Annotated in this window: 43 protein-coding genes and 1 pseudogene (1 of these 44 only partly in view); 30 read left to right on the top strand and 14 right to left on the bottom strand. The window is 37.2% G+C overall.

The window, feature by feature from the left end:
* Positions 1 to 404: 404 nt before the first annotated feature.
* The 3 genes from LB465_RS07280 to LB465_RS07270 all read left to right on the top strand — a co-directional run bounded on the left by LB465_RS07280 (position 405) and on the right by LB465_RS07270 (position 3,752).
* Positions 405 to 1,331 (top strand): CPBP family intramembrane glutamic endopeptidase, encoded by a 927-nt coding sequence (locus tag LB465_RS07280; RefSeq protein WP_224468745.1) that lies wholly within the window; start codon positions 405 to 407, stop codon positions 1,329 to 1,331.
* Positions 1,332 to 1,493: 162 nt separating this feature from the next.
* Positions 1,494 to 2,237, top strand: a complete 744-nt coding sequence (locus tag LB465_RS07275) for a DUF6503 family protein (protein WP_224468744.1) — start codon at positions 1,494 to 1,496, stop codon at positions 2,235 to 2,237.
* A gap of 129 nt (positions 2,238 to 2,366) precedes the next feature.
* Complete coding sequence (locus LB465_RS07270) at positions 2,367 to 3,752, top strand: NAD-dependent succinate-semialdehyde dehydrogenase (protein ID WP_224468742.1); 1,386 nt, start codon at positions 2,367 to 2,369, stop codon at positions 3,750 to 3,752.
* 92 nt (positions 3,753 to 3,844) lie between these two features.
* Here the strand turns inward: LB465_RS07270 and LB465_RS07265 are convergent, their stop codons facing one another.
* Together LB465_RS07265 and LB465_RS07260 are read right to left on the bottom strand one after the other, a co-directional pair.
* Positions 3,845 to 4,387 carry a SixA phosphatase family protein gene (locus LB465_RS07265; RefSeq protein ID WP_224468740.1) on the bottom strand — a complete coding sequence of 181 codons (543 nt, stop codon included), beginning with the start codon at positions 4,385 to 4,387 and terminating at the stop codon, positions 3,845 to 3,847.
* A gap of 96 nt (positions 4,388 to 4,483) precedes the next feature.
* Entirely contained in the window at positions 4,484 to 5,578 is a 1,095-nt protein-coding gene (locus tag LB465_RS07260) for an esterase-like activity of phytase family protein (RefSeq protein ID WP_224468738.1), read from the bottom strand.
* A gap of 120 nt (positions 5,579 to 5,698) precedes the next feature.
* Between LB465_RS07260 and LB465_RS07255 the strand changes: the two genes are divergently transcribed.
* Positions 5,699 to 5,884 (top strand): CsbD family protein, encoded by a 186-nt coding sequence (locus LB465_RS07255; protein WP_224468736.1) that lies wholly within the window; start codon positions 5,699 to 5,701, stop codon positions 5,882 to 5,884.
* A 72-nt stretch (positions 5,885 to 5,956) separates the two neighbouring features.
* On the opposite strand, the gene clpB is transcribed toward LB465_RS07255, so the two are convergent.
* Positions 5,957 to 8,563, bottom strand: a complete 2,607-nt coding sequence (clpB, locus tag LB465_RS07250; RefSeq protein ID WP_224468733.1) for an ATP-dependent chaperone ClpB — start codon at positions 8,561 to 8,563, stop codon at positions 5,957 to 5,959.
* A 183-nt stretch (positions 8,564 to 8,746) separates the two neighbouring features.
* Between clpB and ytxJ the strand changes: the two genes are divergently transcribed.
* Together ytxJ and LB465_RS07240 are read left to right on the top strand one after the other, a co-directional pair.
* Positions 8,747 to 9,136 (top strand): bacillithiol system redox-active protein YtxJ, encoded by a 390-nt coding sequence (gene ytxJ / locus LB465_RS07245; protein ID WP_224468731.1) that lies wholly within the window; start codon positions 8,747 to 8,749, stop codon positions 9,134 to 9,136.
* Positions 9,137 to 9,229: 93 nt separating this feature from the next.
* Entirely contained in the window at positions 9,230 to 9,475 is a 246-nt protein-coding gene (locus LB465_RS07240) for a hypothetical protein (RefSeq protein WP_224468729.1), read from the top strand.
* 205 nt (positions 9,476 to 9,680) lie between these two features.
* On the opposite strand, the gene LB465_RS07235 is transcribed toward LB465_RS07240, so the two are convergent.
* Both LB465_RS07235 and LB465_RS07230 read right to left on the bottom strand, forming a co-directional pair.
* The gene (locus tag LB465_RS07235) at positions 9,681 to 10,553 is read right to left on the bottom strand and encodes an aldose 1-epimerase family protein (RefSeq protein ID WP_224468726.1); all 873 of its coding nucleotides are present in this window, start codon (positions 10,551 to 10,553) and stop codon (positions 9,681 to 9,683) included.
* Between the two features lie 6 nt (positions 10,554 to 10,559).
* Positions 10,560 to 11,909 carry a DEAD/DEAH box helicase gene (locus LB465_RS07230; protein ID WP_224468724.1) on the bottom strand — a complete coding sequence of 450 codons (1,350 nt, stop codon included), beginning with the start codon at positions 11,907 to 11,909 and terminating at the stop codon, positions 10,560 to 10,562.
* A gap of 341 nt (positions 11,910 to 12,250) precedes the next feature.
* Between LB465_RS07230 and LB465_RS07225 the strand changes: the two genes are divergently transcribed.
* Positions 12,251 to 12,787: an NADPH-dependent FMN reductase gene (locus LB465_RS07225; RefSeq protein WP_224468722.1), complete on the top strand. Its 537-nt coding sequence runs from the start codon at positions 12,251 to 12,253 to the stop codon at positions 12,785 to 12,787.
* 3 nt (positions 12,788 to 12,790) lie between these two features.
* Here the strand turns inward: LB465_RS07225 and LB465_RS07220 are convergent, their stop codons facing one another.
* Positions 12,791 to 13,741, bottom strand: a complete 951-nt coding sequence (locus LB465_RS07220; protein ID WP_224468720.1) for a sterol desaturase family protein — start codon at positions 13,739 to 13,741, stop codon at positions 12,791 to 12,793.
* Positions 13,742 to 13,905: 164 nt separating this feature from the next.
* On the opposite strand from LB465_RS07220, the gene pabB reads away from it, so the two are divergent.
* From pabB to LB465_RS07170, 10 genes are all read left to right on the top strand, one after another.
* Positions 13,906 to 15,252, top strand: a complete 1,347-nt coding sequence (gene pabB, locus LB465_RS07215) for an aminodeoxychorismate synthase component I (protein WP_224468717.1) — start codon at positions 13,906 to 13,908, stop codon at positions 15,250 to 15,252.
* Between the two features lie 88 nt (positions 15,253 to 15,340).
* Positions 15,341 to 16,651, top strand: coding sequence for a tRNA lysidine(34) synthetase TilS (tilS, locus tag LB465_RS07210; protein WP_224468715.1), 1,311 nt, complete (start codon positions 15,341 to 15,343; stop codon positions 16,649 to 16,651).
* Entirely contained in the window at positions 16,648 to 18,666 is a 2,019-nt protein-coding gene (locus LB465_RS07205) for a protein-disulfide reductase DsbD family protein (RefSeq protein WP_224468712.1), read from the top strand. The genes tilS and LB465_RS07205 overlap by 4 nt, the downstream gene beginning before the upstream one ends.
* 146 nt (positions 18,667 to 18,812) lie before the next feature.
* The gene (locus LB465_RS07200) at positions 18,813 to 20,660 is read left to right on the top strand and encodes a CocE/NonD family hydrolase (protein WP_224468709.1); all 1,848 of its coding nucleotides are present in this window, start codon (positions 18,813 to 18,815) and stop codon (positions 20,658 to 20,660) included.
* Between the two features lie 3 nt (positions 20,661 to 20,663).
* A complete protein-coding gene (locus LB465_RS07195) occupies positions 20,664 to 22,487 on the top strand; it encodes a DUF885 domain-containing protein (RefSeq protein WP_224468707.1) in 1,824 nt (607 codons plus the stop codon).
* A 10-nt stretch (positions 22,488 to 22,497) separates the two neighbouring features.
* Positions 22,498 to 23,493, top strand: a complete 996-nt coding sequence (locus LB465_RS07190; RefSeq protein ID WP_224468704.1) for an aldose epimerase family protein — start codon at positions 22,498 to 22,500, stop codon at positions 23,491 to 23,493.
* 70 nt (positions 23,494 to 23,563) lie between these two features.
* Positions 23,564 to 25,153, top strand: coding sequence for a solute:sodium symporter family transporter (locus tag LB465_RS07185; protein WP_224468702.1), 1,590 nt, complete (start codon positions 23,564 to 23,566; stop codon positions 25,151 to 25,153).
* Positions 25,154 to 25,310: 157 nt separating this feature from the next.
* Positions 25,311 to 26,015, top strand: a complete 705-nt coding sequence (locus tag LB465_RS07180) for an NUDIX hydrolase (protein ID WP_224468700.1) — start codon at positions 25,311 to 25,313, stop codon at positions 26,013 to 26,015.
* A gap of 256 nt (positions 26,016 to 26,271) precedes the next feature.
* A complete protein-coding gene (locus LB465_RS07175) occupies positions 26,272 to 27,168 on the top strand; it encodes a hydroxypyruvate isomerase family protein (RefSeq protein ID WP_224468698.1) in 897 nt (298 codons plus the stop codon).
* A 9-nt stretch (positions 27,169 to 27,177) separates the two neighbouring features.
* The gene (locus tag LB465_RS07170; protein WP_224468695.1) at positions 27,178 to 29,748 is read left to right on the top strand and encodes a glycoside hydrolase family 5 protein; all 2,571 of its coding nucleotides are present in this window, start codon (positions 27,178 to 27,180) and stop codon (positions 29,746 to 29,748) included.
* 213 nt (positions 29,749 to 29,961) lie between these two features.
* Here the strand turns inward: LB465_RS07170 and LB465_RS07165 are convergent, their stop codons facing one another.
* The 5 genes from LB465_RS07165 to LB465_RS07145 all read right to left on the bottom strand — a co-directional run bounded on the left by LB465_RS07165 (position 29,962) and on the right by LB465_RS07145 (position 40,172).
* Complete coding sequence (locus LB465_RS07165; protein WP_224468692.1) at positions 29,962 to 32,517, bottom strand: adenosylcobalamin-dependent ribonucleoside-diphosphate reductase; 2,556 nt, start codon at positions 32,515 to 32,517, stop codon at positions 29,962 to 29,964.
* A 444-nt stretch (positions 32,518 to 32,961) separates the two neighbouring features.
* Positions 32,962 to 34,416: an alpha-amylase gene (locus tag LB465_RS07160; RefSeq protein ID WP_224468690.1), complete on the bottom strand. Its 1,455-nt coding sequence runs from the start codon at positions 34,414 to 34,416 to the stop codon at positions 32,962 to 32,964.
* A gap of 56 nt (positions 34,417 to 34,472) precedes the next feature.
* A complete protein-coding gene (locus LB465_RS07155; RefSeq protein WP_224468688.1) occupies positions 34,473 to 35,624 on the bottom strand; it encodes a SusF/SusE family outer membrane protein in 1,152 nt (383 codons plus the stop codon).
* 18 nt (positions 35,625 to 35,642) lie between these two features.
* Positions 35,643 to 37,229, bottom strand: coding sequence for a RagB/SusD family nutrient uptake outer membrane protein (locus LB465_RS07150; protein ID WP_224468685.1), 1,587 nt, complete (start codon positions 37,227 to 37,229; stop codon positions 35,643 to 35,645).
* 24 nt (positions 37,230 to 37,253) lie between these two features.
* The gene (locus tag LB465_RS07145) at positions 37,254 to 40,172 is read right to left on the bottom strand and encodes a SusC/RagA family TonB-linked outer membrane protein (RefSeq protein ID WP_224468683.1); all 2,919 of its coding nucleotides are present in this window, start codon (positions 40,170 to 40,172) and stop codon (positions 37,254 to 37,256) included.
* A 225-nt stretch (positions 40,173 to 40,397) separates the two neighbouring features.
* Here LB465_RS07145 and LB465_RS07140 point away from each other — a divergent pair, with 225 nt between their 5' ends.
* From LB465_RS07140 to LB465_RS07085, 12 genes and pseudogenes are all read left to right on the top strand, one after another.
* Entirely contained in the window at positions 40,398 to 41,420 is a 1,023-nt protein-coding gene (locus LB465_RS07140; protein ID WP_224468681.1) for a LacI family DNA-binding transcriptional regulator, read from the top strand.
* A gap of 135 nt (positions 41,421 to 41,555) precedes the next feature.
* The gene (locus LB465_RS07135) at positions 41,556 to 42,902 is read left to right on the top strand and encodes an MFS transporter (protein ID WP_224468679.1); all 1,347 of its coding nucleotides are present in this window, start codon (positions 41,556 to 41,558) and stop codon (positions 42,900 to 42,902) included.
* A gap of 180 nt (positions 42,903 to 43,082) precedes the next feature.
* On the top strand, positions 43,083 to 43,742 hold the full coding sequence (pgmB, locus tag LB465_RS07130; protein ID WP_224468677.1) for a beta-phosphoglucomutase: 660 nt from the start codon (positions 43,083 to 43,085) through the stop codon (positions 43,740 to 43,742).
* Between the two features lie 78 nt (positions 43,743 to 43,820).
* Positions 43,821 to 46,127, top strand: coding sequence for a glycoside hydrolase family 65 protein (locus LB465_RS07125; protein WP_224468675.1), 2,307 nt, complete (start codon positions 43,821 to 43,823; stop codon positions 46,125 to 46,127).
* A 164-nt stretch (positions 46,128 to 46,291) separates the two neighbouring features.
* Positions 46,292 to 48,148: a glycoside hydrolase family 13 protein gene (locus LB465_RS07120; protein WP_224468672.1), complete on the top strand. Its 1,857-nt coding sequence runs from the start codon at positions 46,292 to 46,294 to the stop codon at positions 48,146 to 48,148.
* Positions 48,149 to 48,282: 134 nt separating this feature from the next.
* Positions 48,283 to 49,719: an alpha-amylase family glycosyl hydrolase gene (locus LB465_RS07115; protein ID WP_224468670.1), complete on the top strand. Its 1,437-nt coding sequence runs from the start codon at positions 48,283 to 48,285 to the stop codon at positions 49,717 to 49,719.
* A gap of 124 nt (positions 49,720 to 49,843) precedes the next feature.
* Positions 49,844 to 50,830, top strand: coding sequence for a 6-phosphofructokinase (gene pfkA / locus LB465_RS07110; RefSeq protein ID WP_224468668.1), 987 nt, complete (start codon positions 49,844 to 49,846; stop codon positions 50,828 to 50,830).
* An 18-nt stretch (positions 50,831 to 50,848) separates the two neighbouring features.
* Complete coding sequence (gene gap, locus LB465_RS07105; RefSeq protein WP_224468666.1) at positions 50,849 to 51,847, top strand: type I glyceraldehyde-3-phosphate dehydrogenase; 999 nt, start codon at positions 50,849 to 50,851, stop codon at positions 51,845 to 51,847.
* A gap of 95 nt (positions 51,848 to 51,942) precedes the next feature.
* Entirely contained in the window at positions 51,943 to 52,803 is an 861-nt protein-coding gene (locus tag LB465_RS07100) for an N-acetylglucosamine kinase (protein WP_224468664.1), read from the top strand.
* Positions 52,804 to 52,851: 48 nt separating this feature from the next.
* A pseudogene (locus LB465_RS07095) lies at positions 52,852 to 53,700 on the top strand (YifB family Mg chelatase-like AAA ATPase); the annotation flags it as partial.
* A gap of 125 nt (positions 53,701 to 53,825) precedes the next feature.
* Complete coding sequence (locus tag LB465_RS07090) at positions 53,826 to 54,314, top strand: hypothetical protein (RefSeq protein ID WP_224468661.1); 489 nt, start codon at positions 53,826 to 53,828, stop codon at positions 54,312 to 54,314.
* Positions 54,311 to 54,928 (top strand): hypothetical protein, encoded by a 618-nt coding sequence (locus tag LB465_RS07085; protein WP_224468658.1) that lies wholly within the window; start codon positions 54,311 to 54,313, stop codon positions 54,926 to 54,928. Before LB465_RS07090 ends, LB465_RS07085 begins: the two co-directional genes overlap by 4 nt.
* 20 nt (positions 54,929 to 54,948) lie before the next feature.
* Here the strand turns inward: LB465_RS07085 and LB465_RS07080 are convergent, their stop codons facing one another.
* Positions 54,949 to 55,566, bottom strand: coding sequence for a recombinase family protein (locus tag LB465_RS07080; protein ID WP_224468656.1), 618 nt, complete (start codon positions 55,564 to 55,566; stop codon positions 54,949 to 54,951).
* 243 nt (positions 55,567 to 55,809) lie between these two features.
* Here LB465_RS07080 and LB465_RS07075 point away from each other — a divergent pair, with 243 nt between their 5' ends.
* Positions 55,810 to 56,715 carry a hypothetical protein gene (locus LB465_RS07075; protein WP_224468654.1) on the top strand — a complete coding sequence of 302 codons (906 nt, stop codon included), beginning with the start codon at positions 55,810 to 55,812 and terminating at the stop codon, positions 56,713 to 56,715.
* Between the two features lie 207 nt (positions 56,716 to 56,922).
* On the opposite strand, the gene LB465_RS07070 is transcribed toward LB465_RS07075, so the two are convergent.
* Both LB465_RS07070 and LB465_RS07065 read right to left on the bottom strand, forming a co-directional pair.
* Entirely contained in the window at positions 56,923 to 57,162 is a 240-nt protein-coding gene (locus LB465_RS07070) for a hypothetical protein (RefSeq protein ID WP_224468652.1), read from the bottom strand.
* Positions 57,159 to 57,671 carry the 3' portion of a hypothetical protein gene (locus LB465_RS07065; RefSeq protein WP_224468650.1) on the bottom strand. The gene runs 57 nt beyond the window's last position, so only the last 513 of its 570 coding nucleotides appear in the window; the start codon falls outside the window, past its right edge; it ends in the stop codon at positions 57,159 to 57,161. The genes LB465_RS07070 and LB465_RS07065 overlap by 4 nt, the downstream gene beginning before the upstream one ends.

Below are 57,671 nucleotides of genomic sequence, written 5' to 3'. Positions count from 1 at the left end.
ATATGCAAATTTCTTAAACTACAAAAGAGCACAGTAAAGCCAATCAGCGAAAGGCTTTTCTAGAATTAAATCCGGCTGAGCGCTTTCAGCGTTTTCTGTAATTAATAGAGAATATCAGTTTATTTGAGGTGGATGAAAAATCTTCGGCTAATAAATATAGATTAAATGGGAGTTTTATAGTAGAAAAAAGTTTAAGAGCCATTTTAAAATTTGATATAGCAAGTAGTAGCACTTTCTTCAAAATCTGCTATTTTCTTTAACGAGTCTTATTTTTATGAATAATATTAAATTATCTTTTTTCCAGTCATCCTTGGTATTTAATATTACGGTGTTTTTGGTGATCTAAAAATTTTTGTAATTGTAAAAAAGTAATAAATGATCGAAAGTAAAATCCAATTAAAACAATGGGTAAAGAAAAGAATTGGCTTTTTGCACTAGCAGGGATTGCTCTCTGTTTTGCATTAATCTTTGATGTTTGGATTGAAAATGAGTTACCCTATAAAGGGAAACGGAATTTTTCCAATTTACCTTTCGGTATTACTATAATAGTGGCACTGGTGTGGGCTCCCATAGTTGAAGAAATTATATTTAGAGGTTTTTTTGTAAATAGAAAATGGATAAAAATTACCGCTTTAATTTCTTTACCCTTATTTATCTTATTTGGTTTCGCAAATTACCTTACTATTTTTCTTCTAATTCTATTTTTCATATTGATATCCTTAAATATTAAATATGTTGAAAATGTGATTTTACAGAATTTATCCATTCTATTAAATATTTTATTATTTACTACGATACATTACGATTTTGAGGAATTAATCACCTTGGAATATTTTTATTTACCTTTTTATCAATTTAGTTTAGGATGCATATTAGTATGGACAGCTATAAACTTTAATCTTTTAAAAGCGATATTGTTACATTTTTCCTGGAATGTTTTAATTGTAGCCATTCTTTTATATAACCTTCAATTTCCTAATAAGGAAACTAAAGTTTTTAAAAATGAATTTATACGAGTAGAATGGTCTCGGACCTCCATATTTAATGATGACAAATCAATTTTAATGTTCTCTAAAAGTTCAAAATCTAATAATGATACTGTAACGGATAGTGAAGGATATTTAGAAGCGCGAAATGTTGAAGCCAAAAATGTATATCAAATAGTTTCTGACAGTTTAATTAAAAACAAAGAAATATTCCAAATTGAACCATTTATGAAATACAATTTTTTAATTAGTTCAGAAAAACAAGGTATACAGGAAAAATCTCTGGAAGAAAATATAAGTACATTTTTACGCGAAGAAGATCTTATTTATTTGATAAAGGAATAAAAAATTTAATAATCTATTTCTAATTACTGCTAGGCCTTTATTTCACCCTATCTTTCTCATCGTTCTATATGTAATCCTTGTTATCTGTTCTTTTATCATTTTATTTACCTTAGCAAACAATTTTGGTATCTCAACAGCCTTTTAATAATTATAGTTTTAAAGATGAAAAAATACTTTTTAGGAGCACTTATTATAGCAGTAACTTTTGCCTGTAGTTCCGAACAGGAAAATGCACAGCAAATTATAGATAAAGCCATTAAAAATGCTGGCGGAGAAAATTATAAAAATGCCGAAATTAGTTTCGATTTTAGAAAAGGATCTTATAGAAGTAAAAGAGAAGGTGGGAAATTTGAATTAGAGCGAGTCCTGGCCGATTCTACCGGTACCCAATATCGCGATGTTGTAAACAATGAAGGATTTACTCGCTACTACAAGGATACTGCGGTACAACTTTCTGATTCTATGAAAACGGTTTATGCAAATTCGGTGAATTCGGTTCACTATTTTGTTCAGTTACCATTCGGTTTAAATGATGCCGCTGTTAATAAAGAATTGATAGGAAAAGACACTATTCACGACAAGGAATATTATGAAGTAAAAGTCACTTTTAGTGCTGAAGGTGGTGGCGCAGATCACGAAGATGTTTATATGTACTGGATTAATACTCAAAATTACAATATAGATTATCTTGCCTATAGTTTTGAAGTTAATGATGGCGGATTGCGTTTTAGAAAAGCTTACAACCCCAGAACTATTGAAGGAATTAGGTTTGTAGATTACGAAAATTACAAAGCTGATGATTTGGATACTCCACTAACACAATTAGATGATCTTTACGAAGCCAGGCAACTGGAATTACTCTCGAAAATAGAAAACAGGAATATTGAAGTTGATCTTTTGGAATAAAACCTGAAGAATATTCTTACGTACATCTGTTAATTCTTCCTAATTAACGTGTTGTTTTAAAAGCTTTAACAACGCCTTAGTCCTCATTCCTTACCTCAGTTCATAACTTTAAATTTCCAAAAAAAAGTTATGAAAGAGAAAACATTGAAAACCATTAACCCGGCAACGGGAAAGGAATTAGAGTCCTACAATTATTTTACAGATCAGGAAGCGAAAGATGCCGTGGAAGAATGCCATCAGGCATTTTTAAAATGGCGGGAAAAAACTCCGAAACAAAGAGCTGAGGTAATTAAAGCAATAGGAGAGAAGTTAACCGAGCACAAAACCGAACTGGTGAAACTCATGACTGCCGAAATGGGTAAATTACTTAAGCACGGAGAACAGGAAGTTGATCTATGTGCGGGAATTTGTGAATGGACAGCCGCTAATGGTCCTGAAAACTTGAAGGATGAAGAGCGCGAATTACCAGATGGTGGTCGCGGTATAATTACCTATTCTCCTTTAGGTGTAATCTACGGAATTCAGCCCTGGAATTTCCCGGCATATCAGGTTATTAGATACGCAATTGCTAACCTTATGGCCGGCAACGCAGTTTTATTAAAACACGCCGGAAATGTAACCGGTTCAGGATTATTGATTGAAAAAATATTTAATGACGCAGGATTACCGAAAAATCTTTTTAAAGTTATTATTATTGATCACGATCAATCTGATTCTATTATAGAGCACGACTTGATTCGTGGAGTAACCTTAACTGGAAGTCCTGAAGCAGGAAAAATTATTGGCGAAAAAGCAGCATCTAATTTGAAGAAAACTGTTCTTGAACTTGGTTCAAACGATGCTTATATGGTACTTGAAGATGCCGATGTTAAGAAAGCGGTAAAATGGTGTGTGATGGGTAGAATTTACAACAATGGAGAAACCTGTGTATCTGCTAAACGTTTTATAGTCACAGAAAAGGTTTATGATGAATTTAAAGAGGCTTTTGTTGAAGAAATGAAGAACATAAAAGCAGGTGATCCAACTAATAATGATAATGATCTTGGCCCAATGGCAAGAGAGGATCTTCGGAAAGAATTGCACGATCAGGTAGAAGACAGCGTGAAAAAAGGTGCGGCTGTGCTTTGTGGTGGCAATATCCCTGAAGGGGAAGGTTACTATTATCCTGCGACAGTATTAGCCAATGTAAAGCCGGGACAACCCGCTTATGACGATGAACTTTTTGGTCCTGTTGCTTCCTTGATTAAAGCAAAAGATGATGAAGACGCAATGCGAATTGCCAACGATAGCCGCTTTGGACTTGGAGGCGGAATATTCTCTGAAGATGTAGATAAAGCTGTAGAATTGGCCAGTAAGCACTTTGATACTGGAATGGTGTTTATTAATTCTTTCGGTTTAGCACAACCAAATATGCCATTTGGCGGCGTGAAAAATTCAGGTTACGGCCGTGAGCACGGTGGTTTCGGAATTAAAGAATTTGTAAACGCAAAAGCGATTAATATTTTGAACGGATAGGAATGTATCTTTTCTAAGCTATCAAAAAGGTAGCTTGAAAACTTAAGTTCATGAACTCGTTTCAGGAACCAGATGTTTTCAGGCTGCCTTTTTTAATTAAAATATAGCACCTGGGAAGTCCGGGAGTTATCAGGATGAACGGTAACTATAAATAGACTTCCGTAGACTTTTTCATCTAGATCCTGATATTTTTTTCTTCCTAAAATATAATTTACCCATTCAGGATTGAGATCACTGTGACCAACCACCAAAACTGTTTTATTCTTCGTGCTTTCCTGAAAATCTTTATCGTTTAACTTTTTAGTATTGTAAAATTTAACTTCTAAATTTTTAGATTCAGCAATTGGTTGGGCTGTATTTACTGTTCGTTTATAGTTTGAACTGTAAATAAGGTCAAAATCTATATCCTGAAAGATTTTCACCCAATCCTGGGTTCTATTCCGGCCGGCTTCGGTTAATTCAGGATCTTTATTTTTTGAATCTGTAGTATCTTTTTCGGCGTGGCGAATAAAATAATAAGTCGTGATCTCTTTCGACGGATCTCTAGCGTCTTCCATAATTTCTTCAGGCTCTTTGTCTCCAAAATTACAGGAGGTTAAAACGATAAGGCTCAGTATTAAAAAGTAGTGCTTCATATTTTACTCGATAATCGAGGTTTAAATGCTCCGAGGCCTGCCTCGAAATCAAATTATACTTTGCATTAATGACTCGTGGGATTGCCGCGAGGTAGGTTACTTAATTTCCAATTCTAAAAGAATAAATTGAGTGATTTGATCACTAAAACTACTAAAATTATCGTCTGATACCAAGATTAAAGATTTTTTTCCGTCTGGCAAATCGGGCCCAAAGGTCATTCCTTCAATGTTATCTATAGTTTCTTCAGTGAGGAAATTTTTAACCGATTTAAAATCGAAAACCAGTCGTTTTTCGGCATATTGATAATCAGATTTGCTGAGGTTTTCCATTTCCAAGGTGTTGGTAGCCTTTGAAGCATCTACATCAAAGATTTTTACTGTATTTCCGTTAGATCCATACCCAGCAGAGTAGGCCCGCTCCAAAACCAGGAATTTATCTTCTGCATATTCCAGAATTTCAGTAACACCATTTACCGCAAACCAATTGATTGGTAATTTTGAAATTCCGTCTAATTTATAAGCGAATTGTCGCTCCGCTTTTTGCGTGTTTTTATCGTATTTAGTAATTCTAACCGGAGAATTTGTAGCGTAAATTTTAGGTTTAGGTCCGTCTTTTTCCAGGGGAAGTTCCATCGCCACCCAGTAACCAGATTTATTAAAACTTTCGGCTAAACCTTCAAAAACACCATTATTTCTGGGTTTTTGCTCCCCTGAAGCTTCAAAGTATTCCGGGATCTCGTAAGCGGAAAGAAATTCCCCTTCAGTAGAGATATGAAAAATCGAGGGATCTTTGCCATTTTGAATTGAACCTTCAGCAGAAATAACAAGTTCATTAGTTTCAGAATCAAACCGAATTCCTTCTAAATCGGGTGTGTGTTTTTTATAAAAATTATCGCTTTTATCTAAGTGTACCACTTCAGTAATTAAAACGGTATCTATAGAACGGTTAAGAAATGGAATTTTCGATTTATAGAAGCGCGGATTGGAAGGTTGATCACATACCAGGTAATAGTCGCCGTTGTAAAAATCTATTCCAGAAATTCCCCCAACTTTGGTTCCTCCAACTTCAAGATTTTGCGGAATTACCACATCGTCTAAATAGCGCAGCTTAATATTTGAATCATCAATGTTTTTAGTGGTAGCACAGCTAACCAGGCTAAGAGAGACAAGAAATAAAAGGAACTTTTTCATCAAAGGATTTTAGATTTCAAAAATAACAAATCATTAAGAGAAATATGGGAGTTTATTGAGAGTTTAGGCGGCAGTCATATTGTAAATTGAACTTATTATTAACACCTAAAACCAAATATTATGAATAATGATCAATTAGAAGGAAAGTGGAAACAAGTTAAAGGTCAATTTAAGCAAAAGTATGGCGATGTAACCGATGATGATACTACATATTCTGAAGGAAAGTTTGATGAAATGCTGGGTCGTTTACAAGAGAAAACCGGTAAGACTAAAGAAGAATTGAAAAAAGAGATTGATAATATGTAATTATCATCTGTGAAAAAGAGAAAAGGCTGGGTAAATTTTTTACCCAGCCTTTTTTTGTATAAAAAATCAAGTTTATTCAGTTTCTACCGGATTGGTTTCATTTCTAAAAACCAACTGGTCATCAAATTCATCTATAAGAATAATATGGTCGGTTTTGATATTTCCGGCGAGAATTTCTTTTGAAAGTTTATTGAGAACTTCCCGCTGAACTACTCTTTTAACCGGTCTTGCACCGAATTGAGGATCAAATCCGCGACTAGCCAGATAACTGATCGCTTCTTCTGTGGCATCAAGAACAATATGCTGTTTTTCCAGCATTTTCTTCACGCCCTTAAGTTGTAACGAAACAATTTTCCTGATGTCTTTTTGGGTTAACGGGCTAAACATAATAATATCGTCTATTCTGTTTATAAACTCCGGCCTAACACTTTGTTTTAACAAGGTCAGTACTTCAGTTTTAGCCGAATCCATTGCCGTATCAGGATCTTTTACATTTTCGTATTTCTCCTGAATAATATGACTTCCCATATTTGAGGTCATAATAATAATGGTGTTCTTAAAATCTGCCAGACGTCCTTTGTTATCCGTAAGCCTTCCTTCATCCAGAACCTGTAATAAAATATTGAAAGTATCGGGGTGAGCCTTTTCAATTTCGTCTAAAAGAACCACAGAATACGGTTTTCTTCTAACGGCTTCAGTAAGCTGACCGCCTTCATCATAACCCACGTATCCCGGAGGTGCTCCAACCAAACGACTCACTGAATGTCTCTCTTGATATTCACTCATATCAATACGTGTCATCGCAGCCTCATCATCAAACAAATATTCTGCGAGGGCTTTTGCAAGTTCGGTTTTACCAACTCCGGTGGTACCCAGGAATAAGAAAGAACCTATAGGTCTTTTCTGATCCTGTAAACCTGCACGGCTTCGGCGTACCGCATCACTTACTGCTATTATTGCTTCTTCCTGTCCAACTACTCGTTTGTGTAGTTCATCCTCCAGTTTTAGTAATTTTTCACGATCGCTTTGCAACATCTTAGTTACCGGAATTCCGGTCCATTTTGCAACAACTTCAGCGATATCCTCATTGGTTACTTCTTCCTGGATAAGGGATTTTTCATTTTGATTTTGTGCAACGGTTTTTTGCAAGGCTTCCAGTTTCTCCTGGGCTTCTTTTATTTTTCCGTAGCGAATTTCGGCTACTTTTCCATAGTCTCCCTCTCGCTCGGCACGTTCTGCTTCCAGTTTAAAGTTTTCGATATCAGATTTTAAATTCTGAATACTGTCTACTACACCTTTTTCATTCTGCCAGCGGGCGTGTAATTCGTTGCGTTCTTCTTTTATATTTGCCAGTTCAGCCCGGAGTGTTTTTAATTTAGCTTCGTCTTTTTCACGTTTTATAGCTTCAATTTCAATCTCCAGCTGCATTATTCTTCTGTCCAGAACATCGAGTTCTTCGGGTTTCGAATTGATTTCCATTCGAAGTTTAGAAGCTGCTTCATCCATTAAATCAATAGCCTTATCGGGCAAAAACCGGTTTGTGATATAACGCTGAGATAATTCAACCGCAGCGATAATCGCTTCATCTTTAATCCTAACTTTATGGTGAGTTTCGTATTTCTCTTTAATTCCGCGTAAGATGGAAATTGCACTTTCTGTATCTGGTTCATCTACGGTTACTCTTTGAAATCTTCTTTCCAGGGCTTTGTCTTTTTCAAAATATTTTTGGTATTCATCTAAAGTGGTTGCTCCAATTGCACGCAATTCGCCACGAGCCAATGCGGGTTTTAAAATGTTAGCCGCATCCATAGCACCCTGACCGCCACCGGCACCAACAAGTGTATGAATTTCATCTATAAACAACACGATATTCCCATCGCTGGAAGTCACTTCTTTTATTACGGCTTTAAGGCGTTCTTCAAACTCACCTTTATACTTTGCGCCGGCAATAAGCGCTCCCATATCCAGGTTATAGATCACTTTATCTTTAAGGTTATCGGGAATATCGCCGGCAATAATTCTATGTGCTAAACCTTCGGCTATGGCCGTTTTACCGGTTCCCGGCTCTCCAACCAACATTGGGTTGTTTTTGGTGCGTCGGGAAAGAATCTGTAAAATTCTTCGTATTTCCTCATCACGGCCAATTACAGGATCCAGTTTTCCCTCCTCGGCCATTCGGTTTAAATTAATGGCGTATTTATCCAGGGCGTTATAGGTTTCTTCTGCACTTTGCGAAGTTACCCGGTCTCCTTTGCGCAATTCTTCTATCGCTGCTTTTAAGGATTTTTCAGTCGCACCCTGATCTTTTAAGATTTGGGCTACTTTGCTAGACGATTTAAAAATTGCGAGAATGAGGTGTTCAATAGAAACATATTCATCCTTCATTTTTTTCGCTATAGTAGAAGCTTCGTTAACTGCTTTTCCTGCTTCCCGCGAAAGTACGATATCGCCACCGCTCACTTTTGGAAAACTCTGTAGGGTTTTATCCAGAATATCATTAAAGAGATTGACGTTAATATTCAGTTTTTTCAGTAAAAAAGGAGCTACATTCTCGTCTACAGTACTTATTGCTTTAAAAATGTGCTCGTTCTCAATTTGCTGATGGCCTAATTCCTGAGCAAGTTGCTGTGCTTGCTGGATGGCCTCCTGTGATTTTATGGTAAAGTTGTTAAAGTTCATAGTGGTTTATTTTTAAAGAATAAAGCAATTGATATACCATTAAAAAATTAAGACAAATTGACTTGTTTTATTCTTAAATTAACGCCAATTTGACATTTAGGTTAATTTTTCTGAAATTAATTTTGAGTTGAAGCACAGATTAAATTTATTAAGATCTAATTTTGTACAAAAGAAAAATCACCAATGGGATTACTAGATAAAATATTTAAGGGAGATGGAGATGAGACGAAAAAAAAATCAGAATTTCCCTGGACAGAATTAACCGATAAAGATCAAATTACCATAGCTAAAGAAGAATCTAAAGATAAATTAATCGGGATTTTTAAACATTCTACCAGTTGTGGAATTAGTAAAATGGTGTTGAGGAATTTTGAAAGGGAATATGAAGAAAATGAAAATACAAAACTCTATTTTTTGGATTTAAGAAAGCATCGTGACGTGTCTAATGCGGTGGCCGATGAGTTAAGCGTAAGACACGAAAGTCCACAATTTATTGTTTTAAGTGATGAAAAAGTTGTTCACCATGCTTCTCATCAGGATATTGATGCTGCAAAATTGGAAGATTTAGCTTAAAGAAATAAATTCTTGTTAAAACTGCAGGCAATTTCAGTTTGATGGAATTGCCTTTGTATCTTTTATCTACGAAAACCAATAAATTAAAGAGCAATGGCTAAGAAGGAAGATATTAAGAAAATGGAGGAGAACTGGGAATCTTTAAATCAGGAGGATAAGGACAGGGAACAGGAAGAGTTCCGTGATCTAAAGCAGAAAGAGCGCGATCGGGATAAAAGTAAGTTTAAAAAGAATAATAAAAAGGATTCTTCAAAAAGTGATAAAGCCAGTGCCCGGGAAGAACGAGAATTTATGGATCAGTCTCAAAAGGACAAGACTGCAAAGAAAGATAAACGATAAATGTGATGTAAAATTGCTTTAATAGCCTTAGCTATAATAATCCCCAGTAATTAATAACGAAACGATAAGAATAGGTAAGACATACCTTTTCTTACGGTACCTTTTTCTTTTCTCATTTGCACACTAGCCGGTAGTTTATGCTAAAATGAGATTAATAATAATTATTTTAAGTTAAGGATTATTTAAAAATATTCTTCTAAAAGAACTAATTAAGATGAATGGTATAGGAAGCTTCAAAATTTTTATTGGCTTCCAGTGTTTCAATTCCTTCTTTGTTTACTAAGTTTTGATTGGTACCTTCAACATCGGCAATTCCCAGCCAGGGTTCTATACAAACATAGGGAGCTCCCGGTTTTGCCCAAATTCCTAAATTTTTAAAATCTGAATATTCTACGGATAAAACTGTTCCTAAATTCTTACTTTTTAGAGCTACTTTTTTTGAAGGAATGTTTTTGAAAATCAGAGCGTCTTTGGCAAACAGGTCTTTGTGTAATCGAATTTTATCTTCGTTGTCTAAAATGCCCTCAGTTTTATCACTTACCAGTCCGTTTTGGCTCAAAACGTGAGTTCTTAAATCCATTTTGCGGTCAAATTCCAGATAATAATCTTCGTAAGCCTCATTTTTACTGACAGGTGCATTAAAAGCAGGATGCCCACCTAGTGAGAAATAAAGCGGCTCATTGTCTAAATTGAAAACTCTATGCTGCACTTCCAGGTTTTTTTCATTCAGTATAAATGAAATCTCAAACCTGAATTTAAAAGGATATATTTCTAAAGTTTTTTCTGAATATTCCAGTTGAAAAATTAATGAATTCGAAGTTTTTTCTTTTAACTGAATTTCTTCATTATGCCTTACAAAACCGTGTTTAGGCATTTTATAGGTCTTGCCTTCAAAAAAGAACTCGCCATCTTTCAAAACCCCAATAACCGGAAATAGATTTGGTGCCTGGCTTGCCCAAAATTCGGGGTTTCCCTGCCATAAATGTTCGGTACCGGTTTCCAGATTTTTAAGGCTGGATAATTCAGCACCAACAGGATTGACTTTAATACTTAGAAATTCGTTCTGTAATTCGTGCATTTGAGATTATTTTTTCTTTTTACGGTTAGCGTTTTTATCTCCGCGAGTTTTAGGCTTTTTATACTTCTTGGCAATTTCCCGGCGGTAAGAACCACCCAGGTTTTCCTTTCTATTTTTCTCTTTTTTCTCGTGGAAAGCAGGACCGGGCGCATCATCATCTTTATTTTTTCCTGGATTATTAATTTCGAAAACCTTCGGTTGCTCTTCTGGAATTAATTCTGAAGAAATCGTGATTTCCTCTGGTAATTCTTCCTGCGGAACTTGCATTTTCATCAAAGCTTCAATTTTCTCCAGCGATTCCTGTTCCGCTTCGGTAGTCATTAAAATCGAATTCCCTTCTTTCTCAGCTCGTCCGGTTCGACCAATTCGGTGCATATAATTTTCTGGGTATTTTGGTGTATCAAAATTAATCACGTGGCTCACCGATTCAATATCGAGTCCGCGGGCCATAACATCGGTAGCGACCAGAATTCGGCAAAATCCGCTGCCAAATTGTTTGATGCTCCGCAAGCGGTAATTTTGGGTTTTATTAGAATGAATCACGGTACATTCCTCTGGAAAATGCTGTTGCAATTCGGTGTAAAGCCTATCGGCCATTCGCTTGTAAGCCACAAAAATCAGCACCTTAGAATAGGTTTCCTTCTCTTTTAAAAGGTATTTCAAAAGATTTACTTTGGTGTAAAAATTCGGGATTTTGTACCCGGTTTGCTTAATATTGTCCAGCGGGGTACCACTGGCAGCCACAGAAATAGTTTCCGGACTTTTAAAATTGGCTTCGATTAAGTTCTCCACATTTTCAGTAATTGTTGCCGAAAACATAATGTTTTGTCGGTTTTCCGGTAGCAATTCAAAGATATTATTGATCTGAAATTTAAAACCCAAATCTAACATCACATCCACTTCATCTATCACCAATTTTTGGATAGATTTTAACTGAAGTGCACGCCTAAGTACCAAATCGTACAACCTTCCCGGAGTAGCTACCACAATATCTAACCCTTGCAATAGCGCCTGATGTTGTGTGTTCATATTTACGCCGCCGTAAATTCCGGTAACGCGAACATTCATATAAGCGGTTAACTTTTCAATTTCTTCAACCACCTGCACCACAAGCTCACGGGTAGGAACCAAAACCAATACCCTAGGGTTTTTTTGTTCCGAATATTTAAGCATACGCAAAATGGGAAGCATATAGGCGAAGGTTTTCCCCGTACCAGTTTGAGCAATTCCCACCATATCCTTCCCAGACATAATGGTAGAAAAAGATTGTTCCTGAATAGGCGTGGGCGTGGTGATCCCAATATCTTCCAGTGCATTGCGCAACGGAGTGGTAATATTTAAGTCTTGAAAAGTCACTAAATGAAGTTTTTATGAATCGGCAAAGTTAATGAAACTCTATATTAAAATTGCCCATAGCAATTTTAATATAGTTCGTTGAATTAATCCCGCTGCAGGGCGGGATCTCAAACTAAAATACTTAAAATTTCAAGAATCCGTCAAGCTGTTGCGGCATCAAAGATTAATAAAAGTGAAACTCAAGTTAGACAGATAAATTTGAAGCAGGCTATGATGCGAGTTTAGGGTGAGGTATACTTTATAACTTCTGGAAAATAGAAAGAAACTTATAATTCTTTTCAATTTTATAAAAATGAGTTATTTCATTTATTTCGGTATTTTTGGTGAAATTCAATCTATAAATGAAAAAGATCCTAGCCTTTGCCGGTTCCAATAGCAGCACCTCCATTAATTTTCAATTATTAAAACACGTCGCGAACCGAATCCAGGGTCACGAGGTTAAGATCCAGGATTTTACCCAATATGAATTACCTATTTACAGTTCTGATAGGGAAAAGCAAAAAGGAATGCCTATTGGTGCGACAATAATTAATAATATTATCAAAGATCACGATGCATTGGTGATTGCGGTAAACGAGCATAACGGCAATGTTTCAGCATACTTTAAAAATATAATCGACTGGCTTTCGCGTTTAGATCGAAATTTCCTGGAGGGCAAAAAGATTTTATTGATTAGTACATCACCTGGGAAACGGGGTGCGGCTTCAGCCCTGGAATATACCAAAGGAATTCTACCAAGGTTTGGTGGCGAAGTGATAGAGAGCTTTAGTTTGCCTTCTTTCAACGATAATTTTAAAGATGGTGAAATGCTAAACGAAGTACTGGATATGGGGATCCAGGACGTTTTAACTACTTTTTCTCATCAATTGGAAGAATAAAAATCACCTTGCTTTTTTTATATTGAATTCTTCATTTGCTTTACCGATATTGGCCAATTCAGCATCAGATTTCCCTGTAATTCCCATATCTTCCTTGTGTTTGTCTACCGGGCTTCCAAATAAAATTATCCAGGCTTCTTTTAATGATTTCGATTTCCAGATATCTTTACTGATTTCAATCCACTCGTGGAAAACCAGGAAAAAGGGATTGTAGGAGTTTACCGGTTTGGTGATGCCGTAACGAGGCTTTTCATCTTCTTCCTGAAATGTTCCGAAAATGCGATCCCAGAAAATAAAGGTGGATCCATAATTTTTATCAAGATATCTTTCATTCACCGAATGGTGTACCCGGTGATGTGATGGTGTGGTGAAAATATACTCGATTGGTCGTGGTAATTTTTTTATCAATTCTGTATGAATCCAAAATTGATAGAGCACTTCAAGTTGATGAACAATAAAAAATACCAAAGGATGAAAGCCTAGCAGTACTACCGGTAAAAAGAATATTATTTTTAAATTCTGCGTCCAGGACAATCGAAAGGAAGTAGATAAATTATAATGTTCCGACGAATGATGAACTACGTGGGTTGACCACCAGAAACGTTGTTCGTGCGCAAGGCGATGTGACCAATATCTGCTGAAATCTAGCAGTATTAAGCATAAGACATAAGACCACCAGGTATGGGGTATCCTAAAGGGCGCCAGATTGAAAAAGAAAAGAAAAATCATAAAAACTCCAATCTTCATAAAACCGTTAAGGATTAAATTACCGATTCCGATAGCTGAAGAAGCCAGGAAGTCTTTCCCCGAATAAAGCTTTTTATATTTCTTCCTACCAATTAAAAATTCAAGTAAGACGAAAAAGAACATAAGTGGGGCAGCAATCCAAATAACAGTAGTGAAATCCAGGTTTTCTATATCGGCTAAAGTGAGTTTCTCTGTATCTGTAAACATCTGAAATATTGGATCTTAAGTGGGATTTGTAATTGAAAATGATTGGATTAATATTAAACTTTTTTTTTGCAAATTCAAAAAGTATTTTGAACTAATTTCATTCCCTTTTTTTTAAAGCACGCTGGCCTATAAAATTCTAAACTAAATTGCAAAAGGATTTAAATATGTGCTACGTCAAATTGTTCTTACCTTTACGCTCCAAAATTAGAAGCCAGGTGCGCACCAAATTGACTTATACTTTAGAAGAACCGCTAAAATTTAAACAACAATTGTTGCAATGGAGTAGGCAGTTTGAGGAAATTGCCTGGCTGGATAGTAATAATTATCACCAGGAGCACGGCGAATTCGATGCGCTACTTGCCCTGGGCGTATTTACGGCCATAAAAACTGATTATCACCAGGCTTTTGCAAAACTTCAGGAATATCAGCAAACTACCAAAGACTGGATTTTTGGATATCTTTCCTACGATCTTAAAAATGATGTGGAAGCACTTTCTTCTAAAAACCAGGACGGACTCAATTTTCCTGATCTCTACTTTTTTCAACCTCAAAAATTATTTTTACTGAAGGGCGATCTATTAGAAATGCATTATTTGAAGATGCTGGATGACGAAATTGAAGATGATTTTACTGAAATTTCAAATCTTCCGCTGACAGATAACCCTCAACTGACAACCCACAACCCACAACCGATACGTGCCAGAATTTCCAAAGAAGATTACCTGAAAAAAGTCGAAAAAATGCTCGCTTACATTCAACGCGGCGATATTTACGAAGCCAATTTTTGCCAGGAGTTTTTTGCCGAAAACAGGGAAATAGAACCTTTTGAAGTTTTTCAAAAACTTAACGAGATTTCGGGTCCGCCATTTGCCACTTTTCTTAAACTGGAAGAACATTATTTACTTTCGGCTTCGCCGGAACGTTATTTAAAGAAATCGGGTTCAAAATTAATTTCCCAGCCTATAAAGGGTACAGCCAGGCGTTCACCCAATGCTGAAGAAGATTTGGAAATAGCGCAACAGCTTTCCAAAGACCCGAAAGAACAATCTGAAAATGTGATGATTGTAGACCTGGTAAGAAATGATCTTTCAAAAATTGCCAAAAAGGGCAGCGTAAATGTAGATGAACTTTGTAAGGTGTATTCCTTTAAACAGGTGCATCAAATGATCTCTACGGTTTCTGCGGAAATCGATGATGGCATTCCGCCGGTAGAAGCTTTACGGGCAACTTTCCCGATGGGGAGTATGACGGGGGCTCCAAAAATTTCAGCGATGAAAATTATCGAAGAACTGGAAGAAACCAAACGCGGACTCTACAGCGGAGCGGTAGGCTATTTCACTCCAAACGGTGACTTCGATTTTAATGTGGTGATACGCAGTATTCTTTATAATTCGGAAAAAAAATATGTCTCTTTTTCTGTAGGTGGAGCAATAACAGCCGGCTCAGATCCCGAAAAAGAATACGAAGAATGCCTGCTAAAGGCAAGCGCAATGCGAAAAGCCTTGTCTTAATTTCTTGCAAAATTAAGACCATCAAGAATAAAGTTTCATAAACTATCAATTTAAACACTGCCAACTGTTTTTGTATCTTTGATTTCCTATGGAAAAAGCTTTCAAAAACGAGATCAAATCGCAGTTTCCTTACCTTTGCAACAGTAAGCTTTTGCTTGCGGTAAGTGGTGGGGTAGACAGCGTGGTGCTTGCTCATTTGTGCAAAGCAGCCAAGCTTGATTTTGCTTTAGCACATTGCAATTTTAACCTTCGAGACGAAGAAAGTGATGCCGATGAGGGTTTTGTGGCCACCCTGGCTAAAAGACTACAGGTGGAACTTTTTGTAGAGAATTTTGATACTGAGCAGTATGCCAAAGACAATAGTTTATCTATTCAAATGGCGGCTCGGGACCTCCGGTACGAATGGTTTGAAGAACTACGCCTTAAGCATCAATTTGATTATACGCTAACTGCTCATCACGCCAACGATAGCCTGGAAACCTTTTTCATCAATTTATTGCGTGGCACCGGTTTGGAAGGTTTAAGCGGAATAAATTCTGACAGCAATAAAATAATCAGGCCCTTGCTGAATTTTTCCCGAAATGAAATCGCAGCTTATGCAAAAGAAAATAATATTTCCTGGCGGGAAGATAGTAGCAATGCATCTACAAAATATCTTCGGAATAAAATTAGGCACGAAGTTGTGCCGATTTTTGAAGAATTAAACCCTCAGTTTCTGGAGATTTTTTTAAAAACCCAGTCGCATTTAAAGGAAAATGAAGAGCTTGTGGAAGATTATATGAGCCTGCTTTATCCAAAAATCATAGACAGGACAAAATATGGGTATAGCCTGGATATAAATTACCTTAAAAAGGTCCCGAATACTCCAGCAGTTTTGTATCAATTGCTTAAATCTTTCGGCTTTACCGAATGGAACGATGTGTACAACTTACTGGACGCCCAACCCGGAAAAATGGTTTTTTCAGCTTCACATAAGTTGATTAAAGACCGGGAATACTTGATTTTGACTGAGAAAAGTCAGATAGAAGATAAGGTTTATAAAATCGCCAAGAATGAAGATTTTGCGATGCTGCCTATGGGAACTTTCTCGTTTTCAGAAGTTGGAGAAATAAAAGAAAAAACTTCAAATTGTATTTATGTAGATCCTGAAAAACTGGATTATCCTTTAAGGGTGAGAAAATGGAAAAAAGGCGATTTGTTTTATCCGTTTGGGATGAAAGGAAAGAAGAAGTTAAGCGACTTCTTTAAAGACAAAAAATTATCTTTGCCCGAGAAAGAAAACAGCTGGTTGCTGTGTTCGGGAGATAAAATTGTTTGGGTGATCAATCAGCGGGCCGATAGGCGTTTTTCAATTACATCACCTGATCAAAAAATTATAAAAATTACCTTCAGTTTATGAAATACCTGGCGAGTCTGCTTTTATTCTTAATTCCTTTACTTCAGTTACAGGCACAATATTTTGATGATGGGAGCGGCGATTCCCAAATGGTAGATCCTATAACCTGGGAAGCTTCCGTAGAAAAGGAAAACGACAGTATTTTTACGCTGGTTTTTACCGCTAATCTTGAAGATGGCTGGCACTTATATTCGCAAAAAGAGGCCGATATTGATATTGCGCCCATCGCCACTACTTTTTTTTACAATAATGAGGAAGAAAATTTTGAACTTATTGGTGAAACCACAGAGCCCGATATTGAACCCATTTACGATAAGGTCTTTGAAGCCGATATTACCTATTTTGAGGATGAAGCGATTTTTACCCAAAAAATTAACGTTCCTGGGGAATCTAAACCAGAAATTGTTGCTGAAATATATTTTTCGGTTTGTGATGATGAAAAATGTTTGCCTCCCGAAACTGAGCGTTTCACGATTTCCCTTGATGGAAATGAAGTAACCGAAGGTTTTACCGATCTGGAAATTTCAGAAAAAGATCAACAACTTACCGAAGCTTTAAATATCGAAGTTTCTGGAATGGAAAAATTTGCGCCTGAAAAGGAAGAAGGCAATAACTTTTTAAACATCTTTTTGCTAGGTTTTATAGGAGGTTTAATCGCCTTGTTAACGCCTTGTGTGTTTCCAATGATTCCACTTACAGTATCTTTTTTTACAAAAGGTTCTAAAGACCGGAAAAAAGGACTGGTGAATGCCATACTGTATGGCTTTTTTATTTTTGTGATCTATCTTTTACTTAGTTTGCCGTTTCATTTACTGGACAGCGTAAATCCTGAAATTCTTAATAATATCTCCACCAATGTTACGCTGAATATTATTTTCTTTATCATTTTTATCATTTTCGCCTTCTCCTTTTTTGGTTATTACGAGATCACTTTACCGAGTTCCTGGAGCAATAAAATGGACGATAAAGCTTCCAGTGTAGGAGGCTTTGTAGGTATCTTTTTCATGGCGCTTACTTTGGCGCTCGTTTCCTTTTCCTGTACCGGGCCAATTTTAGGTTCGCTACTCGGTGGATCTCTAACCAGTGATGGAGGCGCGATGCAACTTTCCATGGGAATGGGCGGTTTTGGACTTGCCCTGGCATTGCCTTTTGCACTATTTGCCTTATTTCCCAACTGGCTTAATTCTTTACCAAAGAGCGGTGGCTGGTTAAATACCGTAAAAGTAACCTTAGGTTTTATAGAATTGGGCCTTGCCTTTAAATTTCTTTCCAATGCCGATTTGGTACAACATTGGGGACTTTTAAAACGTGAGATTTTCCTCGGAATCTGGATCCTGGTAGGTTTGGGCTTAATGGCTTATTTATTCGGATTTCTCCGATTTCCGCACGATGGGCCTAAAAAGAAGATTAGTAAAGCTAGGTTTGGTGTAGGCGTGATTACCTTCTTTTTCGTGCTTTATTTAATCCCGGGCTTAACTAATACTTCCGCAGCAAACCTTAAACTTTTAAGTGGATTTCCACCCCCTTTATTTTATAGTATTTATGATAAAGGTACAGAAGCACCTTTAGGTCTGGAAGCTTATAAAGACTGGGATAAAGGCCTGGAAGCCGCGCGGGAACAAAACAAACCCATAATCCTGGATTTCACGGGCTGGGCTTGTGTAAATTGCCGGAAAATGGAAGAACAGGTTTGGAGCAATCCCGATGTTTTTGATGTTTTAAACGATGAATATATCCTTATTTCCCTTTATGTGGATGATAGAAAGGAACTTACTGAAGATGAGCAGTTTAATTATCTAAAACCAAAAGGCGGAATTAAACCAATTGAAACTATTGGCGATAAATGGGCCACTTTCCAAACTCTTAATTTTAAAAATAATTCGCAACCTTTTTACGTGCTGCTGGATAATGAGGTGAACTTGCTCAACGAGCCGGTGGGTTACACGCCTAACGAAGCTGAATATCTAAGCTGGCTCAAGGAAGGTCTTGCCAAATTCCGCGAAGCAACGAAAAAATAAACTAGCTCGGAATTCGCGAGACATTTACAGATGAAATAATATTTGAATTAAGACCGGTAGTATTTAGTTCTCGATTATCGATTAAAATTCTTTTAGGTTTATCGGTGTAATTTCTATCTTAGGGGCTTTTAAAATACCCCTAAACTATGAAATTACACCGTTTAAGTTTTATCCTTTTGTTTTTGAGTTTTTTACCTGTTCATATTATTGCGCAAGCAGAATATGATGTAAAAGAACACTATAATAAAACAGAAGTAGATATCCCGATGCGTGACGGGACTTTACTGCACACCACTATTTATTCCCCAAAAGATACTTCTAAAGAATATCCTATTCTTATGCAGCGCACCCCATATAGCTCCAGACCTTATGGTGAAGATCAGTTTCGTTCGCTTATTAGTCCTAACGAGTATTTGATGAAGGAAGGGAATATAGTTGTTTACCAGGATGTTCGCGGAAGGTGGATGAGTGAAGGGAAATACGATAATATGCGCGCAATTATTCCGAATAAATCTGGAGATGAATTCGATGAATCCAGCGATACTTATGATACTATTGAATGGCTTATTGAAAACGTAGATAATAACAACGGAAGGGTAGGAACCTGGGGGATTTCATATCCGGGCCACTACGCTGTTGCTTCTTTGGTAGATGCGCATCCTGCTTTAAAAGCTTCTTCGCCACAAGCGGGAATCGGAGATTTCTTTTTTGATGATTTTCATCATAACGGCGCTTATTTATTGAGTTATTGGAGAGCAACTGCGCTTTTCGGATATGATAAGACGGGTCCAACTACCGAGGCATGGTACGATTTGCCAGATCTTGGCACTCAAGACCAGTATCAATTCTTTTTAGATGTTGGTCCGCTAAGTAACCTGGACGAATATTATGGTGAAGATAACGTTTTCTGGCAACAATTAAAAGATCATCCAAATTATGATGAGTTCTGGCAAAGTAGAGGCATTATTCAGCATTTAGAAGATATTGAGCCTGCAGTAATGGTTGTAGGTGGATTGTTTGATGCTGAAGATCTTTACGGGCCTTTTAATACTTATAAGAAAATTGAAGAAAGCAGCGATAATTATAATATTATGGTGTTTGGTCCTTGGAGCCACGGGGATTGGGCAAGACAAACCGAAAGGCAGGCAGTAGGGAATGTTTATTTTGGCGATAATATTTCTGAAGATTACCAAAGAAATATTGAAACAAAATTCTTTAATCATTTTCTAAAAGAAGACGGAGACGGTGATGTAGATCTTGCGGAAGCTTATGTTTACGATACCGGTGCCAGAAAATGGAATTCTTATGAAGCCTGGCCTCCAAAAAACACCGAAGAGAAGGTTTTCTACCTGGGAGATGATCAGGAGTTAACCGATGAGGCTACCGAAAACAATGAAAGCTTTGTAAGCGATCCTGAAAAGCCGGTTTCATATAACAATGAAATTAAAGCAGTTTTCACCCCAAGAGAATATATGACCGGCGACCAGCGTTTCGCTGCCAGAAGACCAGATGTTTTGGTTTTTGAAACAGAAGTGCTGGAGGAAGATATGAAGCTTACCGGTGAGATTATGGCTCGCTTAAATATTGCTACTACGGGAACTGCTGCCGATTGGGTTGTAAAAGTAATAGACGTTTACCCGCTTGATGCAGAAGATTACGAAGAAACAATGGAACATCTTGATATGGATAACTATCATATGATGGTGCGTAGCGAGGTGATGCGTGGGCGTTTTAGAAATAGTTTTGAAAACCCCGAGCCATTTGAACCTAATGAGAAAACTTCGGTAAATATCACACTTCAGGATATTAATCATACATTTAAGAAAGGTCACAAACTGCAAATTCAGGTGCAAAGTACCTGGTTTCCGCTTATAGACAGGAATCCACAAACCTTTGTTCCTAATATTTTTGAAGCGGAAGAAGAAGATTTTCAGAAACAAACCCATACTGTATTTGGAGATTCTTCAATAGAATTTTCAGTATTAAAAGAATAGCCTATGAACATTAAATTTATTCATAAAATCCTTTTTATCAGTTTGCTGGTTTTGGGTGTTTCCTGTGATCAAAAGGAAGAAAACTATTCTAAAGAAGAGATTGCAGAACATTCAGCAGAATTAAACGAATATTTTGAAGAAGAATTTCAAAGGGACGTCGAAGAATCGCCTATGATGCAAACCCGATTGGGGCAAAAAACCAATTACGGTAAGTGGGACGATTTTTCACACCTGAAATATGCTGAAGATCGTAAGAAAGCTAAAAAGCGTTTAGAATATCTAAAAAAAGTAGATGTTTCAGCATTAAACGAGCAAACGCGTTTGAGTTACGATTTATATGTGCAGAAGTTAGAAAATGAATTAGCCGATTATGATTTTCGGTTTTATAATTATCCGGTAAACCAGATGTTTGGTTACCATGCCGAGCTGCCTGCTTTTTTAATTAATATGCACCGTATAGATTCTGTAAGCGATGCTGAAGCTTATATTGCCAGGTTAAAAGGTATTCCAGATGTGATGGAAGAGGTAATTGGAAATCTAAAAATCAGGGAACAAAATGGGATTGTCCCCCCGGTTTTTGTATTCGACAGGGTTTTAGAATCCAGTAGAAATGTGATAAAAGGCAGGCCTTTTGGTAAATCTGTTGAAAACAGTGCACTACTCAACGATTTTAAATCGAAAATAACCGATTTAGAAATTTCAGAAGAACAAGAAAAAGAGCTCATTTCCAACGCAGAAAATGCTTTGGTTAAAGAGGTGAAACCGGCTTATGAAAATTTAATTTCTTTTCTTGAAACTCAGCAGAAACGTGCAAATAATGACGCCGGTGCCTGGAAGTTTCCAAAGGGAGATGAATTTTATGCCACCGCCCTTAAAAGAACTACCACGACTAATCTTTCGGCCCAGGAAATTCATCAAATTGGCCTGGATGAGGTAGCACGTATTCACGGCGAAATGGAAAAAATTAAGGAAGAGGTTGGGTTTGAAGGAACGCTGCAGGATTTCTTCGAGTTTATGCGTACAGATGAGCAATTTTATTATGCTAATGATTCTATAGGTAAACAAAAATACCTTGCTGAAGCTACCGATATAATAAACGCCATGAAGGCCAACTTAGATGAACTTTTTCTAACTAAACCTGAAGCAGAATTAGTGGTAAAAGCGGTAGAGCCTTTTAGGGAAAAAAGCGCCGGCAAGGCTTTTTATCAGCAGCCTGCAAAGGATGGTTCAAGACCGGGAACTTATTATGCCAATTTATACGATATGGCCGCTATGCCTATTTATCAAATGGAAGCTTTAGCTTATCACGAGGGGATTCCCGGGCACCATATGCAAATTGCAATAGCACAGGAATTAGAGAATATTCCTCAGTTTAGGAAGTTTAGTTTCTATACCGCTTATGTAGAAGGTTGGGGACTTTATAGCGAATTTCTACCAAAAGAAATAGGTTTCTATAAAGATCCTTATTCCGATTTTGGCAGACTGGCTATGGAGCTCTGGAGATCTTGCAGGCTGGTTGTAGATACGGGAATTCATGCTAAAAAATGGACCCGCCAGGAAGGAATAGAATACTATAAACAAAATACTCCAAATGCCGAAAGTGATTGTGTGAAAATGGTAGAACGGCATATTGTTATGCCCGGCCAGGCTACAGCTTATAAAATTGGAATGAACAAAATACTGGAGTTAAGAGAAGAGGCAGAAGAAAAATTGGGAGAAGATTTCGATATAAGGGAGTTCCATGATGTGATTCTATTAGACGGAGCTTTACCTTTAAATATTCTGGAAGAAAAAGTAGATGACTGGATTTCCGGTAAAACCAACTAAAAAATTTAATTTGAAAACTATAAAGGAAGATTTAAAAACAGTAAACCTTGTTAATAATCAAGGTAGTGAACTCCAGATTCTTAACTATGGAGCCGCTGTAATTAGTCTTAAAATAAAGGATAAAACTGGGAACATAGTGAATGTAGTGGTAAGTCCAATAGCAGAGGAATTTATAACTTCAGTTTATAAGGATCATAACAAATGTTTTGGAGCTTCTGTAGGGCGTTACGCCGGCAGAATTGCGAACGGGAAATTTCAGCTGGATAATATTACATATAAATTATTTGAAAAGGATCATGTACATCTTCACGGTGGGGATAATGGTTTTCAATATAAGATATGGGAAATTAAAGAAGAGGAAACAGCGCCCAATCCTTCGGTAAAACTCAGTTATTTCAGCAAAGACGGCGAAGAATATTATCCGGGTAATTTACAAGTTGAGGTTAAATATACGCTTACCGAAAATGATGAACTGCTTATAGAATATTCGGCTAAAACCGATAAAAAAACAGTGATTAATCTTACCAACCACACCTATTTTAACCTGAATGGTGGTGGAAGTATAAGCGATCATTTTTTAAAGATTGCAGCTGAAAAAATCCTTGAAGTAGACAAAAATTTATTGCCCACCGGAAACTTAACCAAGCTTAAAAAGCATCCGAAAAATTTTATCGAAGGTAAATTAGTGGGAAACCGTAGTCTTGATGATACCTATGTTTTAAAACCTGATAAGGATGAAGTTGTTGCTAGACTTTTTGCTCCCTTAACAGGAATAAAAATGGAGGTAAAAACCAATCAAAAGGCATTGGTGGCTTATGCTCCTGAAAACCTCCCCGAAGATTTGAATTATCATACCGAAATTGCAGAAGAATATCCATCGCTCTGTTTAGAGGCACAAAATTTTCCTGATGCACCAAATTTCAGAAACTTTCCGGAAGCGGTTTTAAAGCCGGGAGATCAGTACTACAATTGGATCTCCTATAAATTTTCAGTTAGCGGCCAGTAAGAAGTTTAAAGCTCAAGTAGGGACAACTCTCAATAAAAATTTTATATTTAACAAAATTTTTATTTAAGATATGGTTGGAATTTTATCATTCATTGGTTTTACGCTTTTAGTAGCTATAATTGCCTATTTGGCAACAAGAAAAACCGATGAAAGTACAAGTGATGGATATTTCCTTGGAGGAAGAAGTCTTACTGCAGGAGTTATTGCAGGTTCTGTATTACTAACTAATTTATCTACTGAGCAAATTGTAGGTTTAAACGGCCAGGCTTTTAGTGAAGGGATTTTAGTAATGGCCTGGGAAACCCTTGCAGCGATTGCCATAGTAATAACTGCATTATTTTTACTGCCACGTTATTTAAAAGGAGGCTTAACTACCGTTCCGCAATTTCTGGAAAAGCGATTTGATAAAGGAACCAAAACCCTGGTTTCGGGGCTATTCCTATCAGGTTATATGATTATTTTTCTACCTATTGTTTTATATTCCGGGGCGTTAGCGATTAGTACGATGTTCGGGATTCCTGAAATGCTGGGTGTTAGCGCCAATACAGCTCTATGGCTTACCGTATGGGGAATTGGTATCATTGGCTCTATTTATGCCATTTTTGGCGGCTTAAAAGCAGTTGCTGTTTCAGATACTATCAATGCTGTAGGTTTACTTATAGGTGGTTTATTGATCCCAATATTCGGACTTATGGCCATTGGAGATGGTGGGATTATAAATGGTTTGGAAGTTTTAGTTGACTCCAACCCGGAGAAGTTTAACTCAATTGGAGGGCCTGATGCTTCAGTACCTTTTTCAACCATATTTACAGGGATGATGCTGGTACAATTGTTCTACTGGGGAACCAACCAGGCGATTATTCAGCGAGCTTTGGCTGCGAAAAACCTTCGTGAAGGCCAAAAAGGTTTAATGCTTGCTGCCTTCATTAAAATCCTGGGACCAATTATCGTGGTTCTACCGGGTATCATTGCGTGGCATATGTTCCAGGGAGATTTAGATAATGCCGATCAGGCGTATCCTGCATTGGTAAATGCAGTGCTTCCGCCAGTACTTACAGGGTTTTTTGCCGCTGTACTTTTCGGTGCAATTTTAAGTTCTTTTAATTCAGCATTAAATAGTTCGGTTACCCTATTCGGAATAGATATCTACAAACAGTATTTCAATCAGGAAGCCAGTGAAGCTAAAGTGGTAAAACAGGGAAAACGCTTCGGAATCTTTCTAGCTATCGGTGCTATGCTTATCGCGCCTTTTATTGCCAACGCCCCACAAGGTCTTTTCGGTTATTTACAGGAAGTAAACGGAAGTTACAGTATTCCTATTCTAACTATTGTAATTGTGGGTTATCTCACTAAACGAATCCCGGCCATTGCTGCAAAAGTTGCGATTTTTAGTGGGGTTGGTTTCTATCTAATTTATTTAGGACTTAAATATTTTGTGGTTGGAGAAGATGCTTTACCACATTACCTTCACGTAATGGCCATTTTATTCGTGTTGAACGTTATCATTATGTTCGTAATCGGAAAATGGAAACCGAGAATTAAACCTTTTGTATTAGATTATACTAGGCAGGTAGATATTCAGCCCTGGAAGTTGGTAAAACCGGTTGGACTGGGAATTGTGGTTCTTGTTGTCTTTATCTATGTTTATTTTGCCCAGTAATTTTTCTGAATAAAAATGCAAGTAACGGTTTGAATAAATAATAGCTATTCTTGTATACGATTTTCACTGAATTATTTCATTTTTCAGTTTAATCAAGAATTGACTTTTCCAGGTTTTTTACTTTTAATTATATTTATCCTGAAATCACCAATACCTTATGCCTGAATCCATTTCAGATTATTATGCTCAAAACGATAAAATGTATGTCGCTACCGACTGTATAATTTTCGGTTTTGATGAAGGTAAATTGAAACTTTTAATATTTAAAAGAAGGGTAGAGCCCCTTAAAGATTCCTGGTCTTTAATAGGTAGTTTTGTAAAATTAAATGAAGATGTAGACCAGGCTGCTAAACGCGTGCTTAAGGAAATTACGGGTCTCGAAAATGTGTTTATGGAGGAACTTAAAAGCTATGGAAAAGCTGAAAGAGATCCTGGTTATCGTTCGATATCTATTGGTCAATACGCATTAATTAGACCAGATGACTACGATAAAGAGTTAGTAAAAAAACACGGAGCTCACTGGTATGAGATAGACAAAGTTCCAGATTTGGTGTTAGATCACGACCAGATGGTAAAGGATGCACTGGAGCGCTTAAAACGTAAAGCACGATATAAACCAATTGGTTTTGAATTACTGCCTGAAAAATTCACTATTCCGCAACTTCAACAGCTTTATGAGGCTATTTACCAAAAAGAGCTGGATGCAAGAAACTTCAGAAAAAAAGTACTTTCGCTTAATGTGCTAATAAAGCTGGAAGAAAAAGATAAATCTACTTCCCGTAGAGGAGCTTTCCTTTATAAATTCGACCATAAAAATTATAAAAAACTCCTGGAGTCCGGCTATAATTTCGAAATAGCGTAACCCTGCTTTTCTTTCCTGCTAAATGTTAAGAAAAAATCAAAAATAATTGAAGTAAAAAATTTGTTTTCTGAAAAATAATTGTAAGATTTACGTTTATGATTATTTGTCTATGAAAAGAAAGGTTCTAGAATTATTTTTAGTTCTGAATAAGCTTTCTCTTTAACTGATTTGGTAAGAAATTTTCCTGATGAAAACTATAGCAGTTTTCGATTTATTTGATCCTTAAAATTATTAAACCAACTTAAAAACAATTGATATGAAAACGAAATTTTCCCGGCGTGAGGCTCTAAAGAGTATAGCCATAGGTTTAGGATTTTTGAGCCTGGGTGGGGTAGCATCTTCTTTTGCTGCTATAAATTATATCGACAATAATTCGTTGCCACATAGTCAAAAAAATAACATTAATCATTCGGTTTGTCGTTGGTGTTTTCAGGATATTCCTTTAGATGAATTTGCTCAGAAATGTGCTTCCATGGGAATTCAGGCAATAGATCTTTTAAAACCCTCAGAATGGGATACGGTCGAAAAATACGGATTGGTTTGCTCAATGGCTACCGATGTTTTTGCCGATATCGAAAACGGGTTTAATGAGCCTAAAAACCATAGAGACCTTCAGGAAAAATACAAAGGTCTAATTGATAAGGCATCAGATCATAAGATTAAAAACGTAATTGTTTTTTCCGGAAACCGTCGCGGGATGGATGAGAAAACCGGAATTAAAAACTGTTCAAAAGGCTTAAAACCGCTCCTTAAATACGCGAAAAAGAAAAATGTAACCCTGGTTATGGAATTGCTTAATAGTAAAGTAGATCACGCAGATTATATGGCAGATCATACCGAGTGGGGTGTTGCCCTGGCCGAAGAAATGGGAGCCGATAACTTTAAATTGCTTTACGATATTTACCATATGCAGGTAATGGAAGGAGATGTTATTGCCACGATTAAAAAACACCATAAACACATTAATCATTACCATACTGCAGGAGTTCCGGGGCGGAATGAAATAGACGATACACAGGAGCTTTTTTATCCTGCGATCATGCGAGCAATTGCAGAAACCGGTTTTGATGGTTTCGTCGCCCAGGAGTACATTCCTACCAATCCCGATGAGATAGAATCACTCAAAAAAGCTATTGAAATTTGTGATGTTTAAAATTTATATATGAAGAAGAGATTTTTTTTAAGTTTTATAATTAGTTTTTTAACTTTTACAGGATTTACCCAGGAAAAACAAGACGTTTACGTAGATGATGAAGGCCTGATGCGTTGGGGTCATAACGATGAAGAAGTTAAAGGCTTCGGGGTTAATTATTCGGTGCCTTTTGCACACGGCTACCGTAGTGGCGAGAAACTGGATATAGATTTAAAAGAAGCCATAGATAAAGATGTTTATCATTTTTCCCGACTTGGTTTCGATCTTTATAGAATTCACGTTTGGGATACCGAAATTAGCGATGAAGAAGGGAATTTAATAGAGAATGAACATTTAGAATTGTTTGATTATTTACTAAAAAAACTCAAGGAGCGAGATATAAATTTCGTAATAACCCCTATTGCCTACTGGGGAAATGGATGGCCGGAACCCGATGAGGATACCCCCGGATTTTCAAATAAATACGGAAAAGCCGGAAGCCTTACCGAACCCGGTGCGATAAAAGCCCAAGAAAATTATTTAGCACAATTTTTAAATCACGTGAATCCACATACGGGCGTGGCTTATAAAAATGAACCAAACCTGATTGCTTTTGAAATTAGCAACGAACCACACCATAAAGGAGAGCCTGAAGAAGTGCAGGAATTTATTGAGAAAATGGTTTCGGCAATGAAAAGTACAGGCTCGGAAAAACCAATTTTCTACAATGTAAGTCATAGTATTCACCTTGCCGAGTCTTATTTTGATGCCGGAATAGATGGTGGCACTTTTCAATGGTACCCAACCGGACTCGGATTTCAAAAGGAACTGGAAGGCAATCTTTTACCAAATGTAAACGATTATCATATTCCGTTTAATGATGTAATTGAAGAAAACAACGCGGCTAAACTGGTGTACGAATTTGATGCAGCCGATGTGATGAAATCTTACATTTATCCTGCGATGGCCAGGAGTTTCAGGGAAGCCGGGATCCAGATCGGGACTCATTTTGCCTACGATCCTACATATTTGGCATTTGGAAATACCGAATACAACACGCATTATATGAACCTTGCCTACACACCACAAAAAGCTTTGGCCTTAATGATTGCCGGTGAAGTTTTTCATCAGGTTCCTGTAAACAGCAATTTTGGGGTTTATCCCAAAAACCTGGAATTCCAGGATTTTGTAATCGATTATGAAAAAGACCTGGCGGTATTGAATTCAGAAGAGAAATTTATTTATACGAATACAAATGAAATCCAACCTAAATCTTTAGAAAATCTTGAGCATATTGCCGGTTTCGGTAATTCTGAAGTGATTAAATATGAAGGTAAAGGCGCTTATTTTCTAGATAAGTTAACCGATGGCGTTTGGCGTTTAGAAATAATGCCCGATGCTATTTTGGTTGATAACCCCTTTGGGAGCAACAGCCTGGATAAAACCGTTGGAGTGATTAATTGGGAGGAATGGAAAATGGATTTAAACCTTCCAGGGATAGTTGAGAATTTTAGCCTGAAAGCTTTAAATGAAGGCAATATGTTTAGTCCTGAGATTGAAGGAAATTCTTTTAAAATTCGCCCAGGAACTTATCTTTTGAAAAATGATGGTGCTGAGTTTGATGAAAATTCAGACCTGGATTTAAGATTTGAATTAGCTGAATTTACTGCCCCTAAAACTACCGTTGGTAAAACTTATGTGCTACACGATGCAATTAAAGAGATTGCCAAGAATACTTCAGCAGCCATCACTGCGGAAATTGTTTCCAATTTGGAAATTGAAAAAGTAGAAGCCTGGTTCCAAAATGGAAATACTTATGAATCAGTAGAACTTGAAAATAGCAAGGCTTATAATTTTTCCGCGCAGATTCCAGATAATATGCTGAATAATGGCTTTTTGGAGTATAGAATTATAGTGACTACAGATAAAGGAAAAGAAACATTTCCCGGTGAAGTTACCGGAAGTCCTGAAGATTGGGATTTTCATTCGGAAAAAAAATATACAACTCGGGTGGTAGAGGAAGAGAAACCGCTCTATATTTTTAATGCTGCCGAAGATCAAGATTATATAGTAGGGGAGTGGAACCCGCAAAATAATTTGGTGCCAACCAATAATCCCGGGGAAGCAGAATACCAGGTAAAAGTGGAAAAACTCTTTGAAGAAGATGTTGAAAATCCTGAAGCAACTCCTGTTTACGATTATTCGTTTAGATATAATTTCAGCAGAAAAATTGAAGGACGTAAAAATGAATTGGATTCTAAAGACAAAATTTTAATCAAGGCAAGAGCTTTAACGGAAGCTACCGATAAATTACAGGTTGCATTTGTAATGAAAAATGGAGCTACTTTTGGAACTGTAATAGAAATCAATCCAGAAACTGAAGCTTATGAGGTCGAACTTTCCTCATTACAACCGGTTAAAACGGTGAGTTTGCCAAGACCTTATCCTTCATTTTTACCGTATTATTTTGAGCATTCTTATGATGGAGATTTTGAATTAGAAAATGCTGAAGCCTTGCAATTTTCCATAGGTCCCGGGATTGAAGATAACGAATTAGAGAATCCACACGGAGTGGGGATTATTTCGGTGAGTTTGGAATAGAGAATTTATAAGCTTAACTGAATGTTTTATATACCGTCATCCTGAATTTATTTCAGGATCTAAGATGAGTATAATTAACTCACAGAATAGAAGCTGAAACATCCCGAAGCTTCGGGACAGCGTGACGAAAGTAAGAAACATTCCTTTCTAAAAACAAAAATGCCTTTTGATATTTTCAAAAGGCATTTTTTTATCTAATCTATAAGAGCCATTCTATCCACATTTGGAAGAGCCACAATCCTGACAGGTAAGGCAGCCTTCCTGATAGATAAGATTAGATGAATTACAATTTGTACATTTTTGTTTTTTGGCAACGGTACCATCGGCGATAAAGCGTTTTAAAGCCCTGGCAACTCCGTTTTTCCATGTGTTTATAGATTCGCTGTCCAATTGCAGACTGCTTATTAAATCTACTACCTTTTCAATTGGCATCCCGTGTCTAAGCGTGGTGGAAATTAGTTTTGCATAATTCCAATACTCAGGGTTGAATTTATGAGATAAGCCTTCAATAGTAGTTTTATAACCTCTTTTGTTTTCATATTGAAAATCGTAACGGGAAGTACCATCTTCATTTCGGGCTTTAATAATCGCACCTTCAGTAACCCAGCGTGGTATTAAAATTCCCTCTTCATCATCGGCAAAACCGGTAAAGATCTCATAAGGCCTGTCGTCTATTAAGCCTATAAAAGCGATCCATTTGTCTTTATTGTTTTGGAATCGAACTACATCCGCCTGTAAAACTTCTGGTCTTGTAGTTGGGAAAGGCGTATTATTCTCTTCTTCTGTTTCTTCTTTCTTCTCTTCATTAGAAATCAAAACTCCGGAACGAGAACCATCGCGATACACGGTAACTCCTTTACAACCGGCTTGCCAGGCTTCCAAATAAAGCTGGCCAACCAATTCTTCAGTAGCATCGTTTGGTAAGTTAATGGTTACACTAATAGAGTGATCTACCCATTTCTGTACTGCTCCCTGCATTCTCACTTTACTCAGCCAGTCAACATCATTAGAAGTAGCTTTGTAATAAGGAGAAGCTTTAACCAGTTTATCTAATTCTTCCTGTGAATAATCATCGGTGATTTCGTGACCGTTAACCTTCATCCATTCTTTGAATCGATGGTGGAAAACCACATATTCTTCCCAGGAATCGCCAACTTCATCCACAAAATCTACGCGAGAATCTTTATCGTTAGGGTTAACCTTTCTTCTTCGCTTATAAACCGGCATAAACACCGGCTCAATTCCAGAACTGGTTTGCGTCATCAAACTGGTAGTACCTGTTGGCGCAATGGTAAGTAAAGCGATATTACGACGGCCGTATTCCAACATATCGTAATACAGTTTTTCATCGGCCTCTTTAAGTCGAAGGATAAACGGGTTTTCCTTTTCTCTTTCTGAATCAAATATTCCGAATGCGCCTCTTTCTTTCGCTGCATAAACTGAAGCTCTGTAAGCTTCTAAAGCGATGGTTTTGTGGATTTTTACTGAAAAGTCAACACCTTCGTCACTTCCATATTTAATTCCAAGCGCGGCAAGCATATCGCCTTCTGCAGTGATGCCAATTCCGGTTCTTCTTCCTTCTTTAGCTTTGGTTTGAATATTTTTCCAAAGGTTATATTCTACGCCTTTTATTTCAGAACCTTCAGGGTCTGCTTCAATTTTGGCAAGAATCGCATCAATTTTCTCTAATTCAAGATCAATAATATCGTCCATAATGCGCTGAGCGGCGGCGATATGTTTTTTGAAAAGCTCAAAATTGAAGGATGAATTTTCAGTAAACGGATTTTCTACATAAGAAAATAAGTTAATAGCCAACAATCTACACGAATCATAAGGACAAAGTGGAATTTCACCACAAGGATTTGTTGAGACAGTTTTGTAACCAAGGTCTGCATAGCAATCCGGCACCGACTCGTTAATTACCGTATCCCAGAAAAGAATTCCCGGTTCTGCCGATTTCCAGGCGTTATGCACTATTTTTTTCCAAAGCTTGTTGGCTTCAATTTCCTTTGAGTTCTTAGGATTTTCGCTAAAAATTGGATATTTCTGAACGTAACTGCGATCTTCTTTCACAGCACGCATAAATTCGTCGTCTATTCTTACTGAAACATTGGCGCCGGTGACTTTTCCCTGCTCCATTTTAGCGTCTATAAAATCTTCAGAATCTGGGTGATTAATAGAAACCGAGAGCATAAGCGCACCACGACGACCGTCCTGGGCAACTTCTCTTGTGGAGTTGGAGTAACGTTCCATAAAAGGAACAATCCCGGTAGAGGTAAGTGCAGAGTTCTTTACCGCCGAACCTTTTGGGCGAATGTGGGAAAGATCGTGACCAACACCGCCACGGCGCTTCATAAGCTGTACCTGTTCCTGGTCAATTTTCATAATCCCTCCATAAGAATCTGAATCGCCATCGTTACCAATCACGAAACAGTTAGAAAGGGAAGCAATTTGGTAAGGGTTACCAATACCGGCCATAGGGCTACCTTGAGGGACAATATATTTAAAGTCTTTGATAAGGTCAAAAACTTCATTTTCACTCATTGGGTTTGGGTAGCGTTGCTCTACACGGGCAATTTCTTTTGCAATTCTACGATGCATATCGTTTGGCGTAAGCTCATAAATATTCCCCTGGGAATCTTTAAGCGCATACTTGTTTACCCACACCCGTGCGGCTAAATCATCTCCTTTAAAATAGTCCAGCGAAGCTTTAAAAGCCTCATCCTGGCTATAAGTCTTAGGAGCGGCGGTAGTAGTGTTCACACCCATATTAATTTTAGATTTTGGATTAGTAATAGTTTCAAGCGGAATGTAAATATAGATAAAGATGTACAAGAATATAAAATCTTGTTAAGAAAAGTTATCAAACAAAAATTGTTAATAAACTAATTATCAGTAAAATATGAATTTATCAACATTAAAAAGTTGACAAATTTTTTAAAAAAAGAGAATTAAAGTTTGTGCAGGAGTAAACTGCTGAAGCAGAAGTGCAGAAAGTTATTTTTTACTGATTGTGAAAACTAAAACAGGATTTTTTTGTTTAAAATTCGCTAAAAATTACTGTTCTTATTAAATCTGAATTGAAGAATTTATTTGATACAATAAAATCTATCTTGAAGAATAAATGGTGGATTGGTAGGAAAAAAAAGAGGCTGGTTGAATTAACAACCAGCCAATCTTTGAATTAACACCTATGAAAATTCAAAATAAAACCTATTTCGTTATGGAATATATTGAATATCCATTCGCCGGAGCTTCAATTGTTACCATTCCGTTTTCATCGGAGGTAGGGGTGTATGTTGTGTTACCACTATAATCTAACAGGGTAACGTTATTCCAATTAGTTTGAACGATTCTACGCTTGGTAGTGCTGCCGGTGCTAATATATAGAATTAATCCGGGGTTTTCAGCATTCCCTTCTCTTTTCATTACATATTCATCATTATCTACATGAAGTACTTCTACATCACCAAGTGCCAGACTGTTATGAATATCGATTAACTGCTTGATTTCTTCGTTAAAAGCCTCATTTTCGTAATCTGAGTAGAAAATTGTTGGATAACCGTCGTGTGTTAAAATATAGGCATAAGCCTTCATTTTATTTTCTGTAGCTATCCTATTATCTTCATTTTCGTCTTTTTCGGTGTCATGATTCGCTACAAAAGTCACAGCTTTGTCGGGATAAACCTTCCGAAGTGTATTTCCGTCTAAATAATTTAGGTCGTCAAAGCGATCAAAAGCTTCTTCCATTTTATAGAATGCAGCAAAATCGAAAGCTGAAACTCCGGTTGCATCAACCCAGTCTACTAGAACATCTGCATTTCCATCAAAATTTTCTCCAACGGCAAATCCACCAACTTCGTTCATCCAGTCTTCAATTACCCAGGTTCCAAAACCTTTTACGTAATCAAATCGCCAGCCGTCAAAGCCCATTTCATTTTTGTAATATTTTGCGACAGAATTCTCATTTTTCCAAAGCCAATCCTGTACATAGGGAACATCGTGATCTACATCTTGTTCAGAAAAGAAAAGATCTCCTTCGTCACTCTGACTTACATCGTTTGGGTGAAAATGCTCGTAATTTCTATTAAACATTCCAGAAGCATTTCCGTGTTCCTGGTTGAATAGAGTATAAGTCTCTTTATCACGATAAGGATTGTATTGCAACCCACCACCTGAATTGTGGTTTAAAACGATATCTGCAATCACTTCTAACCCTAAATCGTGAGATTTGGCAATAAGGTTTTCTAATTCTTCACGTGTTCCAAAACGGGTAGGTACAGTACCGTGCTGATCGTATTCTCCAAAATCGAAATAATCTGAAGGATCGTAACCCATCGAATTTCCACCAGACTGGCCTTTTGTAGCAACAGGAAGCCATAACCTGTCTATCCCGGCATCTGCCCAGCCTTCAACTTTATCTGAAAGATTGTTCCACCATTCAAAACGTGGTTCTACATCCCAGTAAAAAGTTTGCATCATTACTTTTTGGCCGCTGGAATATTGGGAAAGGTCTAATGCTTCAGGATCATCAGGAGTTTCTTCCGGTTCTTCACCACCGGTTATATCATCTGTTTCATCAACAACTTCGTCATCATCTTTGGAGCAACCTGATACTACTAAGAGTAAGCTAAAAAGAAAAGGAAATAAAATTTTATTTTTTTTCATAATAAATTAGAATTAAAAAGGGCTGCACACGGCAGCCCTTAGAATTAACTTAGTCTTTACTCTTCATCTTCAACTTGCGGAATTAAAATATAGGTTTCACTAAGTGTATTAAACCAAATATTATAGGTTCCTGCTGCTGCCTGAATGTCATCACCTGTTGTGTCTCCACTTGGGAAAGTTGCACCACCCCAATTTACATCCCAGGCAAAATTTGCTCTAAATTTGAAAGGCCCATCACTTAGAACAACGTCTTCTGCATACCAAACATGAGGGTCGAATTCTGACTGTGTCATCTCAATATCCGGAGTTTGATTATTATCATTTGGCCAACCTACAGTGGTTCCATCGCCTACAATTCCAATTACATCGTAAGTTTCGGCTGAAGTCTCATCGATTTCAGTTACGGTATAGGTAAGGTCATCTAGATTAACCTCAATAGTATAGTAACCTGCAGTTTCGATCGCAATGGCCGAAGGATCAGGATCTTCTTCTGTTGCGCGATATACTAGGTTATTGTTTTCATCAACACCATATTGCGGTGCCCATTCAGTGCCTTCAACAAATTTTACTGCACCAGCTTCGAAATAACCAGAGAAAGAATATAAATTATCATTTTCCGGATCACGGAACATTGGTGTGTTATTATTGTCTGGATTCCAACCTGCTTCAGTACCATCTCCTACGAGATAAAGTTCTGTTTTGGTTTCTACTTCCTCTTCTTCAGCTTCTGGTAATTCAACATTAATGCTAACAGGTTCAGAAAATTCTTCTAAAGCGTTTCCTTCTCCGTCACCTGCGAAAGCACGAACTTTAAAGTAAACAGTACCTACATTAGGCATTTCAGTTTCTGGATCATTGTCAAGACCAGCGTCTTCAGCCAGTTCTCTCATTTGGCCAATGGTTACACCAAGATTATTACTGTCTGTGCTTCCTATTACCATAAAATCTCCAAAAGCTTGATCTGTAGATCCCTGAAGTTCATAAGTAATAGTGGTAGGTGCATCAAAATCTACATCGTTCCATACAAATCTTTCGGCAAGATTATCTGGGTTTCCGGCAGGTAAAACGTATGTGCTTTGAAATGAATTGCTAAACTGAATTCCTTCCGGGTCTGGTTGTGCAACGAATACAATATCGTCGTCCTGGGTACACGCACTAAAGCTTAGTAGCGCGACAAATGCTAATAATAAAATTGAAAATTTTTTCATTTTAATTCTTTTATAAAATTAATATCCTGGATTTTGTTCTAAGTTGGTGTTTACTCCTAAATCTGAAGCCGGAATAGGCATTAGGTTTCTATAACTTTGAGTTGTAGTTCCCTGAGGAACATTACCTTTCCAAGGCCAAACCCCATTTTCAGTAAATTGATTGAATCTAATAAGGTCTGTTCTTCTATGAGCTTCCCAATATAATTCGCGGGCACGCTCACTTAGAATGAAGTCCAGGTTTAAGTCTGAACTACCAATTTGATTGGCATCAGCTCGCTCTCTTAATTCGTTTACATAACCTAGAGCAGCCGCCTGGCTACCACCGCCACCTCTTAAGTGTGCTTCTGCATACATTAAATAGGCATCTGCCAGTCTAAACATTGGAAAATCGGTATCTGGGAATTCCCCGGTATCATCAGATCCCTGCTCTCCATCTACAGTTACGTTTTTAAATTTGGTAATTGCAAACCCATCATTAAAGCTGGAAATATCCTCGATTTCTTTTGTTTGTCCTTCAGTGAAGAACAGTGCTCTGTTATCTTCAGAATCTGCTCCATCAGGGAACTTATCTACTAATGCAGAAGTAGTTCTAAGTCCGGCCCAGCCACTGCTTACACCAAAAGCTTCAGGATCCATATCTCCACCAATTGAGGCGTGGATAATAAATGCCATTCCCCCATAGGACTGAGTTTCCTGCCCATCAAAAGTGATAGGGAAGATCACTTCAGTTTGTGCTCCATTAGTATTGTTATCTGCCAGGAATAAATTCTGGTAATTATCGGCTAGAGTGTAATTGGCGTTAATTACTTTTTCAGAATAATTTAATGCTTCTGCATATCGGCCTTCACCGGTATAAACTTCAGCATTTAGATAAAGTTTAGAAAGAAGCATCCAAACTGCAGCCTGGTCGGCACGACCGTATTCATTAGAATTCGCGGCTACAATTTCACTTTCTATGGCTAAAAGTTCGCTTTCTACATAGTCATATAGCTCCGGTCTCTGAATTTGCTGTGGGAGAAATGCACCTACGGCATCCTCTTCGGTTACAAATGGTACGTTACCAAATAGATCTAAAGCGTGGTAGTAATGTAAAGCTCTTAGAAATCTAGCTTCTGCGCGATAGCGAGCTATATTCTCTCTTTCTTCTGAAGGGATACCTCTAGATTCTAAAAGATCTGGAGTACTTTGTCTCAAGAACTCGTTGGTTAAAGCAACCTGGTACATAATCCTGGAATACATGGTTCTAATAAACTCGTTTCCTGCTGTCCAGTTCTGACCGTGTAAATCTTTAATGGTACCATCGTTCCAGCCAATTACAGCTTCATCTGTAGTAAGTTCCTGCATAGACCAGTATAATCTTAAATACTGGGAGAAACCTTCGTCAAGACCAATAAGGTCTGGATCTCCTGCCGGGCCTTGTTGGCCACTCACAGCAAGACCGGCGTAAAGCTTGGCCAAAAACTGTTTGTAAGATTCTGGATCTTCAAAAGTAGTTTCTGCCGTGAGCCTGTTATCTTCAGGCTGCAAATCTAAATCGTCTTCACAAGACCAGAAGAAACCGGCACTTATAAAAAGGATTAAGAATGGTTTTAGTGTTTTTAACATAACTAATTTATTAAATATTATTTCTTAAAATGAAAGATTTAAGCCAAGTACAACTGTCGTTGATCTTGGATAAAAATTATTGTCAATACCGTTAGCAATTTCTGGATCTAAACCTTCATAGTTGGTTATGGTCCATACATTGGTAGCGGTTAGTGAAGTTCTAACATCCAAATCTTCTCCCGGGAATAAATACCCTATAGAGATATTGTCTAATTTCACGAAATCTGCACTCTGGATGTAATAATCTGAAAAGAACTGGTTATTGTTGAAATTACTTTCTAAAACATTGCTGTTAAAATTAGAGTAGTAAGGCTGCGGTGTTACCGTGCCTGCTCCAACAAATCCGTTTCCAGACTGCGTATTATTATACATGTAATTCCCAAAGTTACCTCTGAAAGTAAAGCTGAAATCAAGGTTCTTATATCTCATCGTGTTAGTGAGGCCCATAAAATAATCTGGTGTGGCTTTTTTGTAAGGAACACGATCCTCTTCAGTAATTTCGTTATCTCCGTTTACATCTACATAAGCACCTTCAATAGGCTGCCCGGCTTCATTATAAACCTGGCGGAAAACATTAAAGGTGGTAGGATCATAACCTTCTTTCCATAGCTGAATATTGTTACCAACACCTCCGCTAATTCCTCCTTGCGGAATCTGGAAATCTGGATTTTCACCTAAAGTAAGGTTAGTGATTTCTAAATCCTGGAAGGTTAAGTTGTAATTTACATCCCAGTTGAAATCTTCTTGCTGAATAATTGCACCATTAATTCCAAATTCGAGTCCTTTACTTACCGTGCTACCTACATTGGTAACTAAAAGGTCGGTAAGGTTAGCTCCTGCCGGTACCGGTACTGTTGCTAAAAGATCTTCGGTTTCGCGGTAATAGGCTTCCACGGTACCAGAAATTCTGTTATTAAAGAGACCGTAATCAATACCAACATTAAATGTTTCTAACTCTTCCCATTTCAAGTCAGAATCAAAAGCTTCAGGACGCAAAGTATTGTAGAATTGATTACCAAACTGGTAACGCGCTCCACCAACACTCGGATTATAAGTTCCGAAGTAACCATAATTTGGTCCAATTTCCTGGTTACCGGTTACCCCGTATCCAGCACGAAGTTTTAATTGGTTTAATACATTAGAATCTGCAAGAAAATTTTCGTTGTGTAATTTCCAACCTACAGATAATGCAGGGAAAATACTCCATTTATTGTCTCCTCCAAATCTTGAAGAACCATCTCTACGAACACTACCGGAAACTAAATATTTATTGGCAATATCAAAGCTGGCTCGACCAAAATATGATTCTAGTGCGTTACGATTAGCTTCTCTTGGAAAATCCTGAATATTATTAGAAACTGTTTCAGTTCTCTTACTGGTAATAAAAAACTCCTGGTAAGAATGTCCTGCAGTTAGATCAATTTCAGTATTTAGAAAGTCTATGTCGTTCTTATAATTGAAATAAAAATCGAGTAGTGTGTTTCTATTGAATCCGCCATAATCCTCGAAATAAGGAATGTCCTGGTTGTTGGCTGCAGATATTAAAGGTCTTCTATTGTAACCTTCATTTTCTGAATAATCAAAACCTGCATTCACATTAAATTTCAATTCCGGAAGAAAATGAAACTTATATTCTGCATTAAGGTTTGTGATATTTCTCTTTGTAGTACCACGACCATCTAATTGCTCTAAAAGGGCCAATGGATTTCGTGTAGCCTGAATTTGCTGCTGTTGAGGAGAAAGTGTATGTTCAAAATATCCACCAAAGTAGCTTCCTTCATCATAAACCGGTTTAGTAGGATCAAAACCTACAGCTGCACCAATAGCGCCTTGGTCTGCAAAACGGTTTTCATCTACGATTCCTTTAGAAGTTAAAGATAGTTTTAGATGATTATCAAACAGGTCCTGATTAAGGGCAATGTTAAGAGCATTTCTCTCGTAAACATCGGTCTTTAAAACTCCTGTTTGTGAAGTATGGTTATAATTTACTCGATAAGAGAAGTTCTCAAACCCTTGTGTTGCTGTAAGGTTGTGAATTGCACCTACAGAAGTTTGGTAAATTTGATCTTGCCAATCGGTATTAGCATCTCCTAATAAAGAAGGATCTGTTCCCGGAGTTTCTTCAATTAGTGTTCGAAACTGATCTGCATCCAGAACATCTACTTTATCTATAATTCTACCAGCTGATACTTTAAGATCGTAAGTTAAAGCAAAAGGAGAATCTTTTTTACCCGACTTGGTAGTAATTAAAATTACCCCGTTAGAAGCTCTGGAACCATAAATAGAGGTTGCAGCGGCATCTTTTAATATTATGAAATCTTCAATCTCATTTGGGTTAATAGAGTTTAACTGGTTTCTTACCCCCTGAACTCCACGCTGGTCTAATGGAACACCATCTACAACAATAAGTGGAGAGTTATTACCGGATAGGGAAGAACCACCACGAATCCTAATTTCAGATCCACCACCTGGTTCACCGCTTCCGGGAGTAATTCTAACCCCGGCCGATTTACCGGCAATTAATTGTTCTGGTGAAACAACAGCTCCCTGGTTAAAGCTTTCCGAAGAAATCTTTTCTACAGAGCCCGTTGCATCCTGTTCTGAAGTACTACCATAACCAATAAGAACTACTTCTTCCAAAGTAGCCTGATCTTCGTCTAACTGAACATCTAAAGTGGCCTGGCCTTCATAAGGTATTTCTTCGCTGGCAAAACCCAGGAAAGAAAAGACAAGAATATCGTCTTCACTTACGTTTTGAATGGTATAATTACCATCAAAATCTGTAACGGTACCATTTGATGTTCCTTTAACAATAACGTTTACGCCGGGAATTGGAAGGCCGGTTGCGCTTTCGCTAACAACCCCGCTCACAGTTTCCTGCGCAAAAAAGCTCATTGGCAGCATAAAGAGCAACATCAACGTGCTTTTAAATAGTGTTTTCATAAATTTTTCTATTGATTTTTACTAAAAATTAAGCTTATATTTTTACTTCCTGAGGTTAAATGTATGTAAATAGAATGTGAAGAAATAGGAACTGGCTTAACACTATTTTCCGCAAACGTTTGAGTGTTGAAAACTTTTATATTTTGCGGGTATAGCGTAAATTTTGTGGTATTTTTACGACATCTTAAAAATAATCCTTGAGTTATTTCTAAATAATAGATATTTATGAAACCTAAATTGACTTTAAAACAAATTGCAAGAGAATTGGATGTGTCAATTTCTACTGTTTCAAAAGCTTTAAGAGACAGTTCTGAAATTGGAGAAGATACCCGTCAGAAGATTAAGGCTTTTGCAAAATTATATAACTACAGACCTAATAATATTGCCCTTAGCCTTAAAAACCGAAAAACAAAAACCATAGGAATTATAATTCCAGAAATAGTTCATTATTTTTTCACCACAGTAATTAGCGGTGTGGAGCAAGTTGCTAATGAAAAAGGGTATAATGTAATTGTATGTCTTTCTAACAATTCTTTTGATAAAGAAGTACTAAATCTTGAACTTTTGGCTAACGGCAGTACCGATGGTTTTATTCTTAGTATGGCCAAGGAAACTATGCAAAAGGAGGATTATCATCACCTTACTGAAGTAATTAACCAGGGAATGCCGGTAGTTTTATTTGATAGGGTAGTAGACCAAATTCATTGTGATAAAGTAATTATAGACGATGTAATTGGCGCTAAAAAGGCAGTTCAATATTTAGTAGATAAAGGAGCAAAGAAAATAGGACTTGTTTCTACTGTAGATTATGTAAGTGTAGGTAAACTCAGAACCCGCGGTTATCTTGAAGTTCTTAGAGATAATAATGTGGAAGTTGACGAAGATCTTATCCTTAAGATAGAGGATATGGATAATAGTGAAACCGAAATCAAGGAATTTATTGATAAGAATGACGTTGATGCCGTATTTGCTGTAAATGAACATTTTGCTATTCACGCAATAAAAGCCATCCAGGAAAAAGGTTTAAAAGTACCTGAAGATGTTTCGGTAATTGGTTTTACCGATGGAGAACTTTCTAAACGATTTATCCCAAGTCTTACCACGGTAAGCCAACACGGCGAAAGGATGGGAGCTGAAGCTGCTCGTTTACTTATAGACAAACTGGAAAGAAAACCAGAGGAAGAAGAATCTTATAAAACTGTGATTGTTGAGACAAGTTTAGTAGAAAGAAATTCTACCAAATCGTAATTTTAGATTCTCATCTTTAAAATTTTATATATATTTACCCCAGCTTAGTTAATTTATCAGAACTTATATTTTTACTTCCTACCTAAAATAAGTTTTGATAAGCCTTACGCTTATCGTAAACGTTAATTGTACGATATGCAAAAACGTAGATTAAGTTTCTGGGAAATCTGGAACATGAGTTTCGGTTTTCTTGGAATCCAGATGGGGTTTGCACTCCAAAATGCGAACGCAAGTAGAATTTTACAAATTTTTGGAGCCGATATTCATGAACTTTCATGGTTTTGGCTGGTTGCGCCGGTTACCGGTTTAATCGTTCAGCCAATTATTGGCTACTACAGCGATAGAACCTGGACCAGCCTTGGCCGTAGGCGTCCTTTCTTTCTTTCAGGAGCTATTTTAGCCGCAATAGGCTTGATTTTAATGCCTAATGCCGATTGGTTTATTGCTATTTTGCCTTCCCTTTGGGTAGGTGCCGGGATGCTCTTTATTATGGATGCCTCCTTTAATGTAGCGATGGAACCCTTTCGCGCCCTGGTGGCCGATAAATTACCCTCAGATCAAAGAACCCTTGGCTTTAGTGTACAAACTGTTTTAATAGGAATTGGGGCCGTAATTGGTTCCTGGTTGCCTTATGTATTGACCAACTGGTTTGATATTAGCAATAGAGCAGTAGTAGGCGAAGTTCCGCTAAACCTGTTGCTTTCATTTGTAATTGGAGCAGCTATCCTGGTTGGGAGTATTTTGGTAACGGTAATTACCACCAAAGAATATTCTCCCGAAGAACTGGAAAAAATGGACGACCATGTGGCGGACACGGTCGATGAAAAGGAAAAATCCAGTTTAATGGATATTTTTTCCGATTTTGCCAAAATGCCACATACTATGCGGCAGCTTAGCTGGGTGCAATTCTTTTCATGGTTTGGGCTTTTTGGAATGTGGGTGTTTTCTACTCCCGCAATTGCTCATCATATTTATGGACTACCACTTTCAGATAGTAGCAGTGAAACCTACCAGGATGCCGGCGATTGGGTTGGTGTACTTTTTGGAGTTTACAATGCTGTTTCAGCGGTTTTTGCATTTTTCCTTCCGGCAATCGCACTAAAAATTGGAAGAAAAAGCACGCACATCGTTTCATTGTTTATAGGTGCCTTAGGGATGCTTTCCATTTATATCATGCCAAACGAATACTGGCTGTTGCTTTCTATGTTCGGAATTGGAATTGGCTGGGCTAGTATTTTAGCTATGCCATATGCGATTCTTGCAGGCTCTATTCCGCCGAAAAAAATGGGCGTTTATATGGGGATTTTCAACTTCTTTATTGTGATACCGCAAATTGTAAATGCACTGGTTGGAGGATTAATGGTAAAATATCTTTACGACGGAAATCCAATTTATGCATTAGTAACCAGCGGAATAGCATTTTTAATTGCGGCTATACTTACTTTTAGAATTGACGATGTAGACGAACCCGTAAAAGCATAAAAAATAAATGTTAAGAATGAAAGTCCTCGATATGGTTTTCTTCATCGCTCCCGCACTGAAGAAAATCTACTCGAATTGACGATAACCGTAACTTCTAGTGGTTTTTTAAACTACGACAGCAAAATTGAAAAACTGTATCGAGAAGGGGATAGAAACCTAAGTTTGATAAATAATAAAATAATGAAGACAACTAAAGGAGTAATATTCGATTTAGACGGGGTAATTGTAGATACCGCGAAATTTCACTTTTTGGCCTGGAGAAAGCTTGCCAACGATTTGGGCTTTGATTTCACCAAAGAGCAAAACGAACAACTTAAAGGTGTAAGTAGAGTAGAATCCCTTAAAAAAATTCTGGAATGGGGAGAATTGGAACTTTCCAAAACAGAGTTTAAACGTCAAATGACGCTTAAAAACGAAAATTATCTCTCTTATGTAGCTAAAATGGACGAAGATGAAATTCTTCCCGGTGTTCAAAAAGTTATCGATTATTTAATTGAAAATAATATTCCCTTTGCGTTAGGTTCTGCAAGTAAAAACGCGAGAACTATCCTGAAAAAAATCAATTTACTGGATAAGTTTGATGCCATTGTAGATGGAAATGATGTTAGCAAGGCAAAACCCGATCCGGAAGTATTTCTTATCGCAGCCGAAAGAATAAACATTAAACCTGAAAACAGTATCGTTTTTGAAGATTCGGTTGCCGGAGTACAGGCCGCTAATAATGCAAATATGATGAGCATAGGAATTGGCGAAGAAAAAACACTGGGCGAAGCCGAGTATGTATTCAACGATTTCACCGAGATAGATATAGATTTTATACAGAAATTACTCACTAAGTGAGAATTTTGAAATATTACAACGGAAACCTTATGGGTATTTCCCGGGTTAATCAATTACAAATTAGACAGAAATAAAGCAATGAACCAAGATTATATACAACCTAACGAGTGGTCCATTCTGGAAGAAGGATTTGATGTAGAACGCGTAAAATCGTCTGAAAGCCTTTTTAGTATCGGTAACGGAGTGATGGGTCAGCGAGCCAATTTTGAAGAAAACTATTCCGGTCCAAGTTTCCAGGGGAGCTATATTGGCGGGGTTTACTATCCCGATAAAACCAAAGTTGGCTGGTGGAAAAACGGCTACCCGGAATATTTTGCAAAAGTATTGAATGCACCCAACTGGATTGGAATAAACGTATTTATAAACGATGAGGCCTTAGACCTTTTTACCTGTAAAAAAGTTGAAGAATTTAAGCGTGAGCTTAATATGAAAGAAGGTTTTCATCGTCGTAGTTTCGTAGCCACGCTTTCAAACAAAATCAAAATTTCGGTAAAAGCAACGCGATTTCTTTCTATTGTTGAAGATGAACTTGGCGCGATAGATTTTGAAATTGAAGTTTTGAACAGCGATGCTGAGGTTCGTTTTGAGCCTTATCTAGATGGAGGAATTACAAATACCGATGCCAACTGGGAAGAACGTTTCTGGAAAACTTTAGAAGTGAAATCTGAAGCAAGCAAAGGTTTTGTACTCTCTAAAACCCTGAAAACCGAATTCCACGTTAATACCTATATGCAATCTGAAGTTTTACTGAACGGTGAAAAACAGGACCTTGATTTCACTGAAACCAAAACCGAAGATTCCCTTACTTTTTCCTATTCAGTTAAAGCCGAAAAAGGTCAGAAACTAAGTCTGAGAAAATACGCCGGTTATGTAACCGATATGAACCATGAGCGTTCAAATTTGGTAGAAGCGGCTAGGGAAGTATTAGATTACGCAACTAAGGCTGGATTTTCCAAATTGTTTCAGGAGCAAAAAGGTGCCTGGGCGAAAATCTGGGAAATGGCCGATATCACTATTGAAGGCGATGTTAAGGCCCAGCAGGGAATCCGCTTTAATATTTTTCAGCTAAATCAAACCTATTTAGGAAAAGACGAGCGTTTAAATATAGGTCCAAAAGGATTTACCGGCGAAAAATACGGCGGAAGTACTTATTGGGATACCGAGGCGTATTGTATTCCGTTTTATATGGCTACCAAAGATCAGCAGGTGGCCAGGAATTTATTGACTTATCGTTACAATCATCTGGATAAGGCCATAGAAAATGCACAAAAACTTGGTTTTATCAACGGCGCGGCCCTTTACCCAATGGTGACCATGAATGGGGAAGAAAGCCATAACGAGTGGGAAATTACTTTTGAAGAAATTCATAGAAACGGGGCGATGGTTTATGCCATTTATAACTACGTACGTTATACCGGCGATTTTCAATATATCCCGGAAAAAGGCCTGGAAGTAATGATCGCTATTGCGAGATTCTGGCAGCAAAGAGTAAATTTCAGCCAGGACAAGAATAAATATGTAATGCTAGGTGTAACCGGACCAAACGAGTACGAAAATAACGTACATAACAACTGGTACACCAACTATATCGCCAAATGGTGTATTGAGTACTGTTTGGAATCGATTGATAAGGTTAAAGACGCTTATTTTGAAGATTACGAGCGTGTAATGGGTAAAACCAAACTCAATGAAGGCGAATTAGCAAAATGGAGAGAAGTTGCGCAAAATATGTATTTCCCTTATTCTGAAGAACACGGTGTTTTCCTTCAACAAGATGGATTTTTAGACAAAGAAATTCTTCCAATAGCTGAATTAGAAAAAGCACACCGTCCCATAAACCAGAAATGGAGTTGGGACAGGATTTTACGTTCCTGTTACATTAAACAAGCTGATGTTTTACAAGGCTTCTACTTTTTTGAAGATCATTTTAGCAAAAGCGAGCTGGAAAAACATTTTGATTATTACGAACCCATAACCGTTCATGAATCTTCGCTTTCACCTTGTGTACACAGTATCCAGGCTGCACTTCTAGGAAGGACAAAACAGGCTTACGACTTTTATTTAAGGACTTCAAGACTGGATTTAGACGATTATAATAAGGAAGTAGAGCAGGGCTGCCACATTACCAGTATGGCCGGTACCTGGATGAGTATCGTAGAAGGTTTTGGGGGAATGCGGGTTAAAGACAATCATCTTTCATTCAATCCCACAATTCCTGAAGATTGGAAATCCTATTCCTTTAAAGTGAATTTCAGAGACGAGATTTTAAAAGTAAAAGTTTCTGCGGAAAAAACGGTTTTCCATTTAGAAGGTGAAAGCTCGATTGAAATCAACGTAAACGGAAAATCTGTTGAATTGCAGCCAAACCAGGAATTAGCAGTGTAGTTACGTCATCCTGAATTTATTTCAGGATCTAATGTGTTGTTTACCAAATGAACATTTACCGTCATTACGATCCCGATAAAATTGGGAGAAGTAATCTGACAATTGAAAGATTGCTTGGTTCCTCTCAATGACGTTAATAAGAGTACTTACTTAAAATAAAGAACATGAAAAAAATACTAATCACCTTAATGCTCGTTGCCGGTTTTACCGGATTTGCGCAAATTGAACGCGTAGAACCACCAAACTGGTGGACGGGCTTTGAACAAACCGAGCTCCAGTTAATGGTTTACGGCGAAAATATTGGGAATGCTACTCTAAAAATCGATTATCCAGGGGTAAGCATTAAAAATGTAAAAGAAGCTGATAGTCCGAATTACCTGTTTATCGATTTGGAAATCGGGGAAGCAGAACCGGGAACTTTTGAGCTTACTTTTCAGCTTGAAGACGGTTCAGAAGAACTGTATGAATATGAATTGAAAAGTCGGGAAAAGCCTGCATCAGAATATGTAGGTTTTGATAATTCTGACGCGATTTATTTAATCACTCCAGATCGTTTTGCCAACGGAGATAAAGCTAACGATAGCTTTGATTATCTGAATGAAAAAACCAAAGACCGAGACGACGATTATGGGCGACATGGTGGAGATATTCGTGGGATTATAAATCATTTGGATTATATAGAGGAAATGGGCTTTACTGCAATTTGGCCTTCCCCTTTGGTAATTAACGATATGAAATCGGGTTCTTACCACGGTTACGCAATGACCGATTTTTATAAGGTAGATCCGCGGTTTGGAACTTTGGAAGAATATAGAGAATTAGCAGATAAAGCAGCCAATCGTGGTATTAAACTGGTTATGGATCAGGTAGCAAACCACGCCGGGGTAGAGCACTGGTGGATGGACGATCTGCCTTTTGACAATTGGATCAACTATCAGGAGAATTTTGAAAAGGGTGAAGATTTAGTGTACTCCAATCACCGTCGTACTACCAACCAGGATTTATATGCTTCAGAAACGGATAAAAAAGGATTGACAGAAGGTTGGTTTGTAGAAACCATGCCGGATTTAAATCAGGAGAATCCGTTTATGGCTAAATACCTTATTCAGAATAGTATTTGGTGGGTTGAGACCCTTGGTTTGGGCGGAATTCGCCAGGATACTTATCCTTATCCCGATAAGGAATTTATGAGTGACTGGGCCGGCGCGATTATGACTGAATATCCAAATTTCAATATAGTAGGTGAGGAGTGGAGCGTGAATCCTTTGCTTATTCGTTACTGGCAGGATGGTGTGGATAATGGTTATGACTCCAACCTGAAATCTACGATGGATTTTGCGATGCAGGAAAAAATTGTAACCGGCTTAAAAGCCGAAGAATCCTGGGGCACCGGGCTCGTAGAAATTTACGAGGGCTTAGCCAACGATTTCGCGTATGCCGATCCTGAAAACATTATGATCTTCCCCGATAACCACGATAAAAGCCGAATCTATACACAACTTGGAGAAGATGTCGCTAAAACCAAAATGACTGTAGCTTATATGTCAGTTTTACCAAGGATTTTTCAAATGTACTACGGTACAGAAATTCTAATGGACGATACCGAAAATCCTGGTGACCACGGACTGATTAGAACCGAATTCCCAGGGGGGTGGGACGATAGCGAAGTAAATGCCTTTACCGGCGAAGGACTTTCCGAAGAAAAAGCTGGTATGCAGGAATTTGTTAGAAAAGTGATGAATTACCGCAAAAACAGCGAGGCGATACATTCAGGAGAAACCAAACATTTTGCTCCAGAAGACGGTACGTATCTAATTACAAGAAAAGCTGGAGATGAGGTTATAGTGCTTATTCTTAATAAAAATGAAGAATCAATTACTCTGGATCTGGAACGTTTTAGCGAATTGAATTTAGAAGAAGAAACCTTTAAAAATCTTATTTCAGAAGAAACTTTTAAATGGGAGAGTTCTTTAGAATTACCGGAAGAAGGCGTTTATTTTTTTACCACGAAAATGGAATAAATAAATCTTGATACGTCAAGCTGAACTTGTTTCATGATCTAACATGTTTGAATTTAATATCACATTAGAAGCTGAAACAAGTTCAGCTTGACGTTAAAAAAAAAGAATACCAATCAAATATCAAATAAAGAAGAATGAAAAAACCATTAATAATGCTGCTGGCCTTTACGGCCTTGTTTTCCTGTAAAGAAAACGAAACACAAGAGCAGCCAAAACATGAAGAAGAACAAGCAATCGCACCGGTATCTAACGATGCGTTGGAATCGGCGGTTATTTACGAAGCGAATATTCGCCAGTATTCTCCCGAAGGAACTTTTGATGCTTTTACTGAAGATATTCCGCAATTAAAGGAACTAGGTGTAAAAGTTATTTGGCTAATGCCTATTTACCCGATTTCTATGAAAAACAGGAAAGCTACAGGTGATCTTTCAGTAGAAGATATTGAGGATCCGGAAGAAAGAAAAAAATACCTGGGAAGTTATTATGCAATTTCAGATTATACCGATGTTAATCCTGAATTTGGAAACTTTGAGGATTTTGAGGAACTGGTGGAGACCGCCCACGAAAACGGAATGTATGTAATTCTGGATTGGGTTGCTAACCATACCGGCTGGGACCATAAATGGATTGAGGAAAAGCCTGAATATTATCATAAAAATGACAAAGGCGAAGTTACAGACCCTATAAATCCTGCAACCGGGGAATCCTGGGGATGGACAGATGTAGCTCATCTAAATTTTGAAAACGAAGAACTACATGAAGCTATGGGTGAAGAAATGAAGTTTTGGGTAGAAAAGTACAATGTAGACGGTTTTAGAGCCGATGTTGCGGGAGAAATACCTACCGAATTTTGGGAAAGCATTGTTCCTCAATTAAAAGAAATAAAACCGGTTTTCATGTTAGCCGAGTCAGAAGACAAGGATCTTTTTGAAAATGCATTTGATATGGGTTACAACTGGGAAGGTCACCATATTATGAACGAGATGGCGCAGGGTAAAAAAAACGTCAAAGATTGGGACGCATATATGCAGAAAATCGATACTACTTATCAGGATGACGATTATTTGATGAATTTCGTGACGAATCACGATGAGAATTCCTGGAACGGGACGGTAAAGGAGAGAATGGGAGATGCTTCAGAAACTATGATGGCGCTTACTTACACTTTACCGGGAATGCCGCTAATTTACAGCGGGCAGGAGTATGATATGGATAAAAGGCTTTTATTTTTTGAAAAAGATACTATTCCGAAGGAAAAAGGAAAGGTTTGGCCATTGTTGGAGAAACTTGGAGAGTTAAAAAATGAGAACAAAGCCCTGCACGGTGGAAAAGAAGCGGCTTCTTATGAGAATATTGAAACTTCAGAAGAAGAAAAAGTTTTGGCCTTTAAAAGGGAAAAAGATGGTGCTGAGTTAATTTATATCGCTAATATGAGCGATGAAAATACCACTTTCAGCATAGAAATAAATGGAAATTTTGAGGATTACCTATCGGGTGAAACGATAGAAATTTCCGAAGATAAAAATATGGATTTAGAACCCTGGCAGTTCTTTATCTTAATAAATAAGTAATAAATTTACTAAAATACTAAAAACAGCCCTCTCAAAAGGGCTGTTTTTGTTAGTTATTAACCGAAAACGTTTTAGTTTTTTAGTAAATTAGGTTATATTGTAGAATTAAAATAGCTTTGGCCTAATGGCGAAGAAAATTAATAAAATTGCAGTCTTAACATCCGGTGGTGATGCACCCGGAATGAACGCCGCTATAAGGGCGGTTGTTAGATCCTGTTCATACTATAATCTGGAGTGTGTTGGTATTTACCGCGGCTACCAGGGACTTATAGAAGCAGATTTTGAAGTACTTAACGCAAGATCTGTTAGAAACATCATTAATAAAGGAGGCACTTTTTTAAAATCTTCCCGATCTGAAGAATTTAAAACCAAAGAAGGAAGAGCAAAAGCTCATAAAAATCTTACCGATGCCGGTATTGATGCTTTGGTAGTGATTGGAGGAGATGGAACTTTTACCGGTGGCCTTTATTTCAACAACGAGTTTAACTTTCCAATTGTGGGAATTCCCGCAACTATAGATAACGATATTAACGGTACCGATTATACCCTTGGTTACGACACCGCTTTGAATACGGTGGTAGAAGCCATAGATAAGATTAGGGATACCGCAAGTTCTCATAACCGATTATTCTTAATTGAAGTTATGGGTCGTGATGCAGGTGATATCGCTTTAAATAGTGGTATTGGTGCAGGAGCCGAAGAGATATTACTTCCGGAAGAAGACCAGGGAATTCAACGTATGATGGATTCTTTGGAAAAAAGTAAGAAATCCGGAAAAACCTCCAGCATTATTGTGGTGGCTGAAGGTGAAAAGAGCGGAAAGAATATTTTTCAGTTAGCTGAATTCATTTCGCAAAGCCACGAAGAATATGACATTAGAGTCTCTGTGCTGGGTCATATTCAAAGAGGAGGTTCTCCAAGTTGTTTTGATCGTGTTCTAGCCAGTAAACTTGGTGTTGGTGCGGTTGAAGCATTAGCCGATGGTAAAACCAATATCATGTTAGGAGTGCACCACCAAAAAGTGGTACACGTGCCTTTGGAAACTGCTTTAAAAGAAGACAGGGAATTTGATCAAGAATTAAGAAGGGTGGCAAACATCACTTCAGTGTAAATTTTTAAAATTTAAATTATGAGTACAAAAATTGGAATTAATGGTTTTGGCCGAATTGGACGTATCGCGTTTAGAATTGCAGCTGAAAAAAATGACGTAGAAGTTGTAGCAATAAACGATTTACTGGATGTTGATCATTTGGCTTATTTGCTAAAGTATGACTCTGTTCACGGTAAATTTAAAGGTGATGTTGATGTAAAAGACGGAAACCTTATAGTAAACGGAAATACAATTCGTATTACTGCAGAGAAAAATCCGGCTGACCTTAAATGGGGAGATGTTGGAGTAGATGTAGTATTGGAATGTACCGGTATCTTCAAAGAAAAAGATAACGCAAATGCACATATTAAAGCAGGAGCTAAAAAAGTAGTGATTTCTGCACCATCTAAGACTGCACCTATGTTTGTAATGGGGGTTAATCATAACGATGTTAAAGCAGAAGATACTATTGTTTCTAACGCTTCATGTACAACAAACTGTCTTGCTCCACTTGCTAAAGTAGTAGACGATGAGTTTGGTCTTGTTGAAGGTTTAATGACAACCGTTCACGCAACTACGGCTACTCAGCTTACCGTAGATGGACCATCTGCTAAAGATTTTAGAGGAGGAAGAAGTGCGCTTCTTAACATTATTCCATCTTCAACCGGAGCAGCTGTAGCTGTAGGAAAAGTAATTCCTAAACTGGACGGAAAACTTACCGGGATGGCTTTAAGAGTGCCAACTGCAGATGTTTCTGTAGTAGATCTTACGGTTAAGACTGAAAAGTCTGTGAGTTACGACCAGGTTAAAGCTGCGTTCAAAAAAGCTTCTGAAGGATCTTACAAAGGTGTTATCTCTTATACAGAAGACGCAGTAGTTTCTCAGGATTTCGTATCAGATGCACATACTTGTAACTTTGATGCAGATGCTGGAATTGCACTTAACGATAATTTTTTCAAATTAATCGCATGGTATGATAACGAATATGGTTATTCTGCCAAACTTGTTGATTTAGCAGTACACGTTAATTCAATTTAATATTTTATTTTAGAGCCTGAAGAAAGCTACGCTTAGATTATTTTAATCTTTTAGCGCTTTCCTCAGGCTTTTTAATTTAAACCATATTCACACACATGATATTAATAGCGGACGGTGGCTCTACAAAATGTGACTGGATTTTACTTAGTGCAACGGGGGAAGAATTACTTAGAACCCGCACCAAAGGATTAAATCCTGCAGTATTTCCTGAGGTAGTACTGGAACAACGTATTGAAGAAAATACCGATTTAAAAGAAGTAAAGGATAAAGTAGAACGAGTGCATTTTTACGGCGCCGGTTGTGGAACCGAAACGCCTAAAAAATTACTGGAAGGAATTTTCACGAATTTCTTCACCAATGTAGAAGAAGTCATAATTCTGGAAGATATGGTTGCTGCAGTTTATGCCGCCACCACAGAACCAGGAATTGTTTGTATTCTTGGTACTGGGTCTAACAGTTGTTACTTTGATGGAAAGGATATTCACCAGGCCGTTCATTCCCTGGGTTATATTCTTATGGATGAAGCTAGTGGAAATTACTTCGGAAAAAGACTAATAAGAGATTACTACTACAAAAGAATGCCTCCGGAACTCGCCGAGGAATTTGGTAAGTTATATAATATGGAGTCTGATGAGATTAAGAAAAATCTCTATCGCAAAGAAAATCCAAATACTTATCTGGCTTCTTTTGCTGAATTTATATTCTCCAACGAGCGCAATGGCTATTTCTACAAGTTAGTGCACGAAGGAATTACAGATTTTATGCATTCCCGTGTTATGTGCTATAAGCAAGCACAAAATACACCGGTTCATTTTATTGGTACCATCGCTTATTTCAGCGAAGATATTATTCGTGCAGTTGCCCAACCTTATGGGATAGAAATAGGGAATATTGTGCGTAGACCAATTGATGCATTGATAGAATATTACAGGAAAGAAGTACTTATTAATAATTAGTTATAATTTTTCATAAAATTTAGTACATTTAAGAAATCAAACGCTTAGATGCTTACAAAAGTTTATGGAAGTGCCGTATTTGGGGTAGAGGCAACTACAATTACTATAGAGGTAAATGTAGCAACCGGCATTGGTTATCATCTGGTAGGCCTTCCCGATAATGCAGTAAGGGAAAGTAGTTTTAGAATTGCCGCCGCCCTTCAAAATAACACTTATAAATTTCCCGGAAAGAAGATCATTGTCAATATGGCGCCGGCCGATCTTAGAAAAGAAGGTTCGGCTTACGATCTTAGTTTAAGCCTGGGAATTCTGGCCGCTTCAGGCCAAATTAAAGCAAAAAATATTTCAGAATACATTATTATGGGTGAGCTTTCGCTAGACGGAAGCTTACAGCCCATAAAAGGTGCCTTGCCTATTGCCATAAAAGCCAAGGAAGAAGGTTTTAAAGGATTTATTCTTCCGAAGCAAAATGCTAAAGAAGCGGCCATAGTTAGCGGTCTTGAAGTTTATGGAGTCGAAAATATAACTGAGGTTATCAACTTTTTCGATAAAGGAGAGTCAATAGAGCAAACTATAATCAATACCCGCGAAGAATTTTACAAAAATCTTGATCATCCCGAACATGATTTTGCAGATGTAAAGGGCCAGGAATCTATAAAACGTTGTATGGAAATTGCCGCAGCGGGCGGGCATAATATTATTTTAATTGGTCCCCCTGGAGCTGGGAAAACGATGCTGGCCAAACGCTTACCAAGTATTTTGCCACCTATGACTTTACACGAAGCTCTGGAAACTACAAAAATTCATAGTGTTGTTGGCAGGGTAAAAGAACATGTAGGTTTAATGTCGCAAAGACCATTTAGAAGTCCTCATCACACAATTTCGGATGTAAGTGTTACATAGTGGGTGGTTGTGTAATCTGTCTTAGCTTTTTCTTAAAATTTTAGTATATTCGGTTAAAATTTAATGCGCTAAATTCTCTTCAAAAGGCAGATTATACATATAAACCGAAATTATCCTCGATGAAAAAATTATTACTAATAATTCCATTTATTTTTATCTATTGTCAAACCTACTCCCAAACCTCTCCACGGGTTCAATTCATGCGCAATATTGGCTATACCAAAACCTTGATGAATGAGAACCTTGAAGCTTATACCGTATGGACCCAACAAAAAAGAAATGGGATTGAATTGGAACCAAATATGAACAATCCGAGCGTTGATAATCCATTTTATATTATTATTAAATCAGATGAGAATTCTGGTTGGATAAGAATTAGAAACAAAAATAATCCTGATGATATCGTCATAAACTTTGATGCAATTTTCAAAAAAGAAGATGAGGATGGGGAAGGCATTACCCATCTATTTATGATTAATGACCCCGACCTTGAATACGATGTTTTCTATAGTGAAGAATATTATACAAATGACACGCTTTTTATTAGCGTTCATGACAAAAGTGATAAAAACGGAATAACAGTTCAATACACAATTTCAGAATTATGATATTAAATTTATATAAACTAACCTATTGCTTTTTAGTTTTCTCCTCTCTCTCTGTTGCTGCACAGGAACTGAATTATTCTCACTTAGATGGTAATGCTCAAGGTTTCCAAAGCTATTTGTCTAATAATGACGATTATTTTTCAGGAGGAAGTGAAAATTATCCTTATTACCAAGGAAAAATAAATCACACTTACATTAAATTTCATAAATCAGCAATAGTTAACGTGGTTATAAATTTTCCCTCTCAAGAACAATACTTAGCCGTGGTCAAAAACATAAAAAGAAATGCTAATTTTAATTTTAAATATTGTACCGATTATAACCAGCCGATTACATATAATTACCAAACCAGTTCAGGAAACAAAATAAGATTCAATTTTGAAGAACCTAAAATATCAATTGAGTATCCTTCAAAAACATCATCTGTATTGAATAGAAATTTTGAATTTCTTCCTGTTTTTATTTGTTTAAGTGATGATGCGTATGCTTATCATACTAACTTAAGATGTGGGGGAATAGGAAATTGTACGGGCGATATTAGAAAAACAGATATTAAAGGAGCTAAAAATAATAAATACAAGATTTGCGAAATATGTAGGTCCGACACTGATTGAGTATTTCTTATTTGAAGGGATTAGACCATCAACTTCTTTACCTTTTGCACGGTGCCACTGCTTTTTAAAGTTAACTTCATTGCATTTCTTATCGATTGACCAGCTTTTAAATGTTTTACCACATCACGGTGCTTAGACAAAAATTGTTGAGGTGATTCCGTTGTTCCCTCGGTTCTTCCCAATTTGCCACCTTCTTTAACGAATTTCTTGCGACCGCTATTCATTCGTTTCATAGTGCTATCCAACTCCATTTGTGCGAAAGAGGCACCCATAGTTAGCATCATGTGAACCATTTGATTTACCTCTTTTTCCTTGGTTAGTGTGTGTAAATTATAATTATCTATAATGATGTTTACCTGATTTTCATTACACACCTCAACGAATTGAAGGACTTTTATAACTCGTCTCGCTATTCTACTAATTTCGGACACAATAATATTTTCAATGCCTTTATCTTTTACCAGATTTAGAATCTTAGTATTATCTGTGGAATTCTTAGTTCCTGATTCATAATAACTATAAACCTCAACAATCTCATAAAGATTAGAATATTTTTCTTGGAGTTCTTTAACCTGACGGGTAACGTCTTGCTTTTTTTCTGTGGTGCTGCATCTGGCAACGATTATTGCGGTTTCCATAGTTTCTCAATTATTGACACTGCTAAGATAAAATATATTAATGGTGTGTCAAAATAAATCTTTGATATTTTTTGATACGATGACTGTGCTTCAAAAATGGGAATTAATGATTTAATTTGATACACTTCCTTTTTTGATACACTTTTCCTATTATCTATCCATTTCGATGCGATCCTGCGGATCACATCGAGGTAATTATTTTAATTATATTTGATTCGCAAACCATTAACAAAAACCTCCCTGATGAGAAATACGGTCCTTCTTGTAATTGTAATCTGTTTTTTTTCAAGCTGCTCTAATTCTGATTCTGATAGTCCTGAATTTTTAAACTATAATTGGAAGGATAAGGAGAGGGTTTGGATAAAAAACGGAATGTATAACTCCTACAGCCATTTTGAGCCAGATACTGGAAAAATGGTTGGAGACTCTCTTATACCTATTGAAGTTTTGAATGATTCGTTGTTGGTAATCACCAGTATTGGACCAAAAGGGACATTTGATGAAGATTTTAAATTTATTCCTAATCGGGATACCGTATATTTTGACACATTAACCTATGAATTGCGGGAATTTAAAGGCACAAAACTGCTCCTTTACCCCGTAAACGGAAGATTCTATTCAGCCATATATGAATTGGAAGGAAATGCAGAAGTACCCACCCATATAACCAAGGACATTATCAAATTTGAAGTTGCAGGATTTTCTATAGGGGATACAATAGACAGAGATTTAATAGAAGTTAAAGATACTCGCAATTACGATGGAAGGGCTTTTGAAATTGTAACATTAAAAACTAACAGGGATGTCCAGGTGGATTTGATTGGGGGTAAATATATTTATAAAATTACCCAGCATGGGATAAGTGAATATGACTTGGATGAAGTCATTGAAGTTGTTTCGCATAAGATGGGATTTGAACCTGAACACAAACCTACCAGTCAGGCAGGTGATTACGAACAGGAGTATTATGATTGGGTCAAAGATGGTGTTAGAATCACCTTACAAAAGGTCCTTTATGTGGGTGATGATAGCATGAAAAAACTGGTTAAGGATAATGACTGGACACTCTATTATGAAGATAGGACAACCAGTAGTTTGTTGTGGATAGAGTTTGCTGATGGCCCACCCAAATCATCAATAATAAATTAAACCAAAAGATTTCCGTTCATTGTATGATAGGTAATTAATGTTCAAAATTTAAATTCTAAATTTCAATCACCTACTTTGGCCACATACCTGCATTTAAGGCTCTCAGAACCCTTGTAAACGCAGAAAACCCTACAAAGTACTGAATTTACATCGTAGGGTTGTGACCTGTCATAAGCAGCTTCTATGGTACACATAAAAGCGGGTTATTTACTCATTATTACCAGCTTCGTCATCCTTTCCTGGATATGAATTCAAACCTTCTGCTGTATTGAGAAGTGCTAATAAATTATTTTCATATAAGTACCACCACTCCCGCATTAATGATTCATTGGAGTAATCAGCGTCTTCTTGGTATTCAATTGAAATATAATTAATCAACATTTTTTTGGTCCAAGGATTCTGGTCAAGGTTGAAGTTTGTCATTTGGTCATTTATAAAATCTTTCATAGGTATCTATCTTTAAGCATGTAATCTATTACGTTTATTTTGTTTCTGATTGGTGCCACTTCCAATCGATATTCAGTGGCGGGTATGTATCTATTCAGTACAGCATTTATGGTCTTTTGAATATCCTTGGTTGGTAAGTCACTTACCATATGGACGTGATTAACCCCGTTTTCGGTCTGCTCAATTACCCACATGAACTTTCCTTCTGGAAATTGATACTGTACCTCAGCTATCAATCTATAATGGTATTCTTTATCATAAGCATCCTTTGTAATCCAGGTTATAAAGGTTTGCCAGTTCTGGTTATATACAGTGCTCGTTCTGGATTTATACTTTGGTAAGAAGAGGTGAACAATACTTCTTTCTATATACCATTTGTTATTTTCCTTATATAATTTTGAAGGAACGTTCTTGAACTTTTCCTTCAGTAGTTTTATTCTTGACCGCATGGTCCTCTTACAGATTCCCACCATATCTATAATTTGGGTGGTGCTATAGTACCTTGTTCT

The organism is Salegentibacter lacus, from assembly GCF_020164555.1.
GTDB classification, from domain to species: domain Bacteria; phylum Bacteroidota; class Bacteroidia; order Flavobacteriales; family Flavobacteriaceae; genus Salegentibacter; species Salegentibacter lacus.
Note: the sequence above shows the minus strand (reverse complement) of the source record. Positions and strands in the feature narration are given on the sequence as shown.

Excerpts from the sequence above, each read along its gene's own strand:
- LB465_RS07265 (WP_224468740.1), bottom strand. The coding sequence starts at position 4,387 with ATGAAGCACTACTTTTTAATACTGAGCCTTATCGTTTTAACCTCCTGT.
- LB465_RS07170 (WP_224468695.1), top strand. The coding sequence starts at position 27,178 with ATGAAGAAGAGATTTTTTTTAAGTTTTATAATTAGTTTTTTAACTTTT.
- LB465_RS07220 (WP_224468720.1), bottom strand. The coding sequence starts at position 13,741 with ATGTTTACAGATACAGAGAAACTCACTTTAGCCGATATAGAAAACCTG.
- LB465_RS07225 (WP_224468722.1), top strand. The coding sequence starts at position 12,251 with ATGAAAAAGATCCTAGCCTTTGCCGGTTCCAATAGCAGCACCTCCATT.
- LB465_RS07155 (WP_224468688.1), bottom strand. The coding sequence starts at position 35,624 with ATGAAAAAATTTTCAATTTTATTATTAGCATTTGTCGCGCTACTAAGC.
- LB465_RS07085 (WP_224468658.1), top strand. The coding sequence starts at position 54,311 with ATGATATTAAATTTATATAAACTAACCTATTGCTTTTTAGTTTTCTCC.
- gap (WP_224468666.1), top strand. The coding sequence starts at position 50,849 with ATGAGTACAAAAATTGGAATTAATGGTTTTGGCCGAATTGGACGTATC.
- LB465_RS07280 (WP_224468745.1), top strand. The coding sequence starts at position 405 with ATGGGTAAAGAAAAGAATTGGCTTTTTGCACTAGCAGGGATTGCTCTC.
- LB465_RS07205 (WP_224468712.1), top strand. The coding sequence starts at position 16,648 with ATGAAATACCTGGCGAGTCTGCTTTTATTCTTAATTCCTTTACTTCAG.
- LB465_RS07075 (WP_224468654.1), top strand. The coding sequence starts at position 55,810 with ATGAGAAATACGGTCCTTCTTGTAATTGTAATCTGTTTTTTTTCAAGC.
- LB465_RS07070 (WP_224468652.1), bottom strand. The coding sequence starts at position 57,162 with ATGAAAGATTTTATAAATGACCAAATGACAAACTTCAACCTTGACCAG.
- LB465_RS07090 (WP_224468661.1), top strand. The coding sequence starts at position 53,826 with ATGAAAAAATTATTACTAATAATTCCATTTATTTTTATCTATTGTCAA.
- LB465_RS07080 (WP_224468656.1), bottom strand. The coding sequence starts at position 55,566 with ATGGAAACCGCAATAATCGTTGCCAGATGCAGCACCACAGAAAAAAAG.
- pfkA (WP_224468668.1), top strand. The coding sequence starts at position 49,844 with ATGGCGAAGAAAATTAATAAAATTGCAGTCTTAACATCCGGTGGTGAT.
- LB465_RS07255 (WP_224468736.1), top strand. The coding sequence starts at position 5,699 with ATGAATAATGATCAATTAGAAGGAAAGTGGAAACAAGTTAAAGGTCAA.
- LB465_RS07120 (WP_224468672.1), top strand. The coding sequence starts at position 46,292 with ATGAAAAAAATACTAATCACCTTAATGCTCGTTGCCGGTTTTACCGGA.
- LB465_RS07145 (WP_224468683.1), bottom strand. The coding sequence starts at position 40,172 with ATGAAAACACTATTTAAAAGCACGTTGATGTTGCTCTTTATGCTGCCA.
- pabB (WP_224468717.1), top strand. The coding sequence starts at position 13,906 with ATGTGCTACGTCAAATTGTTCTTACCTTTACGCTCCAAAATTAGAAGC.
- LB465_RS07235 (WP_224468726.1), bottom strand. The coding sequence starts at position 10,553 with ATGCACGAATTACAGAACGAATTTCTAAGTATTAAAGTCAATCCTGTT.
- LB465_RS07270 (WP_224468742.1), top strand. The coding sequence starts at position 2,367 with ATGAAAGAGAAAACATTGAAAACCATTAACCCGGCAACGGGAAAGGAA.
- LB465_RS07260 (WP_224468738.1), bottom strand. The coding sequence starts at position 5,578 with ATGAAAAAGTTCCTTTTATTTCTTGTCTCTCTTAGCCTGGTTAGCTGT.
- LB465_RS07125 (WP_224468675.1), top strand. The coding sequence starts at position 43,821 with ATGAACCAAGATTATATACAACCTAACGAGTGGTCCATTCTGGAAGAA.
- LB465_RS07160 (WP_224468690.1), bottom strand. The coding sequence starts at position 34,416 with ATGAAAAAAAATAAAATTTTATTTCCTTTTCTTTTTAGCTTACTCTTA.
- clpB (WP_224468733.1), bottom strand. The coding sequence starts at position 8,563 with ATGAACTTTAACAACTTTACCATAAAATCACAGGAGGCCATCCAGCAA.
- pgmB (WP_224468677.1), top strand. The coding sequence starts at position 43,083 with ATGAAGACAACTAAAGGAGTAATATTCGATTTAGACGGGGTAATTGTA.
- LB465_RS07115 (WP_224468670.1), top strand. The coding sequence starts at position 48,283 with ATGAAAAAACCATTAATAATGCTGCTGGCCTTTACGGCCTTGTTTTCC.
- LB465_RS07150 (WP_224468685.1), bottom strand. The coding sequence starts at position 37,229 with ATGTTAAAAACACTAAAACCATTCTTAATCCTTTTTATAAGTGCCGGT.
- LB465_RS07165 (WP_224468692.1), bottom strand. The coding sequence starts at position 32,517 with ATGGGTGTGAACACTACTACCGCCGCTCCTAAGACTTATAGCCAGGAT.
- LB465_RS07180 (WP_224468700.1), top strand. The coding sequence starts at position 25,311 with ATGCCTGAATCCATTTCAGATTATTATGCTCAAAACGATAAAATGTAT.
- LB465_RS07200 (WP_224468709.1), top strand. The coding sequence starts at position 18,813 with ATGAAATTACACCGTTTAAGTTTTATCCTTTTGTTTTTGAGTTTTTTA.
- LB465_RS07240 (WP_224468729.1), top strand. The coding sequence starts at position 9,230 with ATGGCTAAGAAGGAAGATATTAAGAAAATGGAGGAGAACTGGGAATCT.
- LB465_RS07135 (WP_224468679.1), top strand. The coding sequence starts at position 41,556 with ATGCAAAAACGTAGATTAAGTTTCTGGGAAATCTGGAACATGAGTTTC.
- LB465_RS07140 (WP_224468681.1), top strand. The coding sequence starts at position 40,398 with ATGAAACCTAAATTGACTTTAAAACAAATTGCAAGAGAATTGGATGTG.
- LB465_RS07275 (WP_224468744.1), top strand. The coding sequence starts at position 1,494 with ATGAAAAAATACTTTTTAGGAGCACTTATTATAGCAGTAACTTTTGCC.
- ytxJ (WP_224468731.1), top strand. The coding sequence starts at position 8,747 with ATGGGATTACTAGATAAAATATTTAAGGGAGATGGAGATGAGACGAAA.
- LB465_RS07185 (WP_224468702.1), top strand. The coding sequence starts at position 23,564 with ATGGTTGGAATTTTATCATTCATTGGTTTTACGCTTTTAGTAGCTATA.
- LB465_RS07100 (WP_224468664.1), top strand. The coding sequence starts at position 51,943 with ATGATATTAATAGCGGACGGTGGCTCTACAAAATGTGACTGGATTTTA.
- LB465_RS07195 (WP_224468707.1), top strand. The coding sequence starts at position 20,664 with ATGAACATTAAATTTATTCATAAAATCCTTTTTATCAGTTTGCTGGTT.
- tilS (WP_224468715.1), top strand. The coding sequence starts at position 15,341 with ATGGAAAAAGCTTTCAAAAACGAGATCAAATCGCAGTTTCCTTACCTT.
- LB465_RS07175 (WP_224468698.1), top strand. The coding sequence starts at position 26,272 with ATGAAAACGAAATTTTCCCGGCGTGAGGCTCTAAAGAGTATAGCCATA.